The following is a 56500-nucleotide window of genomic DNA, read 5'->3' as shown; positions in this document are numbered from 1 at the left end:
AGCACTCTTTCAGCCAAGACGATCTGCTGAAATGCAGCCGGGGGGAACTGTTCGGCCCCGGTAACGCCCAACTGCCCGCTCCCAACATGCTGATGCTCGACCGCATCACGCAGATCAACGAGGAAGGCGGCAAATACCAGAAGGGCGAAATCATCGCCGAGCTGGATATCCATCCGGACCTGTGGTTCTTCCAGTGTCATTTTCCTGGCGACCCGGTGATGCCCGGCTGCCTCGGCCTGGATGCCATGTGGCAGCTGGTCGGCTTCCACCTCGGCTGGCTGGGCAACCCCGGCCGCGGCCGCGCCCTGGGCTGTGGCGAGGTCAAGTTCTCCGGGCAGATCCTGCCGAGCGCGGGCCAGGTTACGTACCATATCGAGATCAAGCGTGTGATCACCCGGCGCCTGGTGCTGGGCATCGCCGATGGCACGCTGTCGGTCGACGGTCAGGCCATCTACGAGGCCAAGGACTTGCGTGTCGGCCTGTTCACCAATACTGAGAAATTCTGAGCGGGAGGCTTCCATGAAACGAGTGGTAGTCACCGGCCTGGGCATCGTTTCCTGCCTGGGCAACGACGCCCAACAGGTGCTCGACTCTCTGCGCCAGGGGCGCTCCGGCATTCGCTTCAAGCCGGAATATGCCGAACTTGGCTTTCGCAGCCAGGTTGCCGGTGTCGTCGATATCGACATCGAATCTCTGGTCGATCGCAAGCAATTGCGCTTCATGGGCGATGCAGCCGCCTACGCCTATATCGCCATGCAGCAGGCGGTCGACGATGCCGGGCTCGAGGCCAGCGACATTTCCAACCCGCGTACCGGCCTGATCGCAGGCTCCGGCGGTGCCTCCAGCGCCAATCAGGTCGAAGCCGCCGACGTGATGCGGGAAAAAGGCCTGCGCCGTGTCGGCCCGTACCGCGTGACCCGTACCATGGGCAGCACGGTCTCGGCCTGCCTGTCGACGCCGTTCAAGATCAAGGGCGTCAACTACTCGATCTCCTCTGCCTGCGCCACCTCGGCCCACTGCATCGGCAGTGCCGTGGAACAGATCCAGATGGGCAAGCAGGACGTGGTCTTCGCCGGTGGCGGCGAGGAAGAGCACTGGACGCTGTCCTGCCTGTTCGACGCCATGGGCGCGCTGACCACTCACTACAACGACACGCCGGAGAAGGCTTCGCGCCCCTACGACGTGGATCGTGACGGCTTCATCATCGCCGGTGGCGGCGGCATGCTGGTGATCGAAGAGCTCGAACACGCCAAGGCTCGCGGCGCCAAGATCTACGCCGAGATCACGGGCTACGGCGCGACGTCCGACGGGCACGACATGGTCGCCCCTTCCGGCGAAGGCGCGGCACGCTGCATGCGCCAGGCGCTCGCAGGACTGGAAGGCAAGGTCGACTACATCAATACCCACGGCACCTCGACGCCGGTAGGCGACGTGGCCGAACTCAAGGCCATCCGTGAGGTATTCGGCGACACCACGCCGGCAATGAGCTCGACCAAGTCGCTGACGGGCCACTCGCTGGGCGCGACCGGCGTACAGGAAGCGATCTACTCGCTGCTGATGATGCAGAACCGGTTCATCTGCGCATCGGCCAACATCGATACGCTCGACGAGCAGGCCAACGGTTTCGACATCGTTCGCCAGCGTCGTGACGATGTCGACGTCAAGCGCGTGCTGTCCAACAGCTTCGGCTTCGGTGGCACCAACGCCTGTCTGGTACTGGATCGCTTCGAAAGCTGATCGCTGGCGTCATCGTCGCCAATGCAAAAGGCGCCCCGCGGGGCGCCTTTTTTTGGCTCGCTTTCCATCCATCCCAGCGAATCGGGTCAGGACGGCAGCTCCGTTGGCGGTGCTTTCTCCGGCAGCGGTGGACGTGGCACTTCGGATATCTCGTCGAGGGTGCGCTCGATCCAGGCTTCCAGCTCCGCCATCACCTCTTCGGGGCTGCGGCCGACAGTCTCGATCGGCTCGCCCACGACCACATTGAGCACGCCAGGCTGCTTGACCCAATGACGGCCCCAGCGCTCGCCGGCATTGTGAGCGACGGGCAGCACCGGAACGCCGGTACGACACGCGATCACCGCACCGCTCTTGTTGAAGCGACGTCGCTGTCCCGGCGGTACGCGCGTCCCTTCGGGGAAGATCAGTACCGACAACCCTTCTTCCAGACGCTGCTTGCCATGAGAAAGCACCTGGCGCATGGCGGCCGACGGCTTCGAGCGATCCAGCGGGATCGGCCGCAGTAGACGCACCCCCCAGCCGAATAGCGGAATCTCGAGCAGTTCCTTCTTGAGCACGGTGCAGATCGGTGTCTTGAGCAGCTGCAGATAAACCGTTTCCCATTCGCTCTGATGATTGGCCAGTACCACGCAGGGCCCCTCGGGAACCCGCTCACGGCCACGAATGTGGTAGCGAATGCCGCAGGTCAAGGAGAGCCATCTGATGATGAAACGGTTATGCCAATTGAACAGACGGAACCGCGAGCGGGTCGGCAGGGCGAAACCGATGGGCAACATCAGCAGGCCGGAGACGAGGATCGCCAGGAAATAACCGATATAGAAGATCACACTACGAAAGGCTTTCATGCGCGGGACGTTTCCCTTTTGCGACTGTCTCGGCTGCCGTTTTCGGCCTCATCACGATCGGGATAGTGCTGCTGGCACCAGGCATCCAGCATCAGCCCCAGCTCCACCCGCCAGGACTTCTGATGAATACCGAAGAAATCGAGCAGCCGACGACAGTTGAGCACGCGTCGCAGCGGCGTGTCGTGGTGTTGATTGAGCGCCAGCAACTCACCCGGCGCCGGTGAGGCCCCGACGCCTTCGAGGCGTGTCGCCAGCTGCGTCCGGACCACAGAGCAGAAAGTGAACACGCTGACGGGTTCCGTGCCGCAGAGATGATAGGTGCCCCAGGCGCCGGCACCGCTATCGAGCTGCAGCAGCACGCCCGTCAGCGCGCGCGCGACGGCTGTCACCGATGTCGGGCAGAGCACCAGATCCTGGGCCGCACGCACCGACTCGCCGCGCATCAGCGATTCGATCAGTTCGCTCAACCAGGCCCCTTCGCCTTCGAGCCCGAACAGCGGCCCCAGGCGCAGGATCAGATGCTGGGGATGACGGCGCACGTGCTCGCCGACCGAGATCAGTCGGCGCAACGCCTCATCCCGCGGCCGTGGCAGAACGTCCTCGTCGATCGGGCCTTCCGCCCCATCCTCGTAGAGCGTGTCCGAGACGCACCAGATCAGCGGAATCCGGCGAGCCTGGCACGCTTCGAGCAGCGCTTCGACCTGACTGGCGTGGGCATAGACCACCGCCGGTTCGCAGCGACCAGGATCCGCCAGCGGCGGAACGATCACGGCATCCGGACCGATCGTGGCCAGCACATCGGCATCCACCAGCTCCGGTGCCGGCAAATATTCGATGTCGCTACGCTGCACAGCCACATCGCGCAGCGCCAGACTCAGACAGTGCTCTGCTTGCAACACCAGACACTTCACGATGGCACCTCGACACGTATCATCGCTTTGGAATCCTTACTCATTGGGAGAATCATATTTCCATTGTCGGTACCGGCACTATGATAATGACAGCCGCGACAACGGAAGCACTGATAATCAGGGTATCGATAGTGACAGACATTGATATTGACGGACATCGATACCGGTACACTTCGCTAGTCCATGGAGGGTCATCATGAACAAGGACGTCACTGTGGCATGGGAGGTCGGCGCCGAACTCGGCGAAGGCCCCATCTGGTCCGATAGCCTTCAGGCTCTGCTGTTCGTCGACATCCGGCAAGCCAGGCTGCATGCCTACCATCCCGACAATGGCGAGCGCCAGAGCTGGGATCTCGAAGAAGCCTGCTGCTGGCTGCTGCCCCGCGAGGACGGCGGCTTCGTTGCCGGCTTGCATTCCGGCGTGGCTGAACTCGACCTCAATGCCGATGGCCCTCGTATCGGCAAGAGACTCACACCCATCAAATGGCTGCCGGACGGCGATCGCCTCAATGATGCCAACAGCGATGCCCACGGCCGGCTGTGGTTCGGCTCCATGGATAATGCCGAAGCCGAGATTCACGGCTTCCTGTTCCGCCTCGATAGCCGCGGGCTGGTCGAGATGGACAGCGAATACCACGTGACCAACGGACCCGCCATCAGCCCCGACGGTCGCACACTTTATCACAACGACAGTGCGCGCCAGATCGTCTTCGCCTTCGATCTCGACGAAGACGGCGAGCTGTCGAACCGCCGCGAGCATATTCGCCTGCCGGAGGGCGCCGGCTATCCGGATGGCATGACCTGCGATCGCGAAGGCGGGTTATGGATCGCCCTGTGGGATGGCGGCCGCATTGCCCGTTATCACGCCGATGGCTCGCTCGATCGCGAAGTCACGCTCCCGGTTTCCCGCCCTACCTCCTGCATCTTCGGCGGCGATGCGCTGGATCGTCTCTTCGTCACTTCGGCAGCCACAGGATGCGACGACGAACCACTGGCCGGTGCGCTGTTCGAGGTCGATGTCGAGATCGGCGGCCTCGCGACCACGCCTGTGGTCATGCCCAACGACTCGACGCTCTGAGCCGGCCGTCACGCCACGCTCGGTTTCGCCAGCACCCGCCGGTAGAAGCCGAAGCACACGGCAACGAACACAATCAGCCCCAGCCATCGGGCGGTGTCGGCGAAGCCGTCGCCGACCAGCGCCAACGGTGCCGGTACTCCACTCAACCCAATGATACCGGCCATCAGCACGCCCACCAGGCTCTCGCCGACGATCATGCCGGAGGCGAGCAACACGCCGCGCTGGCGAGGCCGCGCCGAGGCGCGCTCGATGTCTTCGCCGCGTGCCAGTGCACGGGCGCGCAGACGGCGATCTATCGCCCAGGCGAGAACAGCACCGATCACCAGCGGCATGTTGACGCTCGGCGGCAGATAGATGCCGATGCCCACGGCCAGTACCGGCAATCGCGCTATCCCACCACGCTTGCGCAGCCACTCGTCGACGGCGATCAGCACGACACCGATGGCCAGACCGATGAGGATCATCGTCCACTCCAGATCGTGGGAGAACACCCCGCGCACGATGGCGGTCATCAGCGATGCCTGCGGCGCTGCCAGCGCCTGGGACGGATCCATGCCGTCTTTCGGCATTGCCCCCACGAATCCATAGGCGTTGTAGAGCAGCGACAGCACTGGCGGAATCACCGCCGCGCCCACCAGGCAGCCGATGATCAGTGCCGCCTGCTGCCGCCAGGGGGTGGCACCGACCAGATATCCCGTCTTGAGATCCTGCAGGTTGTCGTTGGAGATTGCGGCCACGGCAAGAATGACGGAGGTCACGAACAGTGCCAACGCGGTAGGCAGCATTCGCGCGACCTCGGGATCCAGCGCATCGAAGGCGTCGCTGACAGCGGTAAAACCGAGCAGCAGCAGCGATACCAGAATCACCGCCACGATGCCGATCCCTGAAATCGGACTGCTCGAAGAGCCCACCAGACCCGCCATGTAACCGCAGGCTGCCGCGATCAGAAAGCCGAACACGCCGGCGAACAGCACACTGCCCAGCGTCAGCGTCCAGAACGCACCGTCGGCCAACTCCGGTGCCGCATCATGCAGAAAGATCGCGAATACCGCGGTCAGCAGCAGTAATAGCAAGCCGGTGAGTGGCATGATGATCGCCGCCGGCAGGTCACGTTCGGTGCGCGGCTGTTCGCTGAAGTCACCATGATCCCCTCGCATCGCCCCGAACGACGTACGAATGCCGATCACCATTGGCTTGAACAGCGTTGCCAGGGTCCACACCGCCGCGATGCCGATGGTGCCGGCGCCGATGAAACGCACCTTGTCCGACCATAGCGCCATACCGGCATCGGCCAACGACTGCCCGGCTTCCGGTGGGGTGATACTGGTCAGCCAGGGCACCGCGACGCCCCAGGCGATCAGCGTACCGATCAGTATCGCCACGCCACCCACGATCCCGACCAGATAGCCTGCACCGACCAGCGCCAGCGAAAATCCGGTAGAGAGCTGAAATGCCGCGCGTCCGGCCGAGAACCAGACGCTGACGCTGTCCGCCAATATCCGCAGTCCGCCACTGGCGATCGAAAACACTGCCGCAACGATGCCACCCAGCAGGATGTCTCGAGCTCCCGGCCCCTCATCGTCCACGACGTCATGGTGATCGCCATCTTCGGCGCTACGCTCCGCCTTTTGAGGCCGCGAATCGCGGCTACCGACTTCGAGGATCTCGGCCGCGGCGATGCCTTCGGGATAGGGAAGATCACTCTGCACCACCATCACCCGGCGCAGCGGAATCGTGTAGAGCACCCCGAGGATGCCGCCGATGGCGCAGATCGCCGTGGTTTGCCAGAACGGAAACCCTTGCCAGTAGCCGATCATCAGCAGGCCCGGCAATACGAAGATGATCGCCGACAGCGTTCCCGCCGCGGAGGCCTGGGTCTGGACCATGTTGTTCTCGAGCTTGTTGGCACCGGCCACACGTCGCAACACCGCCATCGAGATCACCGCAGCAGGAATCGCCGAGGCAAATGTCAGCCCGACCTTGAGGCCGAGATAGACGTTCGATGCAGTAAACAACAGCGTAATGATGGCACCGAGAATGATGCCTCGCAGCGTCAACTCGGGAAGACGAGCTTCATCTGGAATGCGTTGTGGCATGACGACACTCTTGGTATAGGGAACGACGTGAAACAGCACGCCTGTCGCGGCGGGATGACATCACGGCATGGAACCTTACGGCATGGAACCTTACGGCATGGAACCTTACGGCATGGAACCGTCGCGGTATGGAATGGAGAACACAGGCAAATCGTTAGATGACTATCGATAGCGATCGGTATTCTAGGGTCCCCCGGGGCTGGCGTCGAGGCCGGCCGACCACGAAACCCGGAAGAGCTGCCTGCGAATCCAGGGAGGCGGCCGCCCTTCCGACAAAAACGGAAACGCCCCGCTTGGCGGGGCGTTGATGACGGACGGCAATTGTCCGCCACATCTGGCTGGAATGTCCGTCAGAACGGGATTTCGTCGTCGAAATCGTCGAAGCTGCCCGGATTGGGAGCGCCGTAGTTGGGGTTCTGGTTGGGCTGTGGCGCCGGCTGCCCCTGCTGCGGTGGACGCTGTTGCGGCTGCCCTGACTGCGGCGGGCGCTGCTGTGGCTGCGGATTGCCGCCATAGTTGCCCTGCTGCGCCTGCTGACCGTAACTATCCTGCGGCGCGCCGCCGTACTGCCCCTGGGGCTGCGCATAGTCACCGCCGCCGCCTCGGGAATCCAGCATCTGCATGTCGTTGCCGACGATTTCGGTCGAATAGCGATCCTGACCGTCCTGCCCCTGCCATTTACGGGTCTGCAGCCGGCCTTCGATATAGATACGCGACCCTTTCTTCACGTACTGCTGGGCGATTTCCGCCAGCTTGTTGAACAGCACCACGGTGTGCCATTCCGTGCGTTCCTGGCGCTGGCCGCTCTGACGGTCGGTCCAGCTATCGGTCGTGGCGATGCGCAGGTTGCACACCGGATTCCCCGAAGGCAGAAAGCGGACTTCCGGATCCTGTCCCAGGTTGCCGATCAGGATGACTTTGTTTACACCTCTGGCCATCGTTGTCTCCTCGCATTCCTGCGTTGCGACGCGCTCATGCGTCGGTTCGTTGCCATTGTTTACCTGCGATACTGGCCAGCATCTCGACATCCAGACGCTGACGGTCGACCTTGAGATAGGCGACCTGCTCTTCGGGTACCACCATGACGTCCTCGACGCCGGTCACCGAGGCAAAACGGTCGAGTAGTGTATCGAGCATGTCCATGGATTGCTTGTCGAGTGCGATGATCTCGCTCGAAAGGTGACGTGGCGCGGGCATTTTCCAGACCACGGCCAGCCAGATCGCCCCCACGACAGCCGCTCCCAGAAACACGCTCTGAACGCCAAAGCCCTGCGATAGCGCCCCGCCCAGTGTGCCGCCGAGAAAAGCTCCCAGGAACTGGCTGGTCGAGTAGACGCCCATGGCCGTCCCCTTGGCACCTGCCGGCGCCAATTTGCTGATCATCGACGGCAGTGTCGCCTCCAATAGATTGAAGACGACGAAAAAGCCCCAAAGTAGGGTAAGTAACGTGACCCGGTCGCTTGCCAGTTCACCGAAGCCTAGCAGGATCAGCGTCATCGCCGCGACGGCGCCGATGAAAATGGGCTTCATCTTGCGATACTTCTCCGCCACGATGACCAGCGGAATCATGCCGACGAAGGCCAGCGCCATCACCGGCAGGTAGACCCAGCCATGATCCGCCGGCGCGAATCCCAATGCCTCGAGCCGGAACGGCAGCGCCGTGAAGCAGGCAGTCAGAATCAGATGCAGCGCAAAAATCGAGAAATCCAGCCGTAACAGATCGCCCTGGGCAAGCGTCGCGCGCAGCTGACGCCGGTCGATCCCGACATCGCGATGCGGCATGCGCCTCGGCGCTTTCGGTACCAGTTTCCACAGGATCAGCAGTCCGCAGGCGGCCAGCGCGGCGGTGAACCAGAACACGCCGGCAAGCCCGCCGATATCCGCGACCAGCGGGCCTGCCACCATGGCGACGGCGAACGCCACGCCGATGGAAAGGCCGATGGTCGCCATCGCCGCAGTGCGGATCTCTTCACGGGTCTGATCGGCCAGCAACGCCATGATCGCACCGGCAACGGCGCCGCTGCCCTGCAGACAGCGGCCGACGATGATACCGGTGATGGAGGTAGCGTTGGCGGCGACCAGGCTGCCGATGATGAACAGCACGAGGCCGCCGCCGATGACGGCTTTACGGCCGATACGATCGGACAGCAGCCCAAAGGGAATTTGCAGGATGGCCTGGGTCAGGCCGTAGCCGCCCAGCGCCATGCCGACCAGCAGAGGAGTGGCACCATCGAGATGATCGGCATACAGCGCCAGAACCGGCAGGACCATGAACAGGCCCAGCATGCGCGAAGCATAGAGGCTTGCCAGCCCGACGATGGCACGTCGTTCGGTAACGAGAAAACGAGAATTCATGGAGGGTCACAACGTTGGTGAACTCGGCCAGGCCGAGGATGGTTCGGAATGAGCGACACATTTTACCGCTCGCCTTCCGCCAGTGAAAGCAGCCGGCTTTGCCGGTCATTTGATCCACGACCTATAATGGTCGTTTCCCGCGTCGCAGCACGAGGTAGTCATGGACAGCATTCTGGTCAGGGGCGCACGAACCCACAACCTGAAGAACATCGATGTCGAACTGCCGCGCGACAAGTTGATCGTGGTAACCGGTCTCTCCGGTTCGGGTAAGTCTTCGCTCGCATTCGACACGCTTTACGCCGAAGGGCAACGACGCTACGTCGAGTCCCTGTCGACCTACGCCCGCCAGTTCCTGTCGATGATGGAAAAGCCCGACGTCGACCATATCGAAGGACTGTCGCCCGCCATTTCCATCGAGCAGAAATCGACCTCGCACAACCCCCGCTCCACTGTCGGCACGATCACCGAGATCTACGACTACCTGCGCCTGCTGTTCGCCCGCGCCGGGACGCCGCGGTGCCCGGATCACGACGAAGAGCTCGAGGCCCAGACCGTGTCACAGATGGTCGACCAGGTGCTGGCGCTGACCGAGGGCACCAAGCTGATGCTGCTGGCCCCGGTGGTCAAGGGCCGCAAGGGCGAGCATCAGCAACTGATCAGCGAACTGCGCGCCCAGGGGTTCGTGCGTGCGGTGATCGACGGCGATACCGTCGAGCTGGACGACGTACCGGCGCTCGACAAGAAGCGCAAGCACGACATCAGCGTTGTCGTCGATCGCATCAAGGTGCGCGACGATCTGCAGCAGCGCCTGGCGGAATCCTTCGAGACCGCGCTCAACCTGGCCGATGGCACCGCGATCATCCACTTCATGGATGGCGAGCAGGAAGACCTGGCGTTCTCTTCACGCTTCGCCTGCCCGATCTGCGGCTACTCGCTTTCCGAGCTCGAGCCGCGGCTGTTCTCGTTCAACAACCCGGCCGGCGCCTGCCCGACCTGCGACGGCCTCGGCGTGCGCCAGTTTTTCGACCCGGACAAGCTGATCAGCCATCCGGAACTGTCGCTGGCCGAAGGCGCGATCAAGGGCTGGGATCGCCGTAGCATCTACTATTTCAGCCAGCTACAGGCCGTCGCCGAACATTACCGCTTCACGCTGGACACGCCGTGGAACGAGCTTGCCCGTCACGAGCGCGATCTGCTGCTCAACGGCAGCGGCAAGGACGAGATCGCGTTCAGCTATGTCAACGACCGGGGCCGCAAGGTCACCCGCGAACACCCTTTCGAAGGCGTACTCCCCAATCTCGAGCGGCGCTATCGCGAGACCGAATCCTCGATGGTTCGCGACGACCTCGCCAAATACCTGGCCATACGCCCCTGCCCGACCTGCCATGGCACCCGCCTCAAGCGAGAGGCGCGCCATGTCTTCATCGACGGGCATAATCTGCCGACGCTGACCCAAATGCCGGTGGGCGAAGCCTGGGAATACTTCGGCCAGGTGACGCTACCCGGCCGCAAGGGCGAGATCGCGGTCAAGATCGTTCATGAAATCCAGGCGCGTCTGGAGTTCCTCGTCAATGTCGGGCTCGATTACCTGACACTGGAACGCAGTGCCGACACGCTCTCCGGCGGCGAGGCCCAGCGCATCCGCTTGGCCAGCCAGATCGGCGCCGGCCTGGTCGGGGTGATGTACATTCTGGACGAGCCCTCTATCGGCCTTCATCAGCGCGACAACGACCGTCTCCTGCGCACCTTGATTCGCCTGCGCGATCTGGGCAATACCGTGATCGTGGTCGAGCATGACGAAGACGCGATTCGCGCCGCCGATCACGTCCTCGATATCGGACCGGGTGCCGGCGTGCATGGCGGCACCATCGTGGCCCAGGGGACGCCCCAGCAGATCGAGACAACGTCGGAATCGCTGACGGGACAGTACCTTTCCGGAAAGCGCTGTATCGAAGTGCCGCCGCATCGCATTCCGGTCAATCCGGACAAGCAGCTTCATCTGCGCGGCGCGAGTGGCAACAATCTCCAGGATGTCGATCTGGCACTGCCGCTGGGCCTGTTCGTCTGCGTGACCGGCGTTTCCGGTTCCGGCAAGTCCACCCTGATCAACTCGACGTTGATGCCGATCGCCGCGCGCGAGCTCAATCGCGCCACGACGCTGACGGCAGCGCCCTATCGCAGCATCGAGGGGCTCGATCAGCTCGACAAGATCATCGATATCGACCAGAGCCCGATCGGCCGTACGCCGCGCTCCAACCCTGCCACGTATACCGGCATCTTCACGCCGATTCGGGAGCTCTTCTCGGGTACTCAGGAAGCCCGTGCGCGCGGCTACAAGCCGGGACGTTTCAGCTTCAACGTCAAGGGCGGGCGCTGCGAGGCGTGTCAGGGCGAAGGCATGATCAAGGTCGAGATGCACTTTCTGCCGGATATCTATGTCCCCTGCGATGTCTGCAAGGGCAAGCGCTACAATCGCGAGACGCTGGAGATCCACTACAAGGGCAAGAGCATCCATGAGGTGCTGGAAATGACCATCGAGGAGGCGCTGGAATTCTTCAGCCCCGTGCCGGCGATCGCCAGACGCCTGCAGACCCTGATGGACGTGGGCCTCTCCTACGTGCGACTTGGCCAGAGCGCCACGACGCTCTCAGGCGGCGAGGCACAGCGCGTGAAGCTTGCGCGCGAACTGGCCAAGCGCGATACCGGCCAGACGCTCTATATCCTGGACGAGCCGACGACGGGGCTGCATTTCGAAGACATTCGTCAGTTGCTCGGCGTACTCCATCGGCTACGCGACCATGGCAATACCGTGGTAGTGATCGAGCATAACCTGGACGTGATCAAGACCGCGGACTGGATCATCGACCTCGGGCCGGAAGGGGGCTCCGGCGGCGGACGCATCATCGCCGAAGGAACACCGGAACAGGTTGCCGCGCTCGAACACTCTCATACGGGCCATTTTCTGGCGCCGCTACTGCCCGAGCCCAAGGCACGCAAGGCCAAACGCGCTTGAGATTGCATGGGCGGCATCCGGGTACAGGGTGTCGCCATCTCAAGCGTTTTCCTCTCCTCTTTTTACCGGGCCTTGGCCAAGACTCTGAAATCCAGCCCTCTGAAATCCAGCCAAAAGAAAACCGGCTGCCCAAGTGATTGGGCAGCCGGTTTTTTTGTCGTGCAAGAAGCTTGGGACTTATTCGTCGCCAGCGGCTTCTTCGACGACCGGACGATCGACCAGCTCGATGTAAGCCATCGGCGCGTTGTCGCCAGTGCGGTAGCCGCACTTGAGCACACGGACGTAACCGCCCGGGCGATTGACGTAACGCGGGCCAAGCTCGTTGAAGAGCTTGCCAACGGCTTCCTTGGAGCGGGTGCGGCTGAACGCCAGACGGCGATTCGCCACGCTATCCTGCTTGGCCAGGGTGATCAGCGGCTCGATATGACGGCGCAGTTCCTTGGCTTTGGGCAGGGTAGTCTTGATCACTTCATGCTCGACCAGCGAGATGCACATGTTCTTGAACATGGCGTGCCGATGCGAGCTGGTCCGATTCAGATGACGACCACTCTTACGATGACGCATGATTGCTATTCCTTACCAAACTGGTGATTCGAGTCGGCACACTGGATTCGACGCTAGGCGACGACACCGAAGACTGAGCCTCGGCGCTATCTTCCTCAGGCAGAAGCCTTGTCGTCTTTCAGACTCGCCGGCGGCCAGTTTTCCAACCGCATGCCGAGTGAAAGACCGCGCGAAGCCAACACGTCCTTGATCTCGTTCAAGGACTTCTTGCCAAGGTTCGGCGTCTTGAGCAGCTCGACTTCCGTGCGCTGAATCAAATCGCCAATGTAGTAAATATTCTCGGCCTTCAAGCAGTTGGCGCTGCGAACCGTGAGTTCGAGATCATCCACGGGACGCAGAAGAATCGGATCGATCTGATCTTCCTCTTCTTCGGTTTCCTGCTCTCTGTCAGCTTCGAGGTCGACGAAGGCGGCCAGCTGTTCCTGAAGAATGGTCGCACTGCGACGAATGGCTTCTTCGGGGTCCAGAGTGCCGTCAGTTTCGAGATCGATGACCAGCTTATCGAGGTCGGTGCGCTGTTCGACACGTGCAGCCTCTACCGCATAGGAGACGCGGCGTACGGGGCTGAAAGTGGCATCCAGCTGCAGACGACCGATGGCACGGGATTCGTCCTCGTCAGAGAGTCGCGCATCCGCCGGTTCGTAACCACGACCCCGGACGACCTTGAGCTGCATTTTCAGCTCGCTGCCATCGTTGAGGTGAGCGATCACGTGATCCGGATTGACGATCTCGACGTCATGACCGACGGCGATATCGCCTGCGGTCATCACACCGGGGCCCTGCTTGTTCAGGGTCAAGACGGCTTCGTCGCGGCCGTGCATCCTGATGGCCACGTCCTTGAGATTCAGAAGAATCTCGATGACGTCTTCCTGAACACCTTCGATGGCACTGTATTCATGCAACACGCCATCGATTTCGGCTTCGATCACGGCACAGCCGGGCATCGAAGAGAGCAGGATGCGACGCAGCGCATTCCCCAGGGTATGGCCGAAACCACGTTCGAAGGGTTCCAGCACGATCTTTGCGTGATGTGCACTGACCTCTTCGACCTTGATGTCGCGGGGACGGAGAAACTCTGTCACTGAACGCTGCATATGAACACCTTCCCAGGCTGCCAAACGAATATCGGTACCCAATGCTGGTCTCGGGCCGCAATCGCGACCCGAGCTCAGACTTACTTGGAGTACAGCTCGACGATCAGGTTTTCGTTGATGTCGGCAGACAGGTCACCGCGTTCCGGGACAGCCTTGAAAGTGCCTTCCATCTTCTTCGAATCGATGTCGATCCACGTCACGTCGCCGCGGTTGGCAGCGATGGACAGGGCCTGCTGGATACGGGCCTGGTTCTTGGCCTTCTCGCGAACAGACACGACGTCGCCGGGACGCACCTGATAGGACGCCACGTTGACGGTACGGCCATTGACCGCGATCGCCTTGTGGCTGACCAACTGACGCGATTCGTTACGCGTGGAGCCGAAGCCCATGCGATAGACCACGTTGTCCAGTCGGCATTCCAGCAACTGCAGCAGGGATTCGCCGGTCGCACCTTTCAGGCGAGCGGCTTCCTTGTAGTAGTTGCGGAACTGTTTTTCGAGCACGCCGTAGATACGACGCACTTTCTGCTTCTCGCGAAGCTGCAAGCCGTAGTCGGAAAGACGCTGACGGCGCTGGCCATGCACACCCGGGATCTGCTCGGATTTGCACTTCTTCTCGAAGGGAGTGACACCGCTCTTGAGAAAGAGGTCGGTTCCTTCACGACGAGACAACTTACACTTGGGTCCAAGATAACGAGCCATGAGTCTGTCTCCTTAAACGCGGCGTTTCTTCGGCGGACGGCATCCGTTGTGCGGAATCGGCGTCGCGTCAGTAATGCTCTGTACACGGAAGCCGGCGGCATTGAGCGCGCGCACGGCAGACTCACGGCCAGGACCTGGGCCCTTGACCAGCACGTCGACGTTTTTCACACCATACTCGGCTGCAGCGGTCGCTGCACGTTCACTCGCCACTTGAGCTGCGAACGGGGTGCTCTTGCGAGAACCACGAAAACCCGAACCACCGGCAGTTGCCCAAGAAAGCGCATTGCCCTGGCGGTCTGTGATCGTCACGATCGTATTGTTAAAAGAGGCATGGATATGCGCTACCGCATCCACGACCTGCTTTTTAACCTTTTTACGGTTACTACGCGGGTTAGCCATGTTGATGTATCCTGATCTTAAACGCCGGAACGTTAATTACTTACGAATCGGTTTACGCGGTCCCTTACGGGTACGCGCATTGGTCTTGGTACGCTGACCACGCAGCGGTAGACCACGACGATGGCGCAGACCACGGTAACAACCCAAGTCCATGAGACGCTTGATGTTCAGCGTCACGTCACGGCGAAGGTCGCCTTCTACGGTGTACTTGCCCACTTCGGTACGCAGAACGTCGAGCTCTTCGCCAGACAGATCCTGAACCTTGGTGGTCGGTGCGATGCCGGCAGCAGCACAGATACTCTGTGCACGCGTGCGGCCAATCCCGTAGATGTAGGTCAGCGAGATCGCCGCATGCTTGTTGTCCGGGATATTGACGCCTGCAATACGGGCCATCAGCTTACTCCGAATGTTGAGCGGCTTGCTCGTTAGTCGTCCACAAAGGGCGCAATAGCATACCCCCTAACCTCTCTCGAGGCAAGGGATATGCCACGGCCCGCTTTTACTCGCAGCTTCGGGGTAGAATCAACCCTGGCGCTGCTTGTGGCGAGGTTCCGTGCAGATAACACGAACCGCGCCGTTGCGCCGAATGATCTTGCAGTTACGGCACATTTTCTTTACAGAAGCTCGAACTTTCATCGTTCTCTCCAAATGCTCTCTCGCGGAGGCTCAGCGCGTCAGGCCGCCGCTACCGTAGCCCTTCAGGTTCGATTTCTTCATCACTGACTCATACTGGTGAGACATCAGATGAGACTGAACCTGGGCCATGAAGTCCATGATTACCACGACCACGATCAGCAGCGAGGTACCCCCGAAGTAGAACGGCACCTGCCAGGCCACCACCAGGAACTGCGGCATCAACGAGACCAGTGTGATGTAGAGCGCCCCGAACAGCGTCAGACGCGTCATTACCTTGTCGACGTAGCGAGCCGTCTGCTCTCCCGGACGAATGCCCGGCAGGAAAGCGCCGGACTTCTTCAGGTTGTCGGCGACATCCTTGGGATTGAACACCAACGCCGTGTAGAAGAAGCAGAAGAACAGCACCGCCGCGGCGAACAGAATGATGTACAGCGGCGCACCGGGAGCGAGCTGCTGCGAAGCCACCTGCAGCCACTCGAATCCGTCGCCCTGACCCAACCACTGCCCGATAGAGCCGGGAAACAGCAGGATGCTGGAGGCGAAGATCGGCGGAATGACACCTGCCATGTTGACCTTGAGCGGCAGATAGCTGCTCTGGCCGGCATACATCTTGTTGCCTACCTGGCGACGCGGATAGTTCACCGTGATGCGACGCTGACCGCGTTCGATGAACACCACGAAGGCGACTGTCGCAATCCCGAGAATCGATAGCGCGAGCAACGGGAGCACATTCCAGGCCCCATCGTTACGAGCCAGCTCGAAAGATTGACCAATCGCGCTCGGCAAACCCGCTACGATACCGGAGAAGATGATCAGCGAAATACCGTTGCCGATTCCCTTTTCGGTAATCTGCTCGCCCAGCCACATCAGGAATACGGCACCGGCCACGAACGTCACGACTGCCGTGAAGTAGAAGCTGATGTCGCCCGAATAGGCCACGCCCTGACTGACCAGACCAACTGACATGCCCGTCGCCTGGATCAGCGCCAGCAACACCGTGCCGTAGCGTGTGTACTGGTTGATCTTGCGGCGCCCGGCTTCGCCTTCCTTCTTCAGCGCTTCGAGCTGAGGCGATACCGCGGTCAGAAGCTGCATGATGATCGACGCGGAGATATACGGCATGATCCCCAGCGCGAAGATACTCATGCGCTGCAGCGCACCCCCCGAGAACATGTTGAACATGCCCAGGATGGTGCCCTGGTTCTCCCGAAACAGGGCAGCCAGCTGGTCAGGATCGATGCCGGGGACGGGGATGTGGGCACCGATGCGGTACACCACGATCGCGATGAAGACGAAACGCAGGCGTGCCCACAGCTCGCTGAGACCACTACCCATGTTCGCCGGCATGTTTCCTGACTTAGCCATTTAGTCCTCTACTTTGCCACCGGCCGCTTCGATCGCAGCACGCGCACCTTTGGTGACCTTGAGGCCACGCACGGTAACCGCCTTGCTCAGCTCGCCGGACAGAACGACCTTGGCGTACTCGGTAGCATTCTTGAGTACGTTGGCTTTCTTCAGGCTAGCGAGATCGGCGACATCGCCCTCGACCTTGGCCAGCTCGGCCAGGCGGACTTCTTCGGACACCAGCGACTTGGCCGAGGTGAAACCGAACTTCGGCAGACGACGCTGCAAGGGCATCTGACCACCCTCGAAGCCCGGCTTGACCGAACCACCAGAGCGGGACTTCAAGCCCTTGTGACCACGACCACCGGTCTTGCCCAGACCGGAGCCGATGCCGCGCCCGACACGCTTTTCGGCGTGCTTGGAGCCCGGAGCCGGGCTTAAGCTATTGAGTTTCATGGATTACTCTCCCTCGATTCGAACAAGGTAGTTGACCTTGTTGATCATGCCGCGAACGGCGGGGGTGTCTTCCAGCTCGACCGAATGCCCGATCCGACGCAGACCGAGACCGGTCATTGTCGCCTTGTGCTTCTTCAGGACACCGATGGTGCTGCGGGTCTGAGTGATTTTGATCGTCTGTGCCATGGTCGCTTACCCCGCCAGCTCTTCGACAGACAGGCCACGCTTGGCGGCGATGTCTTCCGGAGATTGCATGGATTCAAGACCCTTGATCGTGGCGCGAACCACGTTCACCGGGTTGGTGGAACCGTAGCACTTGGCCAGAACGTCATGCACACCGGCCAGTTCCAGCACGGAGCGCATGGCGCCACCGGCGATGATGCCGGTACCCTCGGAAGCCGGCTGCATGAAGACCTTGGACGCGCCATGACGGGCGCGTACCGGGTACTGCAGCGTGTTGCCGCTGAGGCTGACCTTGACCATGTTGCGGCGAGCCTGGTCCATGGCTTTCTGGATCGCGACCGGCACTTCACGTGCCTTGCCGCGACCGAAGCCGACCCGGCCGTTGCCATCGCCAACGACGGTCAGCGCGGTGAAGCCGAAGATACGGCCACCCTTGACCACCTTGGCGACGCGGTTGACCTGCACCAACTTCTCTTGCAGATCTCCGCCCTTCTGTTCGTTATTCGCCATCGTTAAACCCTTTAGAATTGCAGACCGCCTTCGCGTGCGGCATCAGCCAATGCCTTGACACGCCCGTGGTACTGGAACCCAGCGCGGTCAAAGGCGACCTGAGAGATGCCGGCATCCTTGGCGCGCTCGGCAATCAGAGCACCCACCTTGGCAGCCGCGTCAGCGTTGCCCGTGGCACCTTCGCGCAGGCTCTTGTCCAGCGTGGAAGCGCTGGCCAGGACCTTGCCGCCGTCCGGCGAGATGATCTGCGCATAGATGTGTCGCGGGGTGCGGTTGACGCACAGGCGAAACACACCCAAATCGCGGATCTTGGCACGGGCGCGGCGGGCACGACGGAGACGAGATTCTTTCTTCGCGTTCATAACCCTGCCTTACTTCTTCTTGGCTTCTTTGCGGCGGACACGTTCGTCACTGTACCGAACCCCTTTGCCCTTGTAGGGCTCCGGCGGACGGAACGCGCGAATTTCCGCTGCCACCTGACCGAGCTTCTGCTTGTCCGCGCTTTTCAGCACGATCACGGTGTTCTTGGGCGTTTCCGCCGTGACACCTTCGGGCAGTGTGTAGTCGATCGGGTGTGAGAAACCGAGTGTTAGGTTCAGCGTCTTGCCACTAGCCTGGGCACGATAGCCGACGCCATTGATTTCCAGCGACCGAGTGAAACCCTCGGAAGCGCCGGTGACCATGTTCTGGACCAAGGCACGAGTCGTACCAACCATGGCCCATGTTTTCGCCGTTTCGCTCGGGGCGAAAACCAACTGGCCGTCTTCCTGAGTGATCTTCACGTCGGGATGCACGGTCAGTTCAAGCGTGCCCTGGCTACCCTTGACGGACAGCTGGTCGCCGTCGAATTTCACTTCGACGCCGCTGGGCAGTTTAACCGGATACTTGGCTACGCGAGACATTACTCACTCCTAGAATACGGTGCAGATGACTTCACCACCGACACCCGCCTGGCGTGCGGCACGATCGGTCATGACACCTTGAGAGGTGGTAACGATCGCCACACCCAGACCGTCCGCGACCTTGGGCAATTCGCTCTTGCCCTTGTAGATCCGCAGTGACGGCTTGGACATACGCTGGAGGTGCTCGATAACCGGCTTGCCCTCGAAGTACTTGAGGGTCACGGTCAGCTCGGGCTTGGCGCCTTCGGTGACCGATACGTCGGTAATATAGCCTTCCTGCTTGAGTACGCGGGCCACTTCAACCTTGAGCTTGGAAGACGGCATGGTAACCGTCTCCTTGGTGGCCATCTGCGCATTGCGAATACGGGTAAACATATCCGCTAGAGTATCTTGCATGCTCATTACATTGCGCTCCTGAATTCCTCGACGTGGCTTACCAGCTGGACTTCTTCAGCCCAGGGACATCGCCACGCATGGCAGCTTCGCGCAGCTTGTTACGGGCCAGTCCGAACTTGTTGTAGTAACCGTGCGGACGACCGGTAATGCGGCAGCGGTTGCGCTGACGGACCTGACTGGAGTCACGCGGCAACTGCTGCAGCTTCAGCTGAGCGTCGAAGCGCTCTTCGTCAGAAGCGTTGACGTCATAAATGACGGCTTTGAGCGCGGCACGCTTGGCGGCGTATTTGTCGACCAGCTTTGCGCGCTTGAGCTCACGCTCAATCATGCTTTTCTTTGCCATGAATCCACCCTTATTGCTTGAACGGGAAGTTCAGCGCGCTGAGAAGCGCACGACCTTCTTCGTCGGTGATGGCGCTGGTCGTGATGGTGACATCCAGACCGCGGATCCGGTCGATCTTATCATACTCGATCTCCGGAAAGATGATCTGCTCACGTACGCCCATGGAGTAGTTGCCACGGCCATCGAAGGATTTCGGGTTCAGGCCGCGGAAGTCACGCACGCGAGGAATCGCGATGTTGACCAGGCGGTCCAGGAATTCCCACATCCTTTCGCGGCGCAGCGTCACCTTGACGCCGATCGGCCAGCCTTCGCGGACCTTGAAGCCAGCGATGGACTTGCGCGCCTTGGTTACCACCGGCTTCTGACCGGAGAGCTTCTCCAGGTCGCCGATGGCGTTGTCGATCAGCTTTTTATCGCTGGTCGCTTCGCCGATGCCCATGTTCAGCGTCACCTTGGTGATCCGGGGCACCTGCATAACGTTGGCATAGCTGAACTGCTCTTTGAGCTGAGCCATGACCTCGTTTTGATAACGTTCTTTCAAGTTCGCCATTTTGCTACCCGACTCGCGTTAGGCGTCGATCTGCTTCTGCGTCGACTTGTAGATACGTACCTTGGTACCGTCTTCCTGTAGCTGGAAGCCGACGCGATCCGCCTTGCCGGTCTCCGCATTGAAGATGGCTACGTTGGACGCATGGATCGGAGCCTCACGCTCGACGATACCCCCCGGGTTGCCAACCATAGGATTGGGCTTGGTATGGCGCTTGATCATGTTCACGCCCGAAACGACATAACGGTCGTTGTCGAGGACGCGCTTGATCGTGCCACGCTTGCCCTTGTCCTTGCCGGCGATGACGATGACTTCGTCGTCACGTTTGATCTTGTGCATATCCGCCTCGCTCCTTACAGCACTTCGGGCGCCAAGGAAATGATCTTCATGAATTTCTCGTTACGAAGTTCACGAGTTACCGGTCCGAAGATACGGGTGCCGATCGGCTGTTCGTTGGCGTTATTCAACAGAACTGCCGCATTTCCGTCGAAGCGGATCAGCGAACCGTCGTTACGACGGACACCGCTACGCGTACGCACGACCACCGCCTTGAGGACCTGGCCTTTCTTGACCTTGCCCCGCGGGATGGCTTCTTTGACCGTCACTTTGATGATGTCGCCAACGCGAGCGTAACGGCGGTGTGAACCACCCAGCACCTTGATGCACTGCACCCGGCGCGCGCCGCTGTTATCCGCGACATCCAGCATTGTCTGCGTCTGAATCATTGGTTTTCTCCAAACCTAATCTGACTGCACTGGTTCAGAAGGCGCCTGTCGGGCTCAGCCCTTGGCCTGCTCGACCACCTCGACCAACGTCCAGGCCTTCTTCTTGGACAGCGGGCGGCATTCCTGAATGGATACCAGATCGCCGGCCTTGGCCTGATTCGACTCGTCGTGGGCGTGCAGCTTGGTGGAGCGCTTCATGTACTTGCCGTAGATCGGATGGCGCTCGCGGCGCTCGATCAATACGACAATCGATTTTTCCATCTTGTCGCTCACCACCCTGCCGGTGAGCGTACGTGCTTTGCTTGCTTCAGCCATTATTGGTCACCTGCCTTCTGGTTGAGCACAGTCTTGACGCGAGCGATGTCGCGACGCACCTGCTTGAGCAGATGCGTCTGGCTCAGCTGGCCGGTGGCCTTCTGCATGCGCAGATTGAACTGCTCACGGAGCAGTTCGAAGAGCTGCTCCTGCAGCGCATCGACTGACTTTTCACGCATTTCGTTGGCTTTCATCACATCACCGTCCGTTTCACAAAGGTGGTGGAGATGGGCATTTTCTGGGCTGCCAGAGAGAAGGCTTCACGCGCCAGCTCTTCGGAGACGCCCTCGATTTCGTAAAGTACTCTGCCCGGCTGAATCTGAGCGACCCAGTACTCGACGGAACCCTTACCCTTACCCATACGAACCTCGAGAGGCTTGTTGGTAATCGGCTTGTCCGGGAATACACGGATCCAGATCTTGCCACCACGCTTGACGTGACGGGTAATGGCACGACGACCCGCTTCGATCTGACGTGCGGTGATACGGCCGCGATCGGTAGCTTTGAGACCAAAGTCCCCGAAGCTCACCTTGCTGCCGCGATGCGCCAGGCCGCGGTTACGACCTTTCTGCACCTTGCGGAACTTTGTACGCTTGGGTTGCAACATCGATCAGTCTCCCCTTACCTGGAACCTTTCTTCTTCGGTGCGGGTGCCTGAGCCTGCTGCTTCTGCTTGGCACGCACCTCTTCGATGCCCCCGAGGATTTCGCCCTTGAAGACCCAGACCTTGACGCCGATGACGCCGTAGGTGGTGTGGGCTTCATAGGTGGCGTAATCGATATCGGCACGCAGTGTATGAAGCGGCACGCGGCCTTCGCGATACCACTCGGTACGTGCGATCTCGGCACCACCCAGACGACCGGAGAGCTGCACCTTGATGCCGCCGGCGCCCAGACGCATGGCGTTCTGGACGGCACGCTTCATGGCGCGACGGAACATCACGCGACGCTCGAGCTGACCGGCGATGTTCTGCGCGACCAGAGCGGCATCGAGCTCCGGCTTGCGGACTTCTTCGATGTTGACATGCACCGGCACACCCATCATGCGGGTGACATCCTGACGCAGACGATCGACGTCCTCGCCCTTCTTGCCAATCACGATACCCGGACGGGCAGTGTGAATGGTGATACGGGCGTTGTTGGCCGGACGCTCGATGGTAATGCGGCTCACGGAAGCGTTCTTCAGACGCTCCTCGAGATAGCTACGCACTTCCAGATCGCTGTTCAGCTTGTCGGCATAGGCTCCACGCTCGGCATACCAGACCGAGGTGTGATCCTTGACGATGCCCAGTCGGATACCGACTGGATTGACTTTCTGACCCATCTGGTCGACTCCTACTTCTCGGCTACCTTGACGGTGATGTGGCAGGTGCGCTTCAGAATGCGATCCGCACGGCCTTTGGCGCGCGGTTGAATGCGCTTGAGCGTCATGCCCTCATCGACACAGATGGTCGAGACACGCAGCTCGTCGATGTCCATGCCGTTGTTTTCTTCCGCATTGGCGATCGCGGACTGCAGCACCTTCTTGACCAGCTTGGCGGCCTTCTTCGGTGAGAAGGTCAGCACGTCGAGCGCTTCGGCGACCGGCTTACCGCGCACCTGGTCAGCCACCAAACGGGCCTTCTGGGCGGATAAGCTCGCGCCACGCAACTTAGCAGCGACTTCCATCTCTTATTCCTCTTGGCTTACCGTTTGGCTTTCTTGTCCGCTGCGTGACCGCGATAGGTGCGGGTGGCAGCGAACTCGCCCAACTTGTGGCCGACCATTTCCTCGGAGACATGCACCGGGACATGCTGGCGACCGTTATGTACCGCAATGGTGAGCCCGACCATGTTGGGCAGGATCATCGAACGACGCGACCAGGTCTTGATCGGTTTGCGATCGTTCTTTTCCGTTGCGACTTCGACCTTCTTCAACAGATGAAGGTCGATAAAAGGACCTTTCTTCAGTGAACGTGGCACAGCCGTTACCTCTTAATGTCTGTTACTTGGACTTGCGGCGACGAACGATGAGCTTGTCGGTACGCTTGTTCTTGCGGGTCTTGTGGCCCTTGGTGGGAATCCCCCACGGGCTGACCGGATGACGACCGCCACTGGTGCGGCCTTCACCGCCACCGTGCGGGTGGTCCACCGGGTTCATTGCGACACCGCGAACAGTCGGGCGCACCCCTCTCCAACGTTTCGCACCGGCCTTGCCCAATTGACGCAGGCTGTGCTCGGAGTTGCCCACTTCGCCCAATGTAGCGCGGCACTCGGACAGTACGCGGCGCATCTCGCCAGAACGCAGACGCAGAGTCGCGTAGTTGCCTTCACGTGCAACCAGCTGAGCGCTGGCACCGGCACTACGGGCAATCTGCGCACCCTTGCCCGGCTTCAGCTCGATGCAATGCACCGTGGAACCGACCGGAATGTTGCGCAGCGGCAGCGCGTTTCCGCGCTTGATGGCGGCGTTGACACCGGACTCCACCACGTCGCCGACCTTGAGGGCCTTGGGCGCGATGATGTAACGACGCTCGCCGTCCATGTACTTCAGCAGCGCGATGTTGGCGCTACGGTTCGGATCGTATTCGATACGCTCGACGGTGGCCTTGACGCCATCCTTGATGCGCTTGAAATCGATCAAACGATAATGCTGACGATGACCACCACCCACGTGACGCGTGGTGATACGGCCATTGTTGTTACGCCCGCCCGACTTCGACTGCTTCTCGACAAGCGCACCATAGGCGCGGCCCTTGTAGAGCTCGTCGTTGACGACCTTGACGAGGTGACGACGACCGGCGGACGTGGGTTTTGTCTTGACTACTGCCATGATCCGTACTCCTGCCTTACTCGGCGCCAGAGAAGTCTTCGAGCGTTTCGCCCGCAGCCAGGGTCACGTACGCCTTGCGGTAACCCTTGCGCAGACCAATACCGAAGCGAGTGCGTTTGGTCTTGCCCTTGACGTTGAGCACCTGAACGCCGGCAACCTTCTTGCCGAAAAGCGCTTCAACTGCCTTCTTGATCTCGGGCTTGGTCGCGTCCTGGGCCACTTTGAACACGTACTGATTGTTCTCAGCGGCGAGAGCGGCCTTCTCGGTCATGTGAGGTCCGAGCAGAACCTTGTATACGCGTTCCTGGTTCATCCCAGCTTCTCCTCGAATTTACGCAGAGCGGAGACGGTCATCAGCACCTTGTCGAAGGCGACCAGACTGACCGGATCAGCGGCCGCAGCGTCGACGACATCGACGTTGGGGATGTTGCGCGCTGCCAGATAGAGCTTCTCGTCGATTTCTTCGGTGACGATCAGCACTTTCTCGAGCTCCAGCTCCTTGAGCTTGCCGACCAGCTGCTTGGTCTTGGAGGTTTCGACGACAAACTCCTCGACCAGTACCAGACGTTCCTGGCGAACCAGCTCGGACAGGATCGAACGCATGGCCGCACGATACATCTTGCGGTTGACCTTCTGCGTGTAGTCCTGCGGACGAGCGGCAAACGTTACGCCACCACTACGCCACAGCGGCGAACGAATGGTGCCGGCACGTGCACGACCGGTGCCCTTCTGGCGCCACGGCTTTTTGCCGCCGCCACGGACGTCGGAGCGGTTCTTCTGAGCGCGGGTACCCTGACGGCCTGCCGCCAGATAGGCGGTGACGACCTGGTGGACCAGCGCTTCGTTGAAGTCTTTGCCAAAGGTCTCTTCGGACACTTCGACGGTGCCTGCGGCACCTACGAGATTCAGATTCATCGGTCTCAGTCCCCTCAGCGAGCTTTCACGGCACTGCGCACAACGACATCACTGCCGGGTGCACCGGGCACGGCGCCCTTGATCAACAGCAGATTGCGCTCGGTATCGACACGCACCACTTCCAGCGTCTGGACAGTGACACGCTCGTTACCCAGCTGACCGGCCATCTTCTTGCCCTTGAAAACGCGACCTGGAGTCTGGCACTGACCGATGGAACCCGGCGCACGGTGAGACAGCGAGTTACCGTGGGTATTATCCTGGGTGCGGAAATTCCAGCGCTTAACGGCGCCTTGGAAGCCTTTACCCTTGGAGGTACCGGTCACATCGACTTTCTGACCAGCTTCAAAGAGGGATACGGTGAAGGAACCGCCCACTTCCGGAGTCTCATCGTCTTCTGTCAGACGGAACTCCATCAGGGAACGGCCTGCCTCGACACCTGCCTTGGCGTATTGACCAGCAATCGCCTTGGAGAGGTGCTTGGCTTTGCGGGAGCCAGTTGTAACCTGCACCGCGCGGTAGCCGTCAGACTCAACGGTCTTGACGCCAGCGATACGGTTAGGCTCAACCTCGATAACGGTTACGGGCACGGATGCGCCATCTTCGGTAAAGACACGGGTCATGCCCGCCTTCTTACCGACCAAACCGATAGTCATGTTCAGTCTCCTTTAGTGTACGGGGCTATCACCCGCTATGGCTGCCCTTTCCAGAGCATTCCACTAGCACATTGTGTGGCGTCTCACGACGCGGCGGAAGCTGGTGAACTCAACGTCCGCTAGTGTCTAGTGTTAGTTTCAGTCGAGTTTAATCTGCACGTCTACGCCAGCGGCAAGATCGAGCTTCATCAGCGCATCGACGGTCTTTTCCGTCGGCTCGACGATGTCGAGAACGCGCTTGTGCGTGCGAATCTCATACTGATCGCGCGCGTCCTTGTTGACGTGCGGTGAAATCAGGATGGTGTAACGCTCGCGGTTGGTCGGCAGCGGGATCGGACCACGCACCTGAGCGCCAGTGCGCTTGGCTGTATCCACGATCTCCTGAGCCGACTGATCGATCAGCCGATGGTCAAACGCTTTCAGCCGAATGCGAATCTTTTGGTTCTGCATTTACCTTATGCTCCACTGGATGCTGACGGCGCGAGCCGTCGACCCACGCGTTCAAAGGACGCGCATTATAGGAGAGCCCCGATTGAGAGTCAAACACACCGTCTATCGGGACTATCAAACCCACACAGAAAAAGGGGCGCTAACGCGCCCCTTATTTGGCGATCATCGAAAAGCTTACTCGATGATCTTGGCAACCACGCCGGCGCCTACGGTACGACCACCTTCGCGGATGGCGAAGCGCAGGCCGTCTTCCATAGCGATCGGAGCGATCAGGGTCACGACCATCTGGACGTTGTCGCCCGGCATGACCATCTCGACGCCTTCCGGCAGTTCACAGGTACCGGTAACGTCGGTGGTACGGAAGTAGAACTGCGGACGATAGCCCTTGAAGAACGGCGTGTGACGACCACCTTCTTCCTTGGACAGCACGTAGACTTCGGCTTCGAACTTGGTGTGCGGCTTGATCGTACCCGGCTTGGCCAGAACCTGACCACGCTCGACGTCATCACGCTTGGTACCACGCAGCAGTGCACCAACGTTCTCGCCGGCACGACCTTCGTCGAGCAGCTTGCGGAACATTTCGACGCCGGTAACGGTCGTCTTGGTGGTGTCGTGGATACCGACGATTTCGACTTCGTCGCCAGTCTTGACGATGCCGCGCTCGACACGACCGGTCACAACGGTACCGCGACCAGAGATGGAGAACACGTCTTCGATCGGCATCAGGAACGGCTGATCGATGGCACGCTCCGGCTCCGGAATGTACTCGTCCAGAGACTTGATCAGGTTGGCAACGGCGGTAGTACCCATGCCGTTGTCATCCTTGCCTTCCAGCGCCATCAGTGCAGAACCGATGATGATCGGGGTGTCGTCACCCGGGAAGTCGTACTCGCTCAGGAGTTCGCGAACTTCCATCTCGACCAGCTCGAGCAGCTCTTCGTCGTCGACCATGTCGGCCTTGTTCAGGAACACGACAATGTACGGAACGCCAACCTGGCGAGACAGCAGGATGTGCTCGCGAGTCTGCGGCATCGGGCCGTCGGCAGCGGAACAGACCAGGATCGCGCCGTCCATCTGGGCAGCACCAGTGATCATGTTCTTGACGTAGTCAGCGTGCCCCGGGCAGTCGACGTGCGCGTAATGGCGAACTTCGGACTGGTACTCGACATGAGCGGTCGCGATGGTGATACCGCGCTCACGCTCTTCCGGTGCGTTGTCGATAGAGTCGAACTGACGCCATTCGCCACCGAAGACTTCGGCGGAAACACGAGTCAGCGCTGCCGTCAGAGTCGTTTTACCGTGGTCGACGTGACCGATGGTGCCGACGTTGACGTGCGGTTTGGAGCGTTCAAATTTTTCCTTAGCCACTGCTATAACCTCTTTACGTTAGCTAACGGTTAACCGTTCTGATTGATGACGGCATCAACGACGCTGGATGGCGCCTCTTCGTAATTCGCAAACTCCATGGTGTAGCTTGCGCGTCCCTGGGTCTGAGAACGCAGATCGGTCGCGTAACCGAACATCTCAGCCAACGGAACCGTGGCGCGAATGACCTTGCCAGAAGAGGAGTCATCCATGCCCTGCACAAGGCCACGACGGCGGTTGAGGTCGCCCATGACATCACCCATGAACTCTTCGGGAGTCACGACTTCGACCTTCATCACCGGCTCGAGCAACACGGCCTTAGCCTTACGAGCACCTTCTTTGATCGCCATGGAAGAGGCAACCTTGAACGCAGTCTCGTTGGAGTCCACGTCGTGGTAGGAACCGTCGAACAGCGTTACCTTGACGTCGATCATCGGGTAACCCGCGATGACGCCGTTCTTGAGCTGTTCGTAAGCCCCTTTTTCGACGGCCGGCACGTACTCTTTCGGTACGACGCCACCGACGATCTCGGACGCGAACTTGAAGGTCATCTCCTCGTCCTCGCCCTTGTCTTCGGCCGTCAGCGGCTCGATGCGCAACCAGACGTGACCGTACTGGCCGCGACCACCAGACTGACGAACGAACTTGCCTTCCTGTTCCACCGACTGGCGGATGGTCTCGCGGTAGGCAACCTGCGGCTTGCCAATGTTGGCCTCGACCTTGAACTCGCGACGCATGCGATCGACGATGATGTCGAGGTGCAACTCGCCCATGCCCGAGATGATGGTCTGGCCAGTCTCTTCGTCGGTCTGCACGCGGAAAGACGGATCTTCCTGCGCCAGCTTGCCGAGGGCGACGCCCATCTTCTCCTGGTCGGGCTTGGACTTCGGCTCGACGGCGACGGAGATGACCGGCTCCGGAAACTCCATACGCTCCAGGATGATCTTGTCGTTCAGATCACACAGCGTGTCGCCTGTCGTGACGTCCTTGAGACCGATGCACGCTGCGATATCGCCAGCGTAGACCTCTTTGATCTCTTCGCGCGAGTTGGCGTGCATCTGAACGATACGACCGACGCGCTCTTTCTTCGACTTCACGGAGTTGAAGACGCTGTCGCCAGACTTCAGAACGCCCGAGTAGACGCGCATGAAGGTCAGCGTACCGACGAACGGGTCGGTCGCGATCTTGAATGCCAACGCCGCGAACGGTGCATTGTCGTCGGCTTCACGCGTCGCGATGGTGCCGTCCTTGTCGTCGAGCTCACCTTCGATCGCCTTGACTTCGGTCGGCGACGGCAGGTACTCGATGACGCCATCCAGAACGGCCTGAACGCCCTTGTTCTTAAACGCGGAGCCACAGGTGACGAGAACGATCTCGTTGGCCAGAGTGCGCGCACGCAGGCCAGCCTTGATCTCCTCGACGGACAGGTCGCCTTCTTCGAGGTACTTGTCCATGAGTTCTTCGTTGGCTTCGGCGGCAGCCTCGACCATCTGCTCACGATACTTTTCGGCGGTTTCCTGCAGATCGGCCGGAATATCGACCAGATCGTAGTTCATGCCGAAGTTGTCTTCGTCCCACAGAATGGCCTTCATCTGAATGAGATCGACCACGCCCTTGAAGTCGTCTTCCGCACCCCAGTTGATCTGGATCGGAACGACGTTGGCGCCCAAGCGATTCTTCAGCTGGTCCAACACCATGTAGTAATCAGCGCCGGCACGGTCCATCTTGTTGACGAACACCATGCGCGGAACTTCGTACTTGTTGGCCTGACGCCAGACGGTTTCGGTCTGCGGCTGAACGCCGGAAGAACCGCACAGTACGACAACGGCGCCATCCAGAACGCGCAAGGAACGCTCGACTTCGATAGTGAAGTCAACGTGCCCCGGCGTATCGATGATGTTGATACGGTGTTCGTCGAACTGCTTGTTCATGCCCTGCCAGAAGCAGGTAGTCGCAGCAGAGGTGATCGTGATGCCACGCTCCTGCTCCTGCTCCATCCAGTCCATGGTGGCAGCGCCCTCATGAACCTCGCCTACCTTGTGGGAAAGGCCGGTGTAGAACAGGACACGCTCGGTAGTGGTCGTCTTACCAGCGTCGACGTGGGCAACGATACCGATATTGCGATAACGCTTGAGTGGTGTCTTTCGTGCCACGATGGAAGTCCCCGTTGTTTAGAAGCGGTAGTGAGAGAAGGCCTTGTTGGCATCTGCCATGCGGTGCACGTCTTCACGCTTCTTCACAGCAGCGCCCTTGCCTTCGGCGGCATCCAGCATTTCGCCGGCGAGACGTTGCACCATGGTCTTTTCCCCGCGACCGCGCGCAGCGTCGACCAGCCAGCGCATGGCAAGCGCCTGGCGACGCGACGGGCGAACTTCGACCGGGACCTGATAAGTCGCGCCACCAACACGGCGGGACTTGACCTCGACCATCGGCTGGATGGCTTCCAGCGCTTTATCAAAGACGTCCAGCGGCGCCTCGTTGTTACGCTCGGCAACCCTGTCCAACGCACCGTAGACGATGCGCTCAGCTATGGACTTCTTGCCGCTGACCATCAGATGGTTCATGAACTTGGCCAGGCGCTCACTTCCGAACTTGGGATCGGGAAGGATCTCGCGCTTAGCGGCGACTCTTCTTCTTGGCATGATAAGCCCTCTAGTTAAGGGTCGTTCAGGTAAACCCGGCACCGCTTGTCGCTAGTGAGCGAAAAGGGCCGACCTTACTCTTATCGGACCGATAATGAATTTGAAAAGCGCCCGAATCAGGACTTGGGACGCTTGGTGCCGTATTTGGAACGGCCTTGCTTACGATTCTGGACACCGGAGGTATCAAGGGCGCCACGGACGGTGTGATAACGCACACCCGGCAAATCCTTGACGCGGCCGCCACGAATCAGGACCACGGAGTGCTCCTGCAGGTTGTGGCCTTCACCGCCGATGTAAGAACTGACTTCATAGCCGTTGGTCAGGCGCACGCGGCACACTTTACGCAGTGCCGAGTTCGGCTTCTTGGGCGTAGTCGTGTAGACGCGGGTGCAGACCCCACGGCGTTGCGGGCAAGCCTGCAGCGCCGGCACGTCGCTGGTAGCGACAGGGCGCTTGCGCGGCTTGCGCACGAGCTGGTTAATCGTTGCCATAGTGTTTAGCTGACTCCAATGGGTTGCCTTGCCTTATGCCGGGAGCATTGTGCATGGATTGGTTGCACCACCCCAACATAAAGGCTGCGCATTCTAATCAGTTGTCGTGAGACCCGTCAAGACCACCCGCCCCGAGAGGCAGGTGGCCAGGGAATCGCGACTTAGAGATCGTCGTCATCGGCATCGAGCGCGGTGAGCTGGGCGCCCAGCTCCTGCTCGACATCGAACGCCGACGGCTGCAGCGTGCGCTCGGATTCCTCGCGCTTGCGACGCCGCTCGTCATGGTGGGCAAGGCCGGTCCCGGCCGGGATCAGACGACCCACCACCACGTTTTCTTTCAGACCGCGCAGATAGTCGCGTTTGCCGGTCACGGCGGCTTCTGTCAGCACGCGAGTCGTCTCCTGGAACGAAGCCGCGGAGATGAACGACTCGGTCGCCAACGATGCCTTGGTGATACCCAGCAGCAGACGCTCGTACTTGGCCGGGAACTTCTCTTCCTGCTCGAGACGGGCATTTTCTTCGAGCACGCGAACCAGTTCGACCTGATCGCCCGGAATGAACGTCGAGTCGCCGGCGTCGGTAATCTCGACCTTGCGCAGCATCTGACGCACGATGACTTCGATGTGCTTGTCGTTGATGCTGACGCCCTGCAGACGATAGACGTCCTGGATCTCGACGGTGATGTACTTGGCCAGTTCCGCCACGCCCAGCAGCCGCAGGATATCGTGCGGGTTGCTCGGGCCGTCGGAGATGACCTCGCCCTTCTCGACCGTTTCGCCCTCGAACACACCGATCTGACGCCACTTCGGGATCAGCATCTCCAACGGATCGCCCTCTTCCGGCGTGATCGTCAGACGACGCTTGCCCTTGGTCTCCTTGCCGAAGCTGATCGTACCGCTGATCTCGGCCAGGATGGACGGCTCCTTCGGCTTGCGCGCCTCGAACAGGTCAGCGACGCGCGGCAGACCCCCGGTGATGTCCTTGTTGCCGGACGCCTCCAGCGGGATACGGGCAATGACCTCACCGACGCCGATCTCGGCACCATTCTCGACAGAGACGATGGCGCGGCCCGGCAGCAGATACTGTACCGGCGTGTTGGAGCCCGGCAGCGTCACGTGCTGACCGTCTTCGCCGACCAGCATGATCATCGGGCGCTTGTCGCGACCAGATGCCGGGCGAGCGGCCGATTCGATCACCTCGATGTTCGACAGACCCGTCATCTCATCGACGGTGCGCGTCATGGTCAGACCTTCGGTCATGTCCGTGAACTGCGCCTTGCCCTGAACTTCGGCAACGACCGGGTGCGTGTGCGGATCCCACTTCGCCACGATCTGACCACCCTCGACGTGATCGCCATCCTTGACGGAGAGCTCGGCACCGTAGGGCAGCTTGTAGTATTCGCGCTCACGACCATGATCGTCGGCGACGGCCAGGGCACTGGAGCGAGAAACCACGATCAGCTTGCCGTCGGCACGCTCGACCGACTTGATGTTGTGCAGGCGCACGCTGCCGCCGTGCTTGACCTGCACGCTATCCACTGCCGAGGCACGGGATGCCGCACCACCGATGTGGAACGTACGCATGGTCAGCTGCGTGCCGGGCTCGCCGATGGACTGTGCCGCGATGACGCCGACCGCTTCGCCGATGTTGGCCTGGTGGCCGCGAGCCAGGTCGCGACCATAGCAGGCCGAACAGACGCCGTGAGCGGTTTCACAGCTGATCGGGCTGCGCACGATGATCTCGTCGACACCCATGGTATCGAGCTCTTCGCACCAGGCTTCGTCCAGCAGGGTGCCGCGGGCGATCAGCACGTCTTCGGTCTGAGGATCGATGACGTCCTGCGCCACGACGCGGCCGAGTACGCGCTGCGCCAGAGAGACGATGACGTCACCGCCCTCGATCACCGGGTGCAACGTCAGCCCTTCCTGGGTACCGCAGTCCTCTTCGGTGATGACCAGATCCTGGGCAACATCGACGAGACGGCGTGTCAGGTAACCGGAGTTGGCCGTCTTGAGTGCCGTATCCGCCAGACCCTTACGAGCGCCGTGGGTCGAGATGAAGTACTGCAGTACGTTCAGACCTTCACGGAAGTTGGCGGTGATCGGCGTTTCGATGATCGAGCCGTCCGGCTTGGCCATCAGGCCGCGCATACCCGCCAACTGACGAATCTGGGCCGCACTACCACGGGCGCCGGAGTCCGCCATGATGAAGACGCTGTTGAACGAGTCCTGCTCGACTTCGTTGCCGTCGCGATCGGTCACGGTCTCTTTCGAGATACCCGCCATCATCGCCTTGGCCACCTTGTCGTTGGCCTTGGACCAGATATCGATGACCTTGTTGTACTTCTCGCCCGCGGTCACCAGACCGGAGGAGAACTGGTCTTCGATTTCCTTGACCTCTTCCTCGGCCGCATCGACGATCTCCGCCTTCGCGTCCGGGATGACGAAGTCGTTGACGCCGATCGAGGCACCGGACCATGTCGCCAGACGGAAACCGGTGTACATCAGCTGGTCGGCGAAAATGACCGCATCCTTCAGGCCAGTACGACGGTAGACCTCGTTGATCAGGCCGGAGATCGCCTTCTTCTTCATCGGGCGATCGACGAGCTCGAACGGCATGCCCTTGGGCAGAATCCGGAACAGCAGCGCACGGCCGACGGTGGTGTCCTTGATCGAGGTCGTCTCGGTCAGTTCGGTCACCTCGCCATCCTTCTCGTCGGACAGCCACTCGGTCAGGCGCACCTTGACCCGAGCGTGCAACGACACGTTCTGAGTCGCAAAGGCGCGATCCAGCTCGTTGAGGTTGGCGAACGCCTTGCCTTCGCCCTTGGCGTTGATGCGCTCGCGGGTCATGTAATAGAGACCCAGCACGACGTCCTGAGACGGCACGATGATCGGCTCGCCGTTGGCGGGCGACAGCACGTTGTTGGTCGACATCATCAGCGCACGCGCTTCGAGCTGGGACTCCAGCGTCAGCGGCACGTGGACGGCCATCTGGTCACCGTCGAAGTCGGCGTTGTAGGCGGCACACACCAGCGGGTGGAGCTGGATCGCCTTGCCTTCGATCAGCAGCGGCTCGAATGCCTGAATACCCAGGCGGTGCAGCGTCGGCGCGCGGTTGAGCAGGACCGGATGCTCGCGGATGACATCGGCGAGGATGTCCCACACTTCCGGCAGCTCACGCTCGACCATCTTCTTGGCGGCCTTGATCGTGGACGCCTGACCGCTGCCCTGCAGCTTGGAGTAGATGAACGGCTTGAACAGCTCGAGCGCCATCTTCTTCGGCAGACCGCACTGGTGCAGACGCAGCGTCGGACCGACGGTGATGACCGAACGGCCGGAGTAATCGACACGCTTGCCCAGCAGGTTCTGACGGAAACGTCCCTGCTTGCCCTTGATCATGTCGGCCAGCGACTTCAACGGACGCTTGTTTGAACCGGTGATGGCGCGACCACGACGACCGTTGTCGAGCAGCGCATCGACCGATTCCTGCAGCATGCGCTTCTCGTTGCGCACGATGATGTCCGGCGCATTGAGGTCGAGCAGACGCTTGAGGCGGTTGTTGCGGTTGATGACGCGGCGGTACAGATCGTTGAGATCAGAGGTCGCGAAGCGGCCACCGTCCAGCGGCACCAGCGGACGCAGATCCGGCGGCAGTACCGGCAGCACTTCCATGACCATCCAGGCCGGCGCGTTGCCGGACTTGTAGAAGGCTTCCAGCAGCTTGAGGCGCTTGGAAAGCTTCTTGATCTTGGTCTCGGAGTTGGTCTGCGGGATCTCTTCGCGCAGGCGATCGATCTCTTCTTCCAGATCGATGTCCTTCAGCAGCGCCTGGATCGCCTCGGCGCCCATGCGCGCGTCGAAGTCGTCACCGAACTCTTCCAGCGCTTCGAAATACTGCTCGTCGTTGAGCAACTGGCCACGCTCGAGGGTGGTCATGCCCGGATCGATCACGACGAACGATTCGAAGTAGAGCACGCGCTCGATGTCGCGCAGCGTCATGTCCAGGAACATGCCGATGCGGGAAGGCAGCGACTTCAGAAACCAGATGTGGGCGACCGGCGAGGCCAGCTCGATGTGACCCATGCGCTCGCGACGAACCGCCGCCTTGGTCACTTCGACGCCGCACTTCTCGCAGATGATGCCGCGATGCTTCATGCGCTTGTACTTGCCGCACAAGCACTCGTAATCCTTGACCGGCCCGAAGATCTTGGCGCAGAACAGCCCGTCACGTTCCGGTTTGAACGTACGGTAGTTGATGGTCTCCGGCTTCTTGACTTCGCCGTATGACCAGGAGCGAATCATTTCCGGCGACGCGAGCGTGATCTTGATCGCGTCGAACTCATCAGATTGCGCCTGTGACTTGAGGACTTTCACCAAATCTTTCATGGGATCGCTCCGTTGCGGAGTTGTCATGAGCGGGGCCGCGAATCACTCGCTCGCCCCGCAAACCGTCGCTATCGATCGACTGTGCCGGTCTTAGCTTTCCAATTCGATGTCGATACCCAGCGAGCGGATTTCCTTCACCAGCACATTGAAGGATTCCGGCATACCGGCCTGCATGGTGTGGTCGCCGTCCACGATGCTCTTGTACATCTTGGTACGACCCTCGACGTCATCCGACTTGACGGTGAGCATCTCCTGCAGGGTGTAGGCGGCGCCGTACGCCTCGAGTGCCCACACTTCCATCTCACCGAAGCGCTGTCCGCCGAACTGCGCCTTGCCACCCAGCGGCTGCTGCGTGACCAGCGAGTAGGAGCCGGTGGAACGCGCGTGCATCTTGTCGTCGACCAGGTGGTTGAGCTTCAGCATGTACATGTAGCCCACGGTCACCGGACGATCGAAGGCTTCGCCGGTACGCCCGTCATAAAGCGTCATCTGGCCGGAGTCCGGCAGATCGGCAAGCCTCAGCAGATGCTTGATCTCGTGCTCTTTCGCACCGTCGAATACCGGCGTCGCGATCGGCACACCGCCGCGCAGGTTCTTGGCCAGGGTGATGATCTCGTCATCGGTCAGGGAGTCGATGTCTTCCTGACGGGTCTCCTGGGTGTTGTAGACCTGCTTGAGGAAGCCGCGAATCTCGCTGACCTGCTGCTCGCGGGCATCACGCAGCATCCGGTCGATCTTGACACCGAGACCGTGGGCCGCCATGCCCAGGTGCGTCTCGAGAATCTGACCGACGTTCATGCGCGAGGGTACGCCCAACGGGTTGAGCACGACGTCGACCGGCTGACCATAGTCGTCGAACGGCATGTCCTCGATCGGCATGATCGCGGAGATGACACCCTTGTTACCGTGACGGCCGGCCATCTTGTCACCCGGCTGGATACGACGCTTGACCGCCAGATAGACCTTGACGATCTTGAGCACGCCCGGTGCCAGGTCGTCGCCCTGAGTGAGCTTGCGCTTCTTGTCTTCGAAGCGTTCGTCCATCTCCTTGCGACGGTTCTCGAGCTGTTCGTCGGCCTGGGCCAGCAGCTCGTTGAGAGACTCGTCCTGCATGCGCAGCTTGAACCACTGCTGGCGCGGCAGCTCGTCGAGGTAATCCTCGCTCAGCACGTCGCCCTTCTTCAGCTTCGGGCCGCCGTTGACCGCCTGGCCTTCCAGGGTGCGCTTGAGACGCTCGAAGGTCGCCTCCTCGGCGATCCGGTAGGTCTCCTGCAGGTCACGGCGCACTTCGTCGAGCTGCTGCTGCTCGATGGAAAGTGCACGCGAGTCCTTCTCGACGCCGTCGCGCGTGAACACCTGGACATCGATGACGGTACCGCGCATGCCGGTCGGCGCACGCAGCGAGGTGTCCTTAACGTCGGACGCCTTCTCGCCGAAGATCGCGCGCAGCAGTTTCTCTTCCGGCGTCAGTTGGGTTTCGCCCTTCGGCGTGACCTTGCCCACCAGAATGTCGCCAGCGCCGACTTCGGCGCCGATGTAGACGACACCCGCTTCGTCCAGCTTGCCCAGTGCCGACTCGCCCACGTTGGGAATATCGGAAGTGATCTCTTCCGCGCCCAGCTTGGTGTCGCGAGAGACACAGGTCAGTTCCTGGATGTGGATCGTGGTGAAACGATCGTCCTCGACCACGCGTTCGGAGACGAGGATGGAATCCTCGAAGTTGTAGCCGTTCCACGGCATGAACGCGAGACGCATGTTCTGACCCAGTGCCAGGTCACCCATGTCGACGGACGGGCCGTCGGCCAGGATGTCGCCCCGCGCCACCTTGTCACCCGGGCGCACGATCGGACGCTGGTTCTGACAGGTGTTCTGGTTCGAACGCACGTACTTGGTCAGGTTGTAGATATCGACGCCGGCTTCACCGCCGATGATCTCGTCTTCGTCGATACGCACAACGATGCGCTTGGCGTCGACGGAGTCGATCACGCCACCGCGGCGCGCCACGGCGCAGACGCCGGAGTCACGGGCGACGAATCGCTCCATGCCGGTGCCTACGAGCGGCTTGTCGGCACGCAAGGTCGGTACCGCCTGACGCTGCATGTTCGATCCCATCAGGGCGCGGTTGGCATCATCGTGCTCGAGGAACGGAATCAGCGCAGCGGCGACCGATACGACCTGACGCGGCGACACGTCCATCAGCGTGACCTTGTCCGGTGCCATGAAGGTGGTTTCACCCTTGTGGCGAACCTGGACCAGGTCGTCGATCAGTTTGTTGCTTTCGTCGACCGTCGCCGAAGCCTGGGCGATGATGTAGTCGCCTTCCTCTATCGCCGACAGATGCACGATCTCGTCGGTCAACTGACGATCCACGACCTTGCGGTACGGTGTCTCGAGGAAACCGTAGCTGTTGGTCTTGGAGTAGGTCGCCAGCGAGTTGATCAGGCCGATGTTCGGACCTTCCGGCGTCTCGATCGGGCAAAGACGACCGTAGTGCGTGGCGTGAACGTCGCGCACCTCGAAGCCGGCGCGCTCACGGGTCAGACCGCCCGGCCCGAGCGCGGACACACGACGCTTGTGCGTGACCTCTGAAAGCGGGTTGTTCTGGTCCATGAACTGGGACAGCTGAGAGGAGCCGAAGAACTCCTTCACGGCTGCCGCCACCGGCTTGGCATTGATCAGATCCTGCGGCATCAGGCCTTCGCTCTCCGCCATGGAGAGACGCTCCTTGACCGCACGCTCGACGCGCACCAGGCCGACACGGAACTGGTTTTCCGCCATCTCGCCGACGCAACGGATGCGACGGTTGCCAAGGTGGTCGATATCGTCGACTTCACCGAAGCCGTTACGGATATTGATCAGTTCCTTCAGGACATCGAGGATGTCCTGATTGTCGAGCACGCCGGAACCCGTATCGGTATCACGACGTAGACGACGGTTGAACTTCATCCGACCGACGCCAGACAGGTCATAGCGGTCTTCGGAGAAGAACAGGTTGTGGAACAGCGTCTCGGCCGCTTCCTTGGTGGGCGGCTCGCCGGGGCGCATCATGCGATAGATTTCGACCAGTGCTTCCAGGCCGGAGCGCGTGGAGTCCACCTTCAGCGTATCGGAGATGAACGAGCCCGCGTCGAGATCGTTGGTGTAAAGCGTTTCCAGCTTGGTAACGCCGCCCTGGCCCAGCTTCTCGACCAGCTCCGGCGTCAGCTCGGAGTTGCACTCGCAGATCAGTTCACCGGTGTTGGCGTCGACCTGATCCTTGGCCAGCGTCTTGCCGAACAGGTAATCCAGCGGCACCTGAAGACGCTCGAGTCCGGCATTTTCCAGCTGGCGGATGTGCTTCTGGGTGATCCGGCGACCTTCCTCGACGACGATATTGCCATCGCCATCCTTGATGTCGAAGGTTGCGGTCTCACCACGCAGCCGCGACGGCACCAGCTCGACGTAAATACCATCGCTCTCGATATGGAAGGTGCTGGTTTCGAAGAACGTCTCGAGAATTTCCTCGGCGTTCATGCCGAGCGCGCGCATCAATACGGTCGCCGGCAGCTTGCGGCGACGGTCGATACGCACGAAGACGTTGTCTTTCGGGTCGAATTCGAAATCCAGCCAGGAGCCGCGATAAGGAATGATGCGCGCGGAATAGAGCAGCTTCCCGGAAGAGTGGCTCTTGCCCTTGTCATGATCGAAGAACACGCCCGGCGAACGATGGAGCTGGGAAACGATGACACGCTCGGTACCATTGACGACGAAGGTACCGTTCTCGGTCATCAGGGGGATTTCCCCCATGTAGACTTCCTGCTCCTTGATGTCCTTGATGGCCTTGTTCGACGACTCTTTGTCATAGATGATCAGGCGTACCTTGACACGCAGCGGTGCCGAATAGGTCACGCCACGGAGCTGACACTCCTTGACGTCGAAAGCCGGCGTGCCAAAGCGGTAACTGACATACTCGAGCGCCGCATTACCCGAGAAGCTCTCGATCGGAAATACGGACTTGAAAGCCGCATGGAGACCGGTCTCGAGACGCTCTTCCGGCGCCCGGTCCTGCTGGAGGAAGTCGTAATAGGAATCAAGCTGGATGGCCAGCAGGTAGGGCACATCCATTACTTGAGGCAGTTTGCCGAAATCCTTGCGGATGCGTTTTTTCTCAGTGTATGAGTAAGCCATCTGTATTCCCCAGCTTGTTCACCATGGGTGACCGGTGCGTGGTCGGCGCTCTCCTAACGCGGGCTACCCCCGTTAGGCGCTGACGGCAAGCCTCCCGAAAAAGGGAGCTCGCCGTCGGAATTCGTCTAGTGGCTACAATCCTGAACCCGGAAGGTCGACCCCGAGTCAGGTGTACTAACGCCAGGCTAGCAAAAACAGAAAAAGGCCGGCAGCGGGTAGGCCCGCCACCAGCCGTGGCGCTTACACAGCGCGTGAAGCCGTGAGCACAGAGTTACTTGAGCTCCACAGAAGCGCCAGCTTCTTCCAGCTTCTTCTTGGCTTCTTCAGCGTCGTCCTTGGACAGACCTTCTTTCAGCGTGGCAGGTGCGCCATCGACAGCACCCTTGGCTTCTTTCAGGCCCAGACCGGTGATTTCGCGGACGACCTTGATGACGTTGACTTTCTTGTCACCAGCAGCGGTCAGGACCAGGGCGAATTCGGTCTGCTCTTCGGCAGCACCAGCGTCACCACCGGCCGGTCCCGCGACGACGGCAGCCGCAGCAGAAACGCCGAACTTTTCTTCCATTGCAGAAACCAGTTCCGCAACTTCCATCACGGACATTTCGGCAACGGCGTTGATGATGTCTTCTTGAGAAAGTGCCATTTTCAAATTCCTAAACTTTGCGGAGCCCCAGCCGGCATCGGCCAAGTGCTCGTTGATTCAATAGTCGACTCAGTCTACGCGAGCAGGCACCGATCAGGCGGCTTCTTCCTGCTTTTGATCGCGAAGAGCTGCAAGAGTACGAACCAGCTTGCCGGCAGAAGCTTCCTTCATGACGGACATCAGCTTGGCGATCGCTTCATCGTAAGTCGGCAACGTAGCCAGACGGTCGATATCGGCGGCCGGGATCATCTCCCCTTCGTAAGCCAGCGCCTTGACTTCAAATTCCTTCTGCGACTTGCCGAACTCCTTGAACAACCGCGCGGCAGCGCCGGGGTGATCGTAGGAGAAGGCCAGCAGCGTGGGGCCTGAGAAAGTCTCGTTCAGGCACTCCCATGAAGTCCCTGACAGCGCGCGGCGAGCCAGCGTGTTGCGGACAACACGAATCTGGACGCCATTCTCGCGAGCCTGCTTGCGCAAATCGGTCATTGCGCCAACGGTGACACCGCGAGAATCGGCAACTACGACGGAAAGAGCGTCCTTAGCGGCTTCACTGACCTCGGCAACAATCGCTTTTTTGCCTTCGAGTGCTAGTGGCACAGTGGTTACTCCTTCGTGCCGGGGCGACGACGTCGCGACCCGGTGGTTACCATCTCTTTCACCCGACATCGGTGAAAGTCTTGGATGATGGCTGCACACCTGAATCGGCGAGCAACACCATCTGCGCAGGCCCCTCTACAGGGCATTAAGTCGACGACTGGTGCCGACACCTGCGGTCTTTGACGGTGCCCCGCCCCACTCTGCCAGGACGACGCGAATCGTCCTGGCAGCGCACGGGGACCGCAAAGTTACTGCCTAGTTGCCGGCAATCACGCAAAAGTGCTGTGATCGACGGTCAGACCCGGGCCCATCGTGCTGGACAGGGTCAGTTTCTTGAGATAGATACCCTTGGACGTGCTCGGCTTGAGACGCTTGAGGTCGTTGACCAGTGCTTCGAGGTTGCCCTTGAGCGCGTCGGCCGGAAAATCCACCTTACCGATAGAGGCATGGATAATGCCGTTCTTGTCGGTACGGAAGCGGACCTGACCCGCCTTGGCGTTCTTGACTGCTGTCGCAACGTCGGGAGTCACGGTGCCGACCTTGGGGTTCGGCATCAGGCCACGCGGCCCCAGGATCTGGCCCAACTGACCGACCACACGCATGGCGTCCGGGGCAGCCACGACGACGTCGAAGTTCATGTTGCCCTTCTTGACGTCATCAGCCAGATCTTCCATGCCAACGATGTCGGCACCGGCTTCCTTGGCGGCATCGGCGGCAGCGCCCTGAGCAAACACGGCAACACGGACGTCACGACCCGTGCCGTTCGGCAGCACGGTAGCACCACGTACGACCTGGTCGGATTTACGCGGATCGACACCCAGGTTGATAGAGACCTCGACAGCCTCCTTGAACTTGACCGTGGACACCTCGGAAAGCAGAGCGACGGCTTCTTCAAGGGTGTAGACCTTGCCCGGCTCGACCTTCTCGCGAATCATCTGAGCACGTTTTGTCAGCTTTGCCATGATCAGAGGCCCTCCACATTGAGGCCCATGCTGCGGGCACTACCAGCAATGGTACGAACAGCGGCTTCAAGATTGGCAGCCGTCAGATCCGGCTCCTTCGTCTTGGCGATCTCTTCGAGCTGCTCACGCGTCACGGTGCCGACCTTGGTCTTGTTCGGCACACCAGAACCGGATTTGATACCGGCGGCCTTCTTCAGCAGCACAGCTGCCGGCGGCGTCTTGGTGACGAAAGTGAAGCTGCGGTCGCTGTAAACCGTGATCACGACCGGCGTCGGCAAGCCCGGCTCAATTTCTTGAGTCGCGGCGTTGAACGCCTTACAGAATTCCATGATGTTGACGCCATGCTGACCCAGCGCAGGGCCCACGGGCGGACTCGGATTGGCCTTGCCGGCTGCGACTTGCAGCTTGATATAGGCCTGAACTTTCTTAGCCATTTTGAACTCCAGTCGGGTACGGACGCCTTGCGGCTCCCCTGTTCAGCCGGCACATCGACCGGCAACGATAACGCAGCACCAGAAGGCGCTGCGGTGAATGCTGCTTCGGCGCCGGTCAGTCCTTGACCACCTGGACGAACTCCAGCTCGACCGGCGTCGAGCGCCCGAAGATCAGCACGCTGACCTGCAGGCGACTCTTTTCATAGTTGACCTCTTCCACGACGCCGTTGAAGTCGGCGAAGGGGCCATCGACGACACGTACGGTCTCGCCTGGCTCGAAGAGTGTCTTGGGACGTGGCTTGTCGGTGCCATCCTGGACCCGGCGCAAGATCGCATCCGCTTCTTTCTGGGTGATCGCAGCGGGCTTTTCCGGCGTACCACCGATGAAACCCATGACTCGCGGCGTTTCGTTGACCAGATGCCAAGTCTGTTCGTTCATCTCCATCTCGACCAGTACATAGCCGGGATAGAACTTGCGCTCGCTCTTGCGGCGCTTGCCGTCACGCATTTCGACGACTTCCTCGGTGGGCACCAGGATGTCACCGAACTGGTCCTCGACACCGTAAAGCTTGACGCGCTCGATCAACGAACGCATGACCTGCTTCTCAAAACCGGAATAAGCGTGAACGACGTACCAACGCTTGGACATGAAAACTCCTAGCCAATGATTCCGGACATCGCCCAACCGAGGACGGTATCGATAAGCCACAGCAACAGACCCACAACCAGGACGGCCGCCAATACGATCAATGTCGTTTGGATAGTCTCTTGTCGGGTCGGCCAGACAACGCGTTGAATTTCGCGCTTAGAGCCACGCGCCAGCTCCATCAGCGCCCGCCCCTTGGTCGTGGTCAATGCGATCGCTGCGGCAATGCCGCAAACGACGACGACACCCAGCACGCGATACAGCAGGGCCTGCTCCGCGAACCAGGCATTACCGCCGACCGCGACCGCGAGCAGTAACACCACGACAATCCATTTTGGGGTGTCGTAGCGTGACTCCTGCACCTCGGCGTTGTGCTTCATGAAAACTCCTCAACTCAAGGCGCGATAACCGAACAAGACAAGGTATCAATACGAGCCAGCCTGGGGAAGACTGGCAGGCCAGGAGGGAATCGAACCCCCAACCTGCGGTTTTGGAGACCGCTGCTCTGCCAATTGAGCTACTGGCCTGCAACTACACATCCGAGAATCACCCGGAAATTAGGAGGGCGCTATGATAGCGGAGAAATGTCGAGAAAATCAATCCCGTCACGACATTTTCTTTCGCCATCAAAAAAGCGAGCTCATGCTCGCCTTCACGCATCTTTCGACAACAAAAAAATGGAGCTCATGGACGGAATTGAACCGTCGACCTCACCCTTACCAAGGGTGTGCTCTACCCCTGAGCTACATGAGCTTAAATCATCACCAACAGCTTGGAGCGGGTAGTGGGAATCGAACCCACACCATCAGCTTGGAAGGCTGAGGTTCTACCATTGAACTATACCCGCCTACCCGCTCTGACTCTGGTTTACCGAGACAGACCGGTAAAACTCTGTCATAAAATCTGGTGGAGAGGGAAGGATTCGAACCTTCGAAGCTTTCGCGGCAGATTTACAGTCTGCTCCCTTTGGCCACTCGGGAACCTCTCCATACCGGCGGCAGATTTTACCCTACCACTCATCAATGTCAAGCATCTGTTTTTACTACAATAACAGCGCCACACACCGATGGCCTTGCGTTCAAAGCGGGGCGCATTGTGTCAAAGGAAGGCACTCAATGCAAGCGTGAATATGCATTTTCGACAATGGCTTTCCGTAGCGGACTACTCCTCCAGGCGAATGCTGATCTCGCCTCCAGTCAGCGCCCGTTCACCGGTATCCGTCATCACTACCAGATTGCCCTGCCGGTCGACTTCGATCGCCGTGGCGGTATAGGACGTGCTGCCCTGGTGAATACGAATGGCATGACCAGCATAAGCATGCCTACGGTTCCACTCCGCTCGCCAGGCGCTGAAGCCTTGCCGCTCGAATTCAGGCAACATCGTCAACAAGGATTCGATCAGAGCCGCAGCGACATGATTGCGAGAGGGGGAATCGATCACGTCTGCGAGAGCCCCTATGGGCTGCCCTGCCGCCTTTCGCACAGCGTCATTCAGCGAGACGTTGACCCCAATACCGATGACTACCTCACAAGGCCCTTCGACGTCTCCGGTCACCTCGAGCAGAATGCCTGCAAGCTTTCGCCACTCGTCGTCGATGGCGATCAGAACGTCGTTGGGCCACTTCAAGGCAACATTGGCACCAAACGTTTCGACCACCTCAGCCAGCACCACGCCAACGGCTAGGCTCAGCCCTTCGAGCGCAGCTACACCCGATTCGAATCGCCATCCCAGGGAAAGAATTAGACTACCACCCCAACTGGTACTCCAGGACTTGCCTCGGCGTCCTCGGCCTGCCGTTTGACTTTCTGCCAGGCAGACCTCGCCATGTCCCGCACCATGCCGGAAGCGATCTCGCAGGAAGGTATTGGTGGAATCGAGCACATCCTCGACGAACAGCCGCTTGAGGTGGCGCCGAGGCCCGGCAGGAAGCTGCGCAACGATACTGGCCCCATCAAGAGACTCCAGCGAGTTGACCAGGCGGTATCCGCGCCCCTTGACTGCCTCCAGTGGCAGATCCATTGCTTCCAGCTTCTTGAGCTGCTTCCAGACAGCCGTGCGCGAGACACCTAGATGTTCGCCTAGCTGCTGACCAGAGTGATAATTGCCATCGCCCAGCAGGCGTATCAGATCACCGATGCTCATGAAGGATTATTGCCCAGCGAGAAAAGCGCCATTCTAGCGAAATTCCAGCGCCACCGATAACGAGGCGGAGCCGCTCCCCTCGACTGGGTAGCGACAGACCACCCCTAGGCCGATTTTGCATTGACCAATAAAGAAAAAACCCCAGCCTTGTTGGGCTGGGGTTTGGGATAGATGCCTGACGATGACCTACTCTCACATGGGGAGACCCCACACTACCATCGGCGCTGAGCGGTTTCACTACTGAGTTCGGCATGGATCAGGTGGTTCCCACTCGCTATGGTCGTCAGGCAAAACTGACGTCGGGATGCGTGGCGTGACTGCAATTCGCCCTCATCCCAACCGATTCGGATCATGCTGACCAAGACACGTCTCGCCTGCCTGCTCTTCAAGACAGGGCGTATCCAGTCTGTCGGTGATCATCACCGATCGCACGCGGTACGCATCGTACCGGTGCCGTAAACCCCTTGGGGTTATATGGTCAAGCCTCACGGGGCATTAGTACACGTTAGCTCAACGCCTTGCAGCGCTTCCACACCGTGCCTATCAACCAGCTAGTCTTGCTGGACCCTTTAGGAGACTCGAAGTCTCGGGGAGATCTCATCTTGAAGAAGGCTTCCCGCTTAGATGCTTTCAGCGGTTATCCCGTCCGCACATAGCTACCCGGCGATGCCACTGGCGTGACAACCGGAACACCAGAGGTGCGTCCACTCCGGTCCTCTCGTACTAGGAGCAGCACTTCTCAAATCTCCAACGCCCACGGCAGATAGGGACCGAACTGTCTCACGACGTTCTAAACCCAGCTCGCGTACCACTTTAAATGGCGAACAGCCATACCCTTGGGACCGACTTCAGCCCCAGGATGTGATGAGCCGACATCGAGGTGCCAAACACCGCCGTCGATGTGAACTCTTGGGCGGTATCAGCCTGTTATCCCCGGAGTACCTTTTATCCGTTGAGCGATGGCCCTTCCATACAGAACCACCGGATCACTAGAACCTACTTTCGTACCTGCTCGACGTGTCTGTCTCGCAGTTAAGCACCCTTATGCTCTTGCACTCAATGCACGATTTCCAACCGTGCTGAGGGTACCTTCGTGCTCCTCCGTTACGCTTTCGGAGGAGACCGCCCCAGTCAAACTACCCACCACACACTGTCCTCACACCGGATCACGGTGCCAAGTTAGAACGCCAATGATGCCAGGCTGGTATTTCAAGGTTGGCTCCACCCGAACTGGCGTCCGGGTTTCCAAGCCTCCCAGCTATCCTACACAAGCAACATCAGCGTCCAGTGTGAAGCTATAGTAAAGGTTCACGGGGTCTTTCCGTCTAGCCGCGGGTACACAGCATCTTCACTGCGATTTCAATTTCACTGAGTCTCGGGTGGAGACAGCGTGGCCATCATTACGCCATTCGTGCAGGTCGGAACTTACCCGACAAGGAATTTCGCTACCTTAGGACCGTTATAGTTACGGCCGCCGTTTACCGGGGCTTCGATCAAGAGCTTCGCCCGAGGGCTAACACCATCAATTAACCTTCCGGCACCGGGCAGGCGTCACACCCTATACGTCCGCTTACGCGTTAGCAGAGTGCTGTGTTTTTAATAAACAGTTGCAGCCACCTGGTATCTTCGACCGGTTCGAGCTCGGGACGCGAGGTCCTTCACCCTAAGCCGGCGCACCTTCTCCCGAAGTTACGGTGCCATTTTGCCTAGTTCCTTCACCCGAGTTCTCTCAAGCGCCTTGGGATTCTCACCCTGACCACCTGTGTCGGTTTGGGGTACGGTCGCATGTGATCTGAAGCTTAGAGGCTTTTCCTGGAAGCGTGGCATCGATGACTTCCGGACCGTAGTCCGTTCGTCTCGTCTCTCGGCCTTGAGGACCCGGATTTGCCTAAGCCCTCAGCCTACTGACTTTCACCAGGACAACCAACGCCTGGCTCACCTAGCCTTCTTCGTCCCCCCATCGCAATCACATCCGGTACGGGAATATTAACCCGTTTCCCATCGACTACGCCTTTCGGCCTCGCCTTAGGGGCCGACTCACTCTGCTCTGATTAGCATAGAACAGAAAACCTTGGTCTTCCGGCGGGGGAGTTTTTCACTCCCCTTGTCGTTACTCATGTCAGCATTCGCACTCGTGATATCTCCAGCATGCTTCTCAACACACCTTCACAGACTTACACGACGCTCCTCTACCGCTCATCCAGAGGATGAACCCGTAGCTTCGGCATCTGGTTTGAGCCCCGTTACATCTTCCGCGCAGGCCGACTCGACTAGTGAGCTATTACGCTTTCTTTAAAGGATGGCTGCTTCTAAGCCAACCTCCTAGCTGTCTATGCCTTCCCACATCGTTTCCCACTTAACCAGAATTTGGGGGCCTTAGCTGACGGTCTGGGTTGTTTCCCTTTTCACGACGGACGTTAGCACCCGCCGTGTGTCTCCCACGCTCTACTCACCGGTATTCGGAGTTTGCCTCGGGTTGGTAACCCGGGATGGGCCCCTAGCCGAAACAGTGCTCTACCCCCGGCGGTAATACGTGAGGCGCTACCTAAATAGCTTTCGAGGAGAACCAGCTATCTCCGAGCTTGATTAGCCTTTCACTCCGATCCACAGCTCATCCCAGCATTTTTCAACATACTTGGGTTCGGGCCTCCAGTTGATGTTACTCAACCTTCACCCTGGCCATGGATAGATCGCCCGGTTTCGGGTCTATATCCAGCGACTGGTCGCCCAGTTAAGACTCGATTTCTCTACGCCTCCCCTATACGGTTAAGCTCGCCACTGAATATAAGTCGCTGACCCATTATACAAAAGGTACGCGGTCACAGAACGAGTCTGCTCCCACTGCTTGTACGCACACGGTTTCAGGATCTATTTCACTCCCCTCTCCGGGGTTCTTTTCGCCTTTCCCTCACGGTACTGGTTCACTATCGGTCAGCCAGGAGTATTTAGCCTTGGAGGATGGTCCCCCCATGTTCAGTCAGGGTTTCACGTGCCCCGACCTACTCGATTTCACACATTCAGGTTTTCGACTACGGGGCTATCACCCACTATGGCCGGCCTTTCCAGGCGCGTTCGTCTAACCAGTCACATGCTTAAGGGCTACTCCCCGTTCGCTCGCCGCTACTGGGGGAATCTCGGTTGATTTCTTTTCCTCGGGGTACTTAGATGTTTCAGTTCTCCCGGTTCGCTTCCCAACACCTATGGATTCAGTGTGGGATATCCAGCTTGTGCTGGATGGGTTTCCCCATTCGGAAATGTCCGGGTCGCAGGTTGTTTGCCACCTCACCGAACCTTATCGCAGGCTACAACGTCCTTCATCGCCTCTGGCTGCCAAGGCATCCACCGTGTGCGCTTAATCGCTTGACCATATAACCCGAAGGAGTCTGGTCAGTGATTAATCATTCGACAATTGCCGGATACGCTTGAGACGTATCTCGTTTCGCTCTTCTCTAGAGAGAAGAACTGTCAGCATGATCCAAATTGTTAAAGAGCGTTTAGAGCGATAAGCTCTAAGCTGTAAGCTTGCTGTCACGAGTGTTTCATCGTCACGTCAAGCGTATAGCTTAAAACTTATGGTCAGACTGTCGGGTTGTGCTTGTCTCCCGGGTTGCCGCGAGAGAGTGGTGGAGCCTAGCGGGATCGAACCGCTGACCTCCTGCGTGCAAGGCAGGCGCTCTCCCAGCTGAGCTAAGGCCCCGGATAGACAGATCGTAAAAAGAACCAAGAAGACTTTCTCTTTTATTTGATCTGTTTAATTTTATTCAGATCGAGGCATTTCGAGGCGACGCATAGCCTGCTATGCGAGTCACGAAATAACGTGGAACTGGATAAAATTTGGTGGGTCTGGGCAGACTCGAACTGCCGACCTCACCCTTATCAGGGGTGCGCTCTAACCAACTGAGCTACAGACCCAAACAGTCTTGCTCTGGCCGATCAGGTAATTGATTGTGAGCGCTTGAACCACGCTAAGCTAATCGTTTAAGGAGGTGATCCAGCCGCAGGTTCCCCTACGGCTACCTTGTTACGACTTCACCCCAGTCATGAACCACACCGTGGTGATCGCTCTCCCGAAGGTTAAGCTAACCACTTCTGGTGCAGTCCACTCCCATGGTGTGACGGGCGGTGTGTACAAGGCCCGGGAACGTATTCACCGTGACATTCTGATTCACGATTACTAGCGATTCCGACTTCACGGAGTCGAGTTGCAGACTCCGATCCGGACTGAGGCCGGCTTTCTGGGATTCGCTCCACCTCGCGGTCTCGCAACCCTTTGTACCGGCCATTGTAGCACGTGTGTAGCCCTACCCGTAAGGGCCATGATGACTTGACGTCGTCCCCACCTTCCTCCGGTTTGTCACCGGCAGTCTCCTTAGAGTTCCCGACTTTACTCGCTGGCAAATAAGGACAAGGGTTGCGCTCGTTACGGGACTTAACCCAACATTTCACAACACGAGCTGACGACAGCCATGCAGCACCTGTCTCAGAGTTCCCGAAGGCACGAAGGCATCTCTGCCAACTTCTCTGGATGTCAAGGGTAGGTAAGGTTCTTCGCGTTGCATCGAATTAAACCACATGCTCCACCGCTTGTGCGGGCCCCCGTCAATTCATTTGAGTTTTAACCTTGCGGCCGTACTCCCCAGGCGGTCGACTTATCGCGTTAACTGCGCCACTAAGTCCTTAAAGGTCCCAACGGCTAGTCGACATCGTTTACGGCGTGGACTACCAGGGTATCTAATCCTGTTTGCTACCCACGCTTTCGCACCTCAGTGTCAGTGTCAGGCCAGAAGGCCGCCTTCGCCACTGGTATTCCTCCCGATCTCTACGCATTTCACCGCTACACCGGGAATTCTACCTTCCTCTCCTGCACTCTAGCCTGGCCGTTCCGGATGCCGTTCCCAGGTTGAGCCCGGGGCTTTCACAACCGGCGTGCCAAGCCACCTACGCGCGCTTTACGCCCAGTAATTCCGATTAACGCTCGCACCCTCCGTATTACCGCGGCTGCTGGCACGGAGTTAGCCGGTGCTTCTTCTGCGAGTGATGTCCTTCCTCTGGGGTATTAACCCAGGGGCTTTCTTCCTCGCTGAAAGTGCTTTACAACCCGAAAGCCTTCTTCACACACGCGGCATGGCTGGATCAGGCTTTCGCCCATTGTCCAATATTCCCCACTGCTGCCTCCCGTAGGAGTCTGGGCCGTGTCTCAGTCCCAGTGTGGCTGATCATCCTCTCAGACCAGCTACGGATCGTCGCCTTGGTAAGCCGTTACCTTACCAACTAGCTAATCCGACATAGGCTCATCCGATAGCGCGAAGTCCGAAGATCCTCCGCTTTCTCCCGTAGGACGTATGCGGTATTAGCGTGGGTTTCCCCACGTTATCCCCCACTACCGGGCAGATTCCTATGCATTACTCACCCGTCCGCCGCTCGCCACCAGGGAGCAAGCTCCCCGTGCTGCCGCTCGACTTGCATGTGTTAGGCCTGCCGCCAGCGTTCAATCTGAGCCATGATCAAACTCTTCAGTTTAAAGTCTGATAGTCCTTACTTCTCTCGCTCCGAAGAACGAGCAGAAAAGCGGACCAAACTTGGTTCAAGGTCAAACGAATCTTGACGAGTCGCTTGCCTCGATATGTCGTGACTGGCTGTCACGCGAGAACAAGCGCCCACATCAATTACCTGATCGATTATTAAAGAGCGTCCCTACTCGAAGCGTTTCGCTTCTGCCGTCGGCCCCAAGTGCTTGTCAGCGCTTGTTTTCTTGGCCGCCGTAAGGAGTGGCGTATTTTAAGGATCTTGGCGGCGATGTCAACATCTTTTTTCGTTGAATCCCGCTGGCTCCGGTCAAGCTGGGTGGAGCCGATCCTTCGAAGAACTGGGAAGCGATCTTACCGGCTTCACCGCCTTGCGTCAACCGATTTCTTCAATCAAATCAAACGCTTGGCTTTCTTCTCCGCTGACTCCGAAACCCTGTCTCGGCGTCAGCGGATGCGTACTTTACGGACCAGCGGCCCGCTTGGCAAGTGTTGTTTGTCACTTTTTGCGCATTCGGTCAAAACCGTGCCCGGCAAAAACGACGACGCCCGCGCGGGGCGGGCGTTTCAGCGGCATCAGCAATTCGCGTCAGCCAAGGGTGACGCGGGCATACCGCTTCTTGCCTGCCTGAATCACGTAACTCTTGCCGGTTTCGAGCATGGTGTCCTTGGCGACGACCTCGCCATCCACCTTGACCCGCCCGTTGCCGAGCATGTCCTTGGCCTGGGCGCTGTTGTTGGTCAGGTTGGCGCGATTGAGCACGGCGGCAATCGGCGCCTGCGCCGCGCCTTCGAAATCGACCTCTACTTCCGGCAAGTCCTCGGGCAGTTCACCTTCCGCCAGTCGGTTGCCCACGGCCTTGTGCGCATTGGCGGCCGCTTCTTCGCCGTGATAGCGGGCGATCAGCTCCCGCGCCAATAGCATCTTGATGTCGCGCGGGTTGGCGCCTTGCTCGATATCCTGGCGGATCGCCTCGACCTCCTCGTTGGACTTCAGCGACAGCAGTTCGAAGTAGCGCCACATCAGGCTGTCCGGCATCGACACCAGTTTGTTGAACATCACGCCCGGTGTGTCGTCGACACCGATGTAATTGTTTAGCGACTTGGACATCTTCTGCACGCCATCCAGCCCTTCGAGCAACGGCATGGTGATGACCACCTGCGGCTCCTGCCCGAAATGCTTCTGGATTTCGCGGCCCATCAGCAGGTTGAACTTCTGATCGGTGCCGCCCAGCTCGATGTCTGCCTTCAGCGCGACCGAGTCGTACCCCTGCACCAGCGGATAGAGAAACTCGTGAATCGAGATCGACTGACCGCCGCGATAGCGCTTTTCGAAGTCGTCGCGTTCCAGCATACGCGCCACGGTGGATTGCGCGGCGAGCTCGATCATGTCGGCCGCCGACATCTCGCTGAACCATTCGGCGTTGAAGCGCACTTCGGTCTTGTCGGGATCGAGAATCTTGAAGACCTGCTCGCGATAGGTCTGGGCGTTGGTCTTGACCTCTTCCTCGGTGAGCGGCTTGCGGGTGACGTTCTTGCCGGTGGGATCGCCGATCCGGCCGGTGAAGTCGCCGATCAGGAAGATCACCTCGTGGCCAAGGTCCTGGAACTGGCGCATCTTGGTCAACAGTACGCTATGCCCCAGGTGCAGATCCGGGGCCGTGGGGTCGAAGCCAGCCTTGATACGGAGCTTGCGACCGGATTCGAGCTTTTTCACCAGCTCATCTTCGATCAGAATCTCCTGCGTGCCGCGCTTGATCAGCGCCAGCGCTTCATCGACCTCGGCCATCGTATCCGTCTCCATTACCAACGCTATCGAGCTTGAAAGGCGGCAATCTTAGCATGAGTCTCTGATATTCGTTGAGCCACACCGGACCGTGCCGCGACGTCAGGCCACCGCTTCACGCCACTGCTTCACAACGACGAGGAAGAGCTTCATGTCACTGTTCGTGGGTTTGATGTCCGGCACCAGCCTGGATGGCATCGATGCGGCACTGGTAGAGATCGATGACGAGAGCGACCAACGCCCGCGATTGATCGACGCCTTGTGTCTACCGCTGGCCGCCGAACTCAGGACGGCGCTGCTCGAGTTGACCCAGGCATCGCAGGTGAGCTTCGCCGCCCTGGGAGCAGCGGAGAGTGCGTTCTGCGACCATCAGGCCGAAGCCGTGCGTCAGCTGCTGCAGCGCCACGGCCTGACACCCGATGCCATCACGGCCATCGGCAGCCACGGCCAGACCATCGAGCACGCCCCCTACGCAGATGCCCCCTTTACCTACCAGCTCGACAATCCCAGTCGCCTGGCCGAATTGACCGGTTGCCGGGTCGTTGCCGATTTCCGCCGCCGCGACATGGCGGCCGGCGGCCAGGCGGCGCCGCTCGCGCCAATCTTTCATCAGGCACTGTTTACCGACACCGTCCGTACCCGGCTGATCCTCAACCTGGGTGGCATCGCCAATCTGACGCGGTTGGGTCCTTCGGGCGCATCGCTGCCGGTCATCGGCTTCGACACGGGGCCGGCCAACCTGCTGATCGACGCCTGGCACGCCCGGCATCGAGGCGGCCCGATCGACGAAGACGGCAACTGGGCCGCCAGCGGCAACGTCGACCGCCATCTGCTCGAGCGCCTGCTGGACGAGCCGTATTTCACCGCCACACCGCCCAAGAGCACCGGGCGGGAGCTGTTTCATCTCGGCTGGGTGGAAACACGGCTATCCGGGCACGAAGCGGTGGCCGACGTCCAGGCCACGCTGGCCGAGCTGACCGCCGTCAGCGTCGCGCAGGCCGCGCACCCCTTTATCGAGCCCGATCGCACGGATCTGATCGTCTGCGGCGGCGGCGCGCGCAACCGCCATCTGATGCAGCGTCTGGCGATACATCTTCCCGGCGTCTCGATAGGCCAGTGCGATGCGTTCGGCTGGTCGGCCGACTGGCTGGAAGCCGGCGCTTTCGCGTGGCTGGCCTGGCGACGGATACAACGCCTGCCAGGCAATCTGCCGGAGGTTACCGGTGCCAGCGGCCCACGCGTTCTGGGCGGCATCTACGCGCCCTGAGCCGGTAGCGCGTGGGAAGAGACCGGACGCTACTGATCGTCGACCAGTGAAAATCGTGTGCCATCGTCCCCTCGATCCCCGAGAAGATGGCGCTCGCCATACTTGATCAGCATGCGCAGGTCATTGGCCGAATCGGCATGGGCCAGCGCCAGCCCCTCACTGATATCCCCGCGCCGATAGAGTTCATAGAGCGCCTGGTCGAAGGTCTGCATGCCCAGCTCGCGGGAGCGCCGCATCAGGTCCTTCAACTCCCCCACCTCACCGCGCCGGATCAATTCGCTGATCAAGGGGGACTTGAGCAGAACCTCGGTCGCCAAGCAGCGCCCGGAGCCGTCTTGACGCGGCAGCAGCCGCTGAGCGACCACAGCGCGCAGGTTGAGCGAAAGGTCCATCCCGATCTGCTCCTGCCGGGACGGCGGGAACAGACTGAGAATGCGCTCGATCGTCTGGTCGGCGTTGTTGGCATGGAAAGTGGCCAGACAGAGATGCCCGGTTTCGGCAAAGCTGAGCGCCAGCTCCATGGTATCGCGGCTTCTGATCTCGCCGATCACGATCACGTCGGGAGCCTGGCGCAGGGCGTTCTTCAGCGCGACTTCGTAGGACTCGGTATCGATACCCACTTCCCGCTGATTGATGATGCCACGCTGGTGCGGGTGCATGTATTCGATGGGATCTTCGATACAGATGATATGGCCGCCGACCGTCCGATTGCGGTGCTGGATCATCGACGCCAGCGTCGTCGACTTGCCGCTGCCGGTCCCGCCGACCACCAGCACCAGCCCGCGTCGAATGGAAGCCAGCGTTCCCGTCACTTCCGGCAGCCCCAGCGATTCGAGATCGGGAATATCGAAAGCGATCCGCCGAACGACCATTGCCGGCTGGCTGCGCTGGAAGAAGGCGCTGACGCGAAAACGCCCCTTGCCGCTCAGGCTCAGAGCGAAATTGGCCTCATGCTCCGTCTCGAACGCCTCCCGACGCCCCTGGGGCAGGGCGATGGCGACCAGCTCACGTACCTGATCCGGTTGCAGCGGCACATCGCCCAGCGCCACCAGCTTGCCATCCAGTTTCAGACACGGAGGCGCACCGGTAGAGATCAGCAGGTCCGAAGCCTGCTTGGCCAGCATGATGTCGAGGAGTTGTTCAAACCATTGAGAGGGGGTCATGTCATGTCCTGATACCGGCTTCCGGGGCACGAACTCATTGATCGAGCCCGGCACGCGATTTGGCATGGGCTTCCTGGCGCGTCACCACACCATCCGTCACCAATCGGGACAGCGCCGCATCCAGTGTCTGCATGCCCAGGCCGCCGCCCGTCTGAATCGCCGAATACATCTGCGCGACCTTGCCTTCCCGAATCAGATTGCGGATCGCCGAGGTGGCCACGAGAATCTCGTGGGCCGCGACACGGCCACCGCCCTCGCGCTTGAGCAACGTCTGCGAGATCACCGCTTGCAGAGATTCCGACAGCATCGAACGCACCATGCCCTTCTCGTCACCGGGGAAGACATCGATGATCCGGTCGATGGTCTTGGCCGCCGAGGTGGTATGCAGGGTGCCGAACACCAGATGCCCGGTCTCGGCCGCCGTCAATGCAAGCCGAATGGTTTCCAGATCTCGCAGCTCGCCCACCAGGATGACATCCGGATCCTCGCGCAGCGCCGACCGTAGCGCTGGCGCGAAGCCTTTGGTATCGCGATGCACCTCTCGCTGGTTGATCAGGCAGCGCTTGCTCTCGTGCACGAATTCGATCGGGTCCTCGATCGTGAGGATGTGTTCCTGGCGATTGCTGTTGATGTAGTCGATCATCGCCGCCAGCGTCGTCGACTTGCCGCTGCCGGTCGGCCCCGTCACCAGTACCAGGCCGCGCGGCAGCATCGACAACCGGCGGAAGACATCCCCCAGGCCGAGATCGTCGAGCGTCATGACATTGCTGGGAATGGTACGGAAGACCGCGCCGGCGCCGCGCCCTTGCGTGAACGCATTGACACGAAAACGCGATACACCGGTGACTTCGAAAGAAAAGTCGGTTTCCAGCGCGGCTTCGAAGTCGCGGCGCTGTCGATCGTTCATGACGTCGTAGATCAGACGACGTACCTGGCCGTCGTCGAGCGCCGGCACGTTGAGACGACGCATGTCACCGTCGACCCGTATCATGGGAGGCAATCCCGCCGAAAGGTGCAGGTCGGAGGCGCCTTGCTTTGCCGAGAACGCCAGCAGTTCGGTAATATCCATGGGTTTTTATTCGATCCCCTGCGTAAGGTCTTCATACAGTATGCCAGAAGCCTCGGTGTCCGAGTCTCTCTCAAGCGCCCGCGAGCGCCTTCGAGCTGCGCTGTCCGCGGCCGATCGCCCGAACGACGCCGCCCGCCTGCTTGCTGTCAGCAAAACCAAACCTGCAGACATGCTGCGTCAGGCCTATATGGCCGGTCAACGCGCCTTCGGCGAGAACTATCTGCAGGAAGCGCTGGAAAAACAGCAGGCGCTGGCCGATCTCGACGACATCGAATGGCATTTCATCGGCGCATTGCAATCCAACAAGACTCGCGACGTGGCCGAGCATTTCAGCTGGGTGCATGGGGTCGACCGCGAGAAGATCGCGCGCCGGCTTTCCGAGCAGCGCCCTGCCGAACTGGGGGCCATCAATGTCTGTCTGCAGCTCAACGTCAGCGGCGAATCGAGCAAGTCGGGCGTCGACCTCGCTGCCCTGCCGGCACTCGCCGAGTCGCTGCTGTCGCTGCCCAACCTGCGCCTGCGCGGGCTGATGGCACTGCCTGCGCCCAGCGACGATCCGCAGCAGCAGCGCCACGCTTTTCGCCAGGTCGCCAGCGCGCTGGCCGAGTTGCAGCAGCGCTTCCCCGACGCGCCCCTGGACACGCTTTCGATGGGCATGAGCAACGATCTGGAAGCCGCCATCCTGGAGGGTGCCACCATCGTTCGCCTGGGTACCGCCATCTTCGGCAGCCGCCCTCCTTTCAGAAGCTGACAGAAGCTGACGGTATCGATGCCCGCCTCTTCCTAGACCGACAGGACTACTCTCAAGGACTCTGCCATGATCGACTCGCACCAGCCCAGCCGTATCGCCTTCATCGGCGCCGGCAACATGGCCAGCGCCATCTTCGGCGGCATGCTCGACAGCGGTTATCCCGCCGAGGCCATCGTCGCCACGTCGCGGAGTCAGGAAAAGCGCGACGCCATCAGTCAGCGCTACGGCATCCGCACGATGCAGGACAATCTGGCCGCGATCGAAGAGGCCGATGTCGTGGTGCTGGCGGTCAAGCCGCAGATGATGCGCGACCTCTGCCTGTCGCTACGCGAATCCGTCCAGGCGCGTCGCCCGCTCATCGTCTCGGTGGCGGCCGGGCTCGACGCCGCGACGCTGGATCGCTGGCTGGGCGGCGGCCTGGCCCTGATCCGCTGCATGCCCAACACGCCTTCGCTGGTCGGTGCGGGTGCCAGCGGCCTTTACG

56 protein-coding genes, 6 tRNA genes and 3 rRNA genes (2 of these 65 running past the window's edge) are annotated in these 56500 nt (G+C 60.0%); 7 read left to right on the top strand and 58 right to left on the bottom strand.

Going from position 1 to position 56500, the window contains the following annotated elements; all coding sequences use genetic code 11:
- Together fabA and fabB are read left to right on the top strand one after the other, a co-directional pair.
- On the top strand, positions 1-506 hold the 3' portion of the coding sequence (gene fabA / locus R5R73_RS01095; protein ID WP_303856118.1) for a 3-hydroxyacyl-[acyl-carrier-protein] dehydratase FabA. 10 nt of this gene lie to the left of the window's left edge; 506 of the gene's 516 nt are visible here — the last part of the coding sequence; its start codon lies beyond the left edge, outside the window; its stop codon occupies positions 504-506.
- A 13-nt stretch (positions 507-519) separates the two neighbouring features.
- Complete coding sequence (fabB, locus tag R5R73_RS01090; RefSeq protein ID WP_322528507.1) at positions 520-1737, top strand: beta-ketoacyl-ACP synthase I; 1218 nt, start codon at positions 520-522, stop codon at positions 1735-1737.
- A gap of 86 nt (positions 1738-1823) precedes the next feature.
- Here fabB and R5R73_RS01085 read toward each other — a convergent pair whose 3' ends face one another.
- Together R5R73_RS01085 and R5R73_RS01080 are read right to left on the bottom strand one after the other, a co-directional pair.
- Positions 1824-2582: a lysophospholipid acyltransferase family protein gene (locus R5R73_RS01085; protein WP_322528506.1), complete on the bottom strand. Its 759-nt coding sequence runs from the start codon at positions 2580-2582 to the stop codon at positions 1824-1826.
- The gene (locus R5R73_RS01080) at positions 2579-3493 is read right to left on the bottom strand and encodes a sugar nucleotide-binding protein (protein WP_322528505.1); all 915 of its coding nucleotides are present in this window, start codon (positions 3491-3493) and stop codon (positions 2579-2581) included. The genes R5R73_RS01085 and R5R73_RS01080 overlap by 4 nt, the downstream gene beginning before the upstream one ends.
- Positions 3494-3689: 196 nt before the next feature.
- On the opposite strand from R5R73_RS01080, the gene R5R73_RS01075 reads away from it, so the two are divergent.
- Positions 3690-4571, top strand: coding sequence for an SMP-30/gluconolactonase/LRE family protein (locus R5R73_RS01075; protein WP_322528504.1), 882 nt, complete (start codon positions 3690-3692; stop codon positions 4569-4571).
- 8 nt (positions 4572-4579) lie between these two features.
- Here the strand turns inward: R5R73_RS01075 and R5R73_RS01070 are convergent, their stop codons facing one another.
- The 3 genes from R5R73_RS01070 to R5R73_RS01060 all read right to left on the bottom strand — a co-directional run bounded on the left by R5R73_RS01070 (position 4580) and on the right by R5R73_RS01060 (position 9022).
- On the bottom strand, positions 4580-6667 hold the full coding sequence (locus R5R73_RS01070; protein ID WP_322528503.1) for an OPT family oligopeptide transporter: 2088 nt from the start codon (positions 6665-6667) through the stop codon (positions 4580-4582).
- Positions 6668-7017: 350 nt separating this feature from the next.
- Complete coding sequence (locus R5R73_RS01065) at positions 7018-7605, bottom strand: single-stranded DNA-binding protein (RefSeq protein WP_322528502.1); 588 nt, start codon at positions 7603-7605, stop codon at positions 7018-7020.
- Positions 7606-7639: 34 nt separating this feature from the next.
- Positions 7640-9022: an MFS transporter gene (locus tag R5R73_RS01060; protein WP_322528501.1), complete on the bottom strand. Its 1383-nt coding sequence runs from the start codon at positions 9020-9022 to the stop codon at positions 7640-7642.
- A gap of 160 nt (positions 9023-9182) precedes the next feature.
- Between R5R73_RS01060 and uvrA the strand changes: the two genes are divergently transcribed.
- The gene (gene uvrA, locus R5R73_RS01055; protein ID WP_322528500.1) at positions 9183-12035 is read left to right on the top strand and encodes an excinuclease ABC subunit UvrA; all 2853 of its coding nucleotides are present in this window, start codon (positions 9183-9185) and stop codon (positions 12033-12035) included.
- A 177-nt stretch (positions 12036-12212) separates the two neighbouring features.
- On the opposite strand, the gene rplQ is transcribed toward uvrA, so the two are convergent.
- The 51 genes from rplQ to tyrS form a co-directional block, all read right to left on the bottom strand.
- Positions 12213-12599: a 50S ribosomal protein L17 gene (rplQ, locus tag R5R73_RS01050; RefSeq protein WP_071230729.1), complete on the bottom strand. Its 387-nt coding sequence runs from the start codon at positions 12597-12599 to the stop codon at positions 12213-12215.
- A gap of 95 nt (positions 12600-12694) precedes the next feature.
- On the bottom strand, positions 12695-13693 hold the full coding sequence (locus R5R73_RS01045) for a DNA-directed RNA polymerase subunit alpha (RefSeq protein ID WP_071230728.1): 999 nt from the start codon (positions 13691-13693) through the stop codon (positions 12695-12697).
- Positions 13694-13773: 80 nt separating this feature from the next.
- Positions 13774-14394, bottom strand: coding sequence for a 30S ribosomal protein S4 (rpsD, locus tag R5R73_RS01040; protein ID WP_071230727.1), 621 nt, complete (start codon positions 14392-14394; stop codon positions 13774-13776).
- Positions 14395-14406: 12 nt separating this feature from the next.
- Positions 14407-14793, bottom strand: a complete 387-nt coding sequence (gene rpsK / locus R5R73_RS01035) for a 30S ribosomal protein S11 (RefSeq protein ID WP_009723883.1) — start codon at positions 14791-14793, stop codon at positions 14407-14409.
- 36 nt (positions 14794-14829) lie between these two features.
- Positions 14830-15186 (bottom strand): 30S ribosomal protein S13, encoded by a 357-nt coding sequence (gene rpsM, locus R5R73_RS01030; protein WP_071230726.1) that lies wholly within the window; start codon positions 15184-15186, stop codon positions 14830-14832.
- Between the two features lie 129 nt (positions 15187-15315).
- On the bottom strand, positions 15316-15429 hold the full coding sequence (gene rpmJ / locus R5R73_RS01025) for a 50S ribosomal protein L36 (RefSeq protein ID WP_031384759.1): 114 nt from the start codon (positions 15427-15429) through the stop codon (positions 15316-15318).
- 30 nt (positions 15430-15459) lie between these two features.
- Complete coding sequence (gene secY, locus R5R73_RS01020) at positions 15460-16794, bottom strand: preprotein translocase subunit SecY (protein ID WP_071230725.1); 1335 nt, start codon at positions 16792-16794, stop codon at positions 15460-15462.
- Positions 16795-17229: a 50S ribosomal protein L15 gene (gene rplO / locus R5R73_RS01015; RefSeq protein ID WP_071230724.1), complete on the bottom strand. Its 435-nt coding sequence runs from the start codon at positions 17227-17229 to the stop codon at positions 16795-16797.
- 3 nt (positions 17230-17232) lie between these two features.
- Positions 17233-17415, bottom strand: a complete 183-nt coding sequence (gene rpmD, locus R5R73_RS01010; RefSeq protein WP_071230723.1) for a 50S ribosomal protein L30 — start codon at positions 17413-17415, stop codon at positions 17233-17235.
- Positions 17416-17421: 6 nt separating this feature from the next.
- On the bottom strand, positions 17422-17922 hold the full coding sequence (rpsE, locus tag R5R73_RS01005) for a 30S ribosomal protein S5 (protein ID WP_322528499.1): 501 nt from the start codon (positions 17920-17922) through the stop codon (positions 17422-17424).
- 11 nt (positions 17923-17933) lie between these two features.
- A complete protein-coding gene (gene rplR / locus R5R73_RS01000; RefSeq protein WP_071230721.1) occupies positions 17934-18284 on the bottom strand; it encodes a 50S ribosomal protein L18 in 351 nt (116 codons plus the stop codon).
- Between the two features lie 9 nt (positions 18285-18293).
- Positions 18294-18824 (bottom strand): 50S ribosomal protein L6, encoded by a 531-nt coding sequence (gene rplF, locus R5R73_RS00995; protein WP_071230720.1) that lies wholly within the window; start codon positions 18822-18824, stop codon positions 18294-18296.
- Positions 18825-18833: 9 nt separating this feature from the next.
- Complete coding sequence (gene rpsH, locus R5R73_RS00990; RefSeq protein ID WP_071230719.1) at positions 18834-19226, bottom strand: 30S ribosomal protein S8; 393 nt, start codon at positions 19224-19226, stop codon at positions 18834-18836.
- A 31-nt stretch (positions 19227-19257) separates the two neighbouring features.
- Positions 19258-19563, bottom strand: coding sequence for a 30S ribosomal protein S14 (gene rpsN, locus R5R73_RS00985; RefSeq protein ID WP_071230718.1), 306 nt, complete (start codon positions 19561-19563; stop codon positions 19258-19260).
- A gap of 10 nt (positions 19564-19573) precedes the next feature.
- Positions 19574-20113, bottom strand: a complete 540-nt coding sequence (rplE, locus tag R5R73_RS00980) for a 50S ribosomal protein L5 (RefSeq protein ID WP_071230717.1) — start codon at positions 20111-20113, stop codon at positions 19574-19576.
- 18 nt (positions 20114-20131) lie between these two features.
- On the bottom strand, positions 20132-20449 hold the full coding sequence (rplX, locus tag R5R73_RS00975; protein WP_071230716.1) for a 50S ribosomal protein L24: 318 nt from the start codon (positions 20447-20449) through the stop codon (positions 20132-20134).
- Positions 20450-20463: 14 nt separating this feature from the next.
- Positions 20464-20835, bottom strand: a complete 372-nt coding sequence (gene rplN / locus R5R73_RS00970; RefSeq protein ID WP_071230715.1) for a 50S ribosomal protein L14 — start codon at positions 20833-20835, stop codon at positions 20464-20466.
- Positions 20836-20889: 54 nt separating this feature from the next.
- Positions 20890-21150 carry a 30S ribosomal protein S17 gene (gene rpsQ / locus R5R73_RS00965; protein ID WP_071230714.1) on the bottom strand — a complete coding sequence of 87 codons (261 nt, stop codon included), beginning with the start codon at positions 21148-21150 and terminating at the stop codon, positions 20890-20892.
- Complete coding sequence (rpmC, locus tag R5R73_RS00960) at positions 21150-21344, bottom strand: 50S ribosomal protein L29 (protein WP_071230713.1); 195 nt, start codon at positions 21342-21344, stop codon at positions 21150-21152. Before rpmC ends, rpsQ begins: the two co-directional genes overlap by 1 nt.
- Positions 21344-21757, bottom strand: a complete 414-nt coding sequence (gene rplP, locus R5R73_RS00955; RefSeq protein WP_071230712.1) for a 50S ribosomal protein L16 — start codon at positions 21755-21757, stop codon at positions 21344-21346. The genes rpmC and rplP overlap by 1 nt, the downstream gene beginning before the upstream one ends.
- A gap of 14 nt (positions 21758-21771) precedes the next feature.
- Positions 21772-22473 carry a 30S ribosomal protein S3 gene (gene rpsC, locus R5R73_RS00950; protein WP_071230711.1) on the bottom strand — a complete coding sequence of 234 codons (702 nt, stop codon included), beginning with the start codon at positions 22471-22473 and terminating at the stop codon, positions 21772-21774.
- Between the two features lie 11 nt (positions 22474-22484).
- Positions 22485-22817, bottom strand: coding sequence for a 50S ribosomal protein L22 (gene rplV, locus R5R73_RS00945; RefSeq protein ID WP_035470378.1), 333 nt, complete (start codon positions 22815-22817; stop codon positions 22485-22487).
- Positions 22818-22834: 17 nt separating this feature from the next.
- On the bottom strand, positions 22835-23110 hold the full coding sequence (rpsS, locus tag R5R73_RS00940) for a 30S ribosomal protein S19 (protein ID WP_071230710.1): 276 nt from the start codon (positions 23108-23110) through the stop codon (positions 22835-22837).
- Positions 23111-23132: 22 nt separating this feature from the next.
- Complete coding sequence (gene rplB, locus R5R73_RS00935) at positions 23133-23960, bottom strand: 50S ribosomal protein L2 (protein ID WP_071230709.1); 828 nt, start codon at positions 23958-23960, stop codon at positions 23133-23135.
- 16 nt (positions 23961-23976) lie between these two features.
- The gene (rplW, locus tag R5R73_RS00930; protein ID WP_071230708.1) at positions 23977-24273 is read right to left on the bottom strand and encodes a 50S ribosomal protein L23; all 297 of its coding nucleotides are present in this window, start codon (positions 24271-24273) and stop codon (positions 23977-23979) included.
- Entirely contained in the window at positions 24270-24875 is a 606-nt protein-coding gene (gene rplD / locus R5R73_RS00925) for a 50S ribosomal protein L4 (RefSeq protein WP_071230707.1), read from the bottom strand. The genes rplW and rplD overlap by 4 nt, the downstream gene beginning before the upstream one ends.
- Positions 24876-24889: 14 nt before the next feature.
- Positions 24890-25528 carry a 50S ribosomal protein L3 gene (rplC, locus tag R5R73_RS00920; RefSeq protein WP_322528498.1) on the bottom strand — a complete coding sequence of 213 codons (639 nt, stop codon included), beginning with the start codon at positions 25526-25528 and terminating at the stop codon, positions 24890-24892.
- 138 nt (positions 25529-25666) lie between these two features.
- A complete protein-coding gene (rpsJ, locus tag R5R73_RS00915; protein ID WP_035470365.1) occupies positions 25667-25978 on the bottom strand; it encodes a 30S ribosomal protein S10 in 312 nt (103 codons plus the stop codon).
- Positions 25979-26152: 174 nt separating this feature from the next.
- Entirely contained in the window at positions 26153-27346 is a 1194-nt protein-coding gene (tuf, locus tag R5R73_RS00910; RefSeq protein WP_087719761.1) for an elongation factor Tu, read from the bottom strand.
- A 29-nt stretch (positions 27347-27375) separates the two neighbouring features.
- Complete coding sequence (gene fusA, locus R5R73_RS00905; protein ID WP_322528497.1) at positions 27376-29496, bottom strand: elongation factor G; 2121 nt, start codon at positions 29494-29496, stop codon at positions 27376-27378.
- Between the two features lie 18 nt (positions 29497-29514).
- Entirely contained in the window at positions 29515-29985 is a 471-nt protein-coding gene (gene rpsG / locus R5R73_RS00900) for a 30S ribosomal protein S7 (protein WP_071230703.1), read from the bottom strand.
- 116 nt (positions 29986-30101) lie between these two features.
- Positions 30102-30476, bottom strand: coding sequence for a 30S ribosomal protein S12 (gene rpsL / locus R5R73_RS00895; protein WP_071230702.1), 375 nt, complete (start codon positions 30474-30476; stop codon positions 30102-30104).
- A gap of 161 nt (positions 30477-30637) precedes the next feature.
- The gene (gene rpoC / locus R5R73_RS00890; RefSeq protein WP_071230701.1) at positions 30638-34864 is read right to left on the bottom strand and encodes a DNA-directed RNA polymerase subunit beta'; all 4227 of its coding nucleotides are present in this window, start codon (positions 34862-34864) and stop codon (positions 30638-30640) included.
- A 90-nt stretch (positions 34865-34954) separates the two neighbouring features.
- On the bottom strand, positions 34955-39031 hold the full coding sequence (rpoB, locus tag R5R73_RS00885; RefSeq protein WP_071230700.1) for a DNA-directed RNA polymerase subunit beta: 4077 nt from the start codon (positions 39029-39031) through the stop codon (positions 34955-34957).
- A gap of 271 nt (positions 39032-39302) precedes the next feature.
- On the bottom strand, positions 39303-39674 hold the full coding sequence (rplL, locus tag R5R73_RS00880; protein WP_071230699.1) for a 50S ribosomal protein L7/L12: 372 nt from the start codon (positions 39672-39674) through the stop codon (positions 39303-39305).
- 93 nt (positions 39675-39767) lie between these two features.
- Positions 39768-40271: a 50S ribosomal protein L10 gene (gene rplJ, locus R5R73_RS00875; RefSeq protein WP_071230698.1), complete on the bottom strand. Its 504-nt coding sequence runs from the start codon at positions 40269-40271 to the stop codon at positions 39768-39770.
- A gap of 269 nt (positions 40272-40540) precedes the next feature.
- Complete coding sequence (rplA, locus tag R5R73_RS00870; RefSeq protein ID WP_071230697.1) at positions 40541-41233, bottom strand: 50S ribosomal protein L1; 693 nt, start codon at positions 41231-41233, stop codon at positions 40541-40543.
- A gap of 2 nt (positions 41234-41235) precedes the next feature.
- Entirely contained in the window at positions 41236-41667 is a 432-nt protein-coding gene (rplK, locus tag R5R73_RS00865) for a 50S ribosomal protein L11 (RefSeq protein WP_071230696.1), read from the bottom strand.
- Between the two features lie 115 nt (positions 41668-41782).
- The gene (gene nusG / locus R5R73_RS00860) at positions 41783-42316 is read right to left on the bottom strand and encodes a transcription termination/antitermination protein NusG (RefSeq protein ID WP_071230695.1); all 534 of its coding nucleotides are present in this window, start codon (positions 42314-42316) and stop codon (positions 41783-41785) included.
- An 8-nt stretch (positions 42317-42324) separates the two neighbouring features.
- A complete protein-coding gene (secE, locus tag R5R73_RS00855) occupies positions 42325-42693 on the bottom strand; it encodes a preprotein translocase subunit SecE (RefSeq protein ID WP_071230694.1) in 369 nt (122 codons plus the stop codon).
- A 71-nt stretch (positions 42694-42764) separates the two neighbouring features.
- A tRNA-Trp gene (locus tag R5R73_RS00850) sits at positions 42765-42840 on the bottom strand.
- A gap of 151 nt (positions 42841-42991) precedes the next feature.
- Positions 42992-43066: transfer RNA gene (locus R5R73_RS00845), tRNA-Thr, on the bottom strand.
- Positions 43067-43086: 20 nt separating this feature from the next.
- Positions 43087-43160, bottom strand: a tRNA-Gly gene (locus tag R5R73_RS00840).
- A 57-nt stretch (positions 43161-43217) separates the two neighbouring features.
- A tRNA-Tyr gene (locus R5R73_RS00835) sits at positions 43218-43301 on the bottom strand.
- 173 nt (positions 43302-43474) lie between these two features.
- Positions 43475-44455 (bottom strand): biotin--[acetyl-CoA-carboxylase] ligase, encoded by a 981-nt coding sequence (locus R5R73_RS00830; protein WP_322528496.1) that lies wholly within the window; start codon positions 44453-44455, stop codon positions 43475-43477.
- A 173-nt stretch (positions 44456-44628) separates the two neighbouring features.
- Positions 44629-44743: ribosomal RNA gene (gene rrf / locus R5R73_RS00825) — 5S ribosomal RNA — on the bottom strand.
- A 186-nt stretch (positions 44744-44929) separates the two neighbouring features.
- Positions 44930-47821, bottom strand: a 23S ribosomal RNA gene (locus R5R73_RS00820).
- Between the two features lie 255 nt (positions 47822-48076).
- Positions 48077-48152 (bottom strand) — tRNA-Ala (locus R5R73_RS00815).
- Positions 48153-48290: 138 nt separating this feature from the next.
- A tRNA-Ile gene (locus tag R5R73_RS00810) sits at positions 48291-48367 on the bottom strand.
- A 67-nt stretch (positions 48368-48434) separates the two neighbouring features.
- Positions 48435-49975: ribosomal RNA gene (locus tag R5R73_RS00805) — 16S ribosomal RNA — on the bottom strand.
- The 16S, 23S and 5S rRNA genes sit together here with 2 tRNA genes alongside, the layout of an rRNA operon.
- A 594-nt stretch (positions 49976-50569) precedes the next feature.
- Positions 50570-51769, bottom strand: a complete 1200-nt coding sequence (gene tyrS / locus R5R73_RS00800; RefSeq protein ID WP_071232488.1) for a tyrosine--tRNA ligase — start codon at positions 51767-51769, stop codon at positions 50570-50572.
- A 148-nt stretch (positions 51770-51917) separates the two neighbouring features.
- Here tyrS and R5R73_RS00795 point away from each other — a divergent pair, with 148 nt between their 5' ends.
- Entirely contained in the window at positions 51918-53033 is a 1116-nt protein-coding gene (locus R5R73_RS00795; protein WP_071232314.1) for an anhydro-N-acetylmuramic acid kinase, read from the top strand.
- Positions 53034-53062: 29 nt separating this feature from the next.
- On the opposite strand, the gene R5R73_RS00790 is transcribed toward R5R73_RS00795, so the two are convergent.
- On the bottom strand, positions 53063-54196 hold the full coding sequence (locus tag R5R73_RS00790) for a PilT/PilU family type 4a pilus ATPase (protein WP_071232315.1): 1134 nt from the start codon (positions 54194-54196) through the stop codon (positions 53063-53065).
- A 34-nt stretch (positions 54197-54230) separates the two neighbouring features.
- A complete protein-coding gene (locus R5R73_RS00785) occupies positions 54231-55265 on the bottom strand; it encodes a type IV pilus twitching motility protein PilT (RefSeq protein ID WP_071232316.1) in 1035 nt (344 codons plus the stop codon).
- 40 nt (positions 55266-55305) lie between these two features.
- On the opposite strand from R5R73_RS00785, the gene R5R73_RS00780 reads away from it, so the two are divergent.
- Positions 55306-56016 carry a YggS family pyridoxal phosphate-dependent enzyme gene (locus R5R73_RS00780; protein WP_071232317.1) on the top strand — a complete coding sequence of 237 codons (711 nt, stop codon included), beginning with the start codon at positions 55306-55308 and terminating at the stop codon, positions 56014-56016.
- A gap of 66 nt (positions 56017-56082) precedes the next feature.
- Positions 56083-56500: the 5' portion of a pyrroline-5-carboxylate reductase gene (gene proC / locus R5R73_RS00775; protein ID WP_322528495.1), read on the top strand. The gene runs 422 nt beyond the window's last position; only the first 418 of its 840 coding nucleotides appear in the window; the start codon lies at positions 56083-56085; the stop codon falls past the right edge of the window.

It is taken from the genome of Salinicola sp. LHM, from assembly GCF_034479735.1.
Taxonomy (GTDB): domain Bacteria; phylum Pseudomonadota; class Gammaproteobacteria; order Pseudomonadales; family Halomonadaceae; genus Salinicola; species Salinicola salarius.
The sequence above is the reverse complement of the archived record's forward strand: the minus strand, read 5'-3'. Positions and strand labels throughout refer to the sequence as shown.

Excerpts from the sequence above, each read along its gene's own strand:
- fabB (WP_322528507.1), top strand. The coding sequence starts at position 520 with ATGAAACGAGTGGTAGTCACCGGCCTGGGCATCGTTTCCTGCCTGGGC.
- R5R73_RS01085 (WP_322528506.1), bottom strand. The coding sequence starts at position 2,582 with ATGAAAGCCTTTCGTAGTGTGATCTTCTATATCGGTTATTTCCTGGCG.
- R5R73_RS01075 (WP_322528504.1), top strand. The coding sequence starts at position 3,690 with ATGAACAAGGACGTCACTGTGGCATGGGAGGTCGGCGCCGAACTCGGC.
- R5R73_RS01070 (WP_322528503.1), bottom strand. The coding sequence starts at position 6,667 with ATGCCACAACGCATTCCAGATGAAGCTCGTCTTCCCGAGTTGACGCTG.
- R5R73_RS01065 (WP_322528502.1), bottom strand. The coding sequence starts at position 7,605 with ATGGCCAGAGGTGTAAACAAAGTCATCCTGATCGGCAACCTGGGACAG.
- R5R73_RS01060 (WP_322528501.1), bottom strand. The coding sequence starts at position 9,022 with ATGAATTCTCGTTTTCTCGTTACCGAACGACGTGCCATCGTCGGGCTG.
- uvrA (WP_322528500.1), top strand. The coding sequence starts at position 9,183 with ATGGACAGCATTCTGGTCAGGGGCGCACGAACCCACAACCTGAAGAAC.
- rplQ (WP_071230729.1), bottom strand. The coding sequence starts at position 12,599 with ATGCGTCATCGTAAGAGTGGTCGTCATCTGAATCGGACCAGCTCGCAT.
- R5R73_RS01045 (WP_071230728.1), bottom strand. The coding sequence starts at position 13,693 with ATGCAGCGTTCAGTGACAGAGTTTCTCCGTCCCCGCGACATCAAGGTC.
- rpsD (WP_071230727.1), bottom strand. The coding sequence starts at position 14,394 with ATGGCTCGTTATCTTGGACCCAAGTGTAAGTTGTCTCGTCGTGAAGGA.
- rpsK (WP_009723883.1), bottom strand. The coding sequence starts at position 14,793 with ATGGCTAACCCGCGTAGTAACCGTAAAAAGGTTAAAAAGCAGGTCGTG.
- rpsM (WP_071230726.1), bottom strand. The coding sequence starts at position 15,186 with ATGGCCCGTATTGCAGGCGTCAATATCCCGGACAACAAGCATGCGGCG.
- rpmJ (WP_031384759.1), bottom strand. The coding sequence starts at position 15,429 with ATGAAAGTTCGAGCTTCTGTAAAGAAAATGTGCCGTAACTGCAAGATC.
- secY (WP_071230725.1), bottom strand. The coding sequence starts at position 16,794 with ATGGCTAAGTCAGGAAACATGCCGGCGAACATGGGTAGTGGTCTCAGC.
- rplO (WP_071230724.1), bottom strand. The coding sequence starts at position 17,229 with ATGAAACTCAATAGCTTAAGCCCGGCTCCGGGCTCCAAGCACGCCGAA.
- rpmD (WP_071230723.1), bottom strand. The coding sequence starts at position 17,415 with ATGGCACAGACGATCAAAATCACTCAGACCCGCAGCACCATCGGTGTC.
- rpsE (WP_322528499.1), bottom strand. The coding sequence starts at position 17,922 with ATGGCGAATAACGAACAGAAGGGCGGAGATCTGCAAGAGAAGTTGGTG.
- rplR (WP_071230721.1), bottom strand. The coding sequence starts at position 18,284 with ATGAACGCGAAGAAAGAATCTCGTCTCCGTCGTGCCCGCCGCGCCCGT.
- rplF (WP_071230720.1), bottom strand. The coding sequence starts at position 18,824 with ATGTCTCGCGTAGCCAAGTATCCGGTTAAACTGCCCAGCGGCGTCGAA.
- rpsH (WP_071230719.1), bottom strand. The coding sequence starts at position 19,226 with ATGAGCATGCAAGATACTCTAGCGGATATGTTTACCCGTATTCGCAAT.
- rpsN (WP_071230718.1), bottom strand. The coding sequence starts at position 19,563 with ATGGCAAAGAAAAGCATGATTGAGCGTGAGCTCAAGCGCGCAAAGCTG.
- rplE (WP_071230717.1), bottom strand. The coding sequence starts at position 20,113 with ATGGCGAACTTGAAAGAACGTTATCAAAACGAGGTCATGGCTCAGCTC.
- rplX (WP_071230716.1), bottom strand. The coding sequence starts at position 20,449 with ATGCACAAGATCAAACGTGACGACGAAGTCATCGTCATCGCCGGCAAG.
- rplN (WP_071230715.1), bottom strand. The coding sequence starts at position 20,835 with ATGATTCAGACGCAGACAATGCTGGATGTCGCGGATAACAGCGGCGCG.
- rpsQ (WP_071230714.1), bottom strand. The coding sequence starts at position 21,150 with ATGGCTGAAGCAAGCAAAGCACGTACGCTCACCGGCAGGGTGGTGAGC.
- rpmC (WP_071230713.1), bottom strand. The coding sequence starts at position 21,344 with ATGAAAGCCAACGAAATGCGTGAAAAGTCAGTCGATGCGCTGCAGGAG.
- rplP (WP_071230712.1), bottom strand. The coding sequence starts at position 21,757 with ATGTTGCAACCCAAGCGTACAAAGTTCCGCAAGGTGCAGAAAGGTCGT.
- rpsC (WP_071230711.1), bottom strand. The coding sequence starts at position 22,473 with ATGGGTCAGAAAGTCAATCCAGTCGGTATCCGACTGGGCATCGTCAAG.
- rplV (WP_035470378.1), bottom strand. The coding sequence starts at position 22,817 with ATGGAAGTCGCTGCTAAGTTGCGTGGCGCGAGCTTATCCGCCCAGAAG.
- rplB (WP_071230709.1), bottom strand. The coding sequence starts at position 23,960 with ATGGCAGTAGTCAAGACAAAACCCACGTCCGCCGGTCGTCGTCACCTC.
- rplW (WP_071230708.1), bottom strand. The coding sequence starts at position 24,273 with ATGAACCAGGAACGCGTATACAAGGTTCTGCTCGGACCTCACATGACC.
- rplD (WP_071230707.1), bottom strand. The coding sequence starts at position 24,875 with ATGAATCTGAATCTCGTAGGTGCCGCAGGCACCGTCGAAGTGTCCGAA.
- rplC (WP_322528498.1), bottom strand. The coding sequence starts at position 25,528 with ATGACTATCGGTTTGGTCGGTAAGAAGGCGGGCATGACCCGTGTCTTT.
- rpsJ (WP_035470365.1), bottom strand. The coding sequence starts at position 25,978 with ATGCAGAACCAAAAGATTCGCATTCGGCTGAAAGCGTTTGACCATCGG.
- rpsG (WP_071230703.1), bottom strand. The coding sequence starts at position 29,985 with ATGCCAAGAAGAAGAGTCGCCGCTAAGCGCGAGATCCTTCCCGATCCC.
- rpsL (WP_071230702.1), bottom strand. The coding sequence starts at position 30,476 with ATGGCAACGATTAACCAGCTCGTGCGCAAGCCGCGCAAGCGCCCTGTC.
- rpoC (WP_071230701.1), bottom strand. The coding sequence starts at position 34,864 with ATGAAAGATTTGGTGAAAGTCCTCAAGTCACAGGCGCAATCTGATGAG.
- rpoB (WP_071230700.1), bottom strand. The coding sequence starts at position 39,031 with ATGGCTTACTCATACACTGAGAAAAAACGCATCCGCAAGGATTTCGGC.
- rplL (WP_071230699.1), bottom strand. The coding sequence starts at position 39,674 with ATGGCACTTTCTCAAGAAGACATCATCAACGCCGTTGCCGAAATGTCC.
- rplA (WP_071230697.1), bottom strand. The coding sequence starts at position 41,233 with ATGGCAAAGCTGACAAAACGTGCTCAGATGATTCGCGAGAAGGTCGAG.
- rplK (WP_071230696.1), bottom strand. The coding sequence starts at position 41,667 with ATGGCTAAGAAAGTTCAGGCCTATATCAAGCTGCAAGTCGCAGCCGGC.
- nusG (WP_071230695.1), bottom strand. The coding sequence starts at position 42,316 with ATGTCCAAGCGTTGGTACGTCGTTCACGCTTATTCCGGTTTTGAGAAG.
- secE (WP_071230694.1), bottom strand. The coding sequence starts at position 42,693 with ATGAAGCACAACGCCGAGGTGCAGGAGTCACGCTACGACACCCCAAAA.
- R5R73_RS00830 (WP_322528496.1), bottom strand. The coding sequence starts at position 44,455 with ATGAGCATCGGTGATCTGATACGCCTGCTGGGCGATGGCAATTATCAC.
- tyrS (WP_071232488.1), bottom strand. The coding sequence starts at position 51,769 with ATGGCCGAGGTCGATGAAGCGCTGGCGCTGATCAAGCGCGGCACGCAG.
- R5R73_RS00795 (WP_071232314.1), top strand. The coding sequence starts at position 51,918 with ATGTCACTGTTCGTGGGTTTGATGTCCGGCACCAGCCTGGATGGCATC.
- R5R73_RS00790 (WP_071232315.1), bottom strand. The coding sequence starts at position 54,196 with ATGACCCCCTCTCAATGGTTTGAACAACTCCTCGACATCATGCTGGCC.
- R5R73_RS00785 (WP_071232316.1), bottom strand. The coding sequence starts at position 55,265 with ATGGATATTACCGAACTGCTGGCGTTCTCGGCAAAGCAAGGCGCCTCC.
- R5R73_RS00780 (WP_071232317.1), top strand. The coding sequence starts at position 55,306 with ATGCCAGAAGCCTCGGTGTCCGAGTCTCTCTCAAGCGCCCGCGAGCGC.